The sequence below is a fragment of the Variovorax sp. P2_H12 genome, from assembly GCF_056403395.1.
Genome location: NZ_JBFUFO010000002.1, coordinates 111956 through 168081 on the forward strand (window position 1 = coordinate 111956; position 56126 = coordinate 168081).

General features: G+C 66.8%; 53 protein-coding genes (2 of these 53 running past the window's edge). 21 read left to right on the forward strand and 32 right to left on the reverse strand.

Annotated features, from left to right (window positions below; genetic code table 11):
* Positions 1 to 525 carry the final stretch of a phosphoglucomutase (alpha-D-glucose-1,6-bisphosphate-dependent) gene (gene pgm / locus AC1DYK_RS02125; protein WP_478164747.1) on the forward strand. The gene continues 1149 nt to the left of window position 1, outside the view, so the window shows 525 of its 1674 coding nt (coding positions 1150-1674); its start codon lies beyond the left edge, outside the window; the stop codon is at positions 523 to 525.
* Here pgm and AC1DYK_RS02130 read toward each other — a convergent pair.
* The 9 genes from AC1DYK_RS02130 to AC1DYK_RS02170 form a co-directional block, all read right to left on the reverse strand.
* Entirely contained in the window at positions 522 to 1847 is a 1326-nt protein-coding gene (locus AC1DYK_RS02130; RefSeq protein ID WP_478164748.1) for a DUF5666 domain-containing protein, read from the reverse strand. The genes pgm and AC1DYK_RS02130 overlap by 4 nt on opposite strands.
* Positions 1844 to 2665, reverse strand: a complete 822-nt coding sequence (locus AC1DYK_RS02135) for a DUF6502 family protein (RefSeq protein ID WP_478164749.1) — start codon at positions 2663 to 2665, stop codon at positions 1844 to 1846. Before AC1DYK_RS02135 ends, AC1DYK_RS02130 begins: the two co-directional genes overlap by 4 nt.
* Positions 2666 to 2866: 201 nt before the next feature.
* Complete coding sequence (locus tag AC1DYK_RS02140) at positions 2867 to 6298, reverse strand: pilus assembly protein (protein ID WP_478164750.1); 3432 nt, start codon at positions 6296 to 6298, stop codon at positions 2867 to 2869.
* A 28-nt stretch (positions 6299 to 6326) separates the two neighbouring features.
* Positions 6327 to 6962, reverse strand: coding sequence for a pilus assembly PilX family protein (locus tag AC1DYK_RS02145; protein ID WP_478164751.1), 636 nt, complete (start codon positions 6960 to 6962; stop codon positions 6327 to 6329).
* On the reverse strand, positions 6959 to 8050 hold the full coding sequence (locus AC1DYK_RS02150) for a PilW family protein (protein WP_478164752.1): 1092 nt from the start codon (positions 8048 to 8050) through the stop codon (positions 6959 to 6961). Before AC1DYK_RS02150 ends, AC1DYK_RS02145 begins: the two co-directional genes overlap by 4 nt.
* Before the next feature lie 8 nt (positions 8051 to 8058).
* Positions 8059 to 8697, reverse strand: coding sequence for a prepilin-type N-terminal cleavage/methylation domain-containing protein (locus tag AC1DYK_RS02155; RefSeq protein WP_478164753.1), 639 nt, complete (start codon positions 8695 to 8697; stop codon positions 8059 to 8061).
* Positions 8679 to 9212, reverse strand: a complete 534-nt coding sequence (locus AC1DYK_RS02160; protein WP_478164754.1) for a GspH/FimT family pseudopilin — start codon at positions 9210 to 9212, stop codon at positions 8679 to 8681. Before AC1DYK_RS02160 ends, AC1DYK_RS02155 begins: the two co-directional genes overlap by 19 nt.
* Before the next feature lie 4 nt (positions 9213 to 9216).
* Positions 9217 to 9684, reverse strand: coding sequence for a type IV pilin protein (locus AC1DYK_RS02165; RefSeq protein ID WP_478164755.1), 468 nt, complete (start codon positions 9682 to 9684; stop codon positions 9217 to 9219).
* Positions 9685 to 9962: 278 nt separating this feature from the next.
* Positions 9963 to 10493: a Rieske (2Fe-2S) protein gene (locus AC1DYK_RS02170; RefSeq protein WP_478164756.1), complete on the reverse strand. Its 531-nt coding sequence runs from the start codon at positions 10491 to 10493 to the stop codon at positions 9963 to 9965.
* Between the two features lie 188 nt (positions 10494 to 10681).
* Here AC1DYK_RS02170 and groES point away from each other — a divergent pair, with 188 nt between their 5' ends.
* Both groES and groL read left to right on the forward strand, forming a co-directional pair.
* A complete protein-coding gene (gene groES / locus AC1DYK_RS02175) occupies positions 10682 to 10972 on the forward strand; it encodes a co-chaperone GroES (RefSeq protein WP_478164757.1) in 291 nt (96 codons plus the stop codon).
* Between the two features lie 46 nt (positions 10973 to 11018).
* Positions 11019 to 12671, forward strand: coding sequence for a chaperonin GroEL (gene groL, locus AC1DYK_RS02180; RefSeq protein ID WP_478164758.1), 1653 nt, complete (start codon positions 11019 to 11021; stop codon positions 12669 to 12671).
* A 63-nt stretch (positions 12672 to 12734) separates the two neighbouring features.
* Here the strand turns inward: groL and AC1DYK_RS02185 are convergent, their stop codons facing one another.
* Both AC1DYK_RS02185 and AC1DYK_RS02190 read right to left on the reverse strand, forming a co-directional pair.
* Positions 12735 to 14201 carry a sensor histidine kinase gene (locus AC1DYK_RS02185; RefSeq protein WP_478164759.1) on the reverse strand — a complete coding sequence of 489 codons (1467 nt, stop codon included), beginning with the start codon at positions 14199 to 14201 and terminating at the stop codon, positions 12735 to 12737.
* Positions 14198 to 14914, reverse strand: a complete 717-nt coding sequence (locus AC1DYK_RS02190; RefSeq protein WP_478164760.1) for a response regulator transcription factor — start codon at positions 14912 to 14914, stop codon at positions 14198 to 14200. Before AC1DYK_RS02190 ends, AC1DYK_RS02185 begins: the two co-directional genes overlap by 4 nt.
* Positions 14915 to 15012: 98 nt before the next feature.
* On the opposite strand from AC1DYK_RS02190, the gene AC1DYK_RS02195 reads away from it, so the two are divergent.
* The 4 genes from AC1DYK_RS02195 (at position 15013) to msrA (ending at position 17680) form a co-directional block, all read left to right on the forward strand.
* Complete coding sequence (locus tag AC1DYK_RS02195) at positions 15013 to 15639, forward strand: cytochrome b/b6 domain-containing protein (protein ID WP_478164761.1); 627 nt, start codon at positions 15013 to 15015, stop codon at positions 15637 to 15639.
* The gene (locus AC1DYK_RS02200; protein WP_478164762.1) at positions 15636 to 16436 is read left to right on the forward strand and encodes a molybdopterin-binding protein; all 801 of its coding nucleotides are present in this window, start codon (positions 15636 to 15638) and stop codon (positions 16434 to 16436) included. The genes AC1DYK_RS02195 and AC1DYK_RS02200 overlap by 4 nt, the downstream gene beginning before the upstream one ends.
* Before the next feature lie 89 nt (positions 16437 to 16525).
* Positions 16526 to 16807 (forward strand): pentapeptide MXKDX repeat protein, encoded by a 282-nt coding sequence (locus AC1DYK_RS02205; RefSeq protein WP_478164763.1) that lies wholly within the window; start codon positions 16526 to 16528, stop codon positions 16805 to 16807.
* Positions 16808 to 16924: 117 nt separating this feature from the next.
* Positions 16925 to 17680, forward strand: coding sequence for a peptide-methionine (S)-S-oxide reductase MsrA (msrA, locus tag AC1DYK_RS02210; RefSeq protein ID WP_478164764.1), 756 nt, complete (start codon positions 16925 to 16927; stop codon positions 17678 to 17680).
* A 4-nt stretch (positions 17681 to 17684) separates the two neighbouring features.
* On the opposite strand, the gene AC1DYK_RS02215 is transcribed toward msrA, so the two are convergent.
* The 3 genes from AC1DYK_RS02215 to tal all read right to left on the reverse strand — a co-directional run bounded on the left by AC1DYK_RS02215 (position 17685) and on the right by tal (position 20616).
* Entirely contained in the window at positions 17685 to 18035 is a 351-nt protein-coding gene (locus tag AC1DYK_RS02215; RefSeq protein ID WP_478164765.1) for a DUF805 domain-containing protein, read from the reverse strand.
* A 77-nt stretch (positions 18036 to 18112) separates the two neighbouring features.
* A complete protein-coding gene (pgi, locus tag AC1DYK_RS02220) occupies positions 18113 to 19669 on the reverse strand; it encodes a glucose-6-phosphate isomerase (RefSeq protein ID WP_478164766.1) in 1557 nt (518 codons plus the stop codon).
* Positions 19669 to 20616 carry a transaldolase gene (gene tal, locus AC1DYK_RS02225; protein ID WP_478164767.1) on the reverse strand — a complete coding sequence of 316 codons (948 nt, stop codon included), beginning with the start codon at positions 20614 to 20616 and terminating at the stop codon, positions 19669 to 19671. The genes pgi and tal overlap by 1 nt, the downstream gene beginning before the upstream one ends.
* Before the next feature lie 112 nt (positions 20617 to 20728).
* Here tal and AC1DYK_RS02230 point away from each other — a divergent pair, with 112 nt between their 5' ends.
* Complete coding sequence (locus AC1DYK_RS02230) at positions 20729 to 21397, forward strand: lipocalin family protein (RefSeq protein ID WP_478164768.1); 669 nt, start codon at positions 20729 to 20731, stop codon at positions 21395 to 21397.
* Here the strand turns inward: AC1DYK_RS02230 and AC1DYK_RS02235 are convergent.
* The 4 genes from AC1DYK_RS02235 to AC1DYK_RS02250 are packed head-to-tail and all read right to left on the reverse strand — an operon-like array spanning position 21343 to position 26297.
* On the reverse strand, positions 21343 to 22005 hold the full coding sequence (locus tag AC1DYK_RS02235; protein ID WP_478164769.1) for an HAD family hydrolase: 663 nt from the start codon (positions 22003 to 22005) through the stop codon (positions 21343 to 21345). The two genes, AC1DYK_RS02230 and AC1DYK_RS02235, sit on opposite strands and share 55 nt — an antisense overlap.
* Positions 22002 to 23048, reverse strand: a complete 1047-nt coding sequence (locus AC1DYK_RS02240) for an ABC transporter ATP-binding protein (RefSeq protein WP_478164770.1) — start codon at positions 23046 to 23048, stop codon at positions 22002 to 22004. The genes AC1DYK_RS02235 and AC1DYK_RS02240 overlap by 4 nt, the downstream gene beginning before the upstream one ends.
* A 14-nt stretch (positions 23049 to 23062) precedes the next feature.
* Positions 23063 to 25273, reverse strand: a complete 2211-nt coding sequence (locus AC1DYK_RS02245) for an ABC transporter permease (RefSeq protein ID WP_478164771.1) — start codon at positions 25271 to 25273, stop codon at positions 23063 to 23065.
* A 4-nt stretch (positions 25274 to 25277) separates the two neighbouring features.
* Entirely contained in the window at positions 25278 to 26297 is a 1020-nt protein-coding gene (locus AC1DYK_RS02250) for an ABC transporter substrate-binding protein (RefSeq protein WP_478164772.1), read from the reverse strand.
* Between the two features lie 138 nt (positions 26298 to 26435).
* Here AC1DYK_RS02250 and zwf point away from each other — a divergent pair, with 138 nt between their 5' ends.
* Positions 26436 to 27905: a glucose-6-phosphate dehydrogenase gene (gene zwf / locus AC1DYK_RS02255; protein WP_478164773.1), complete on the forward strand. Its 1470-nt coding sequence runs from the start codon at positions 26436 to 26438 to the stop codon at positions 27903 to 27905.
* A gap of 9 nt (positions 27906 to 27914) precedes the next feature.
* Here zwf and AC1DYK_RS02260 read toward each other — a convergent pair whose 3' ends face one another.
* From AC1DYK_RS02260 to AC1DYK_RS02290, 7 genes are all read right to left on the reverse strand, one after another.
* Positions 27915 to 28907, reverse strand: a complete 993-nt coding sequence (locus AC1DYK_RS02260) for an ABC transporter ATP-binding protein (protein WP_478164774.1) — start codon at positions 28905 to 28907, stop codon at positions 27915 to 27917.
* Positions 28904 to 29896 (reverse strand): ABC transporter ATP-binding protein, encoded by a 993-nt coding sequence (locus tag AC1DYK_RS02265; RefSeq protein WP_478164775.1) that lies wholly within the window; start codon positions 29894 to 29896, stop codon positions 28904 to 28906. The genes AC1DYK_RS02260 and AC1DYK_RS02265 overlap by 4 nt, the downstream gene beginning before the upstream one ends.
* 16 nt (positions 29897 to 29912) lie before the next feature.
* Positions 29913 to 30824 (reverse strand): ABC transporter permease, encoded by a 912-nt coding sequence (locus AC1DYK_RS02270; RefSeq protein WP_478164776.1) that lies wholly within the window; start codon positions 30822 to 30824, stop codon positions 29913 to 29915.
* A 59-nt stretch (positions 30825 to 30883) separates the two neighbouring features.
* Positions 30884 to 32467: an ABC transporter substrate-binding protein gene (locus AC1DYK_RS02275; RefSeq protein WP_478164777.1), complete on the reverse strand. Its 1584-nt coding sequence runs from the start codon at positions 32465 to 32467 to the stop codon at positions 30884 to 30886.
* Positions 32468 to 32494: 27 nt separating this feature from the next.
* Entirely contained in the window at positions 32495 to 33751 is a 1257-nt protein-coding gene (locus AC1DYK_RS02280; RefSeq protein ID WP_478164778.1) for a M20 aminoacylase family protein, read from the reverse strand.
* 19 nt (positions 33752 to 33770) lie between these two features.
* The gene (locus AC1DYK_RS02285) at positions 33771 to 34751 is read right to left on the reverse strand and encodes an ABC transporter permease (RefSeq protein WP_478090549.1); all 981 of its coding nucleotides are present in this window, start codon (positions 34749 to 34751) and stop codon (positions 33771 to 33773) included.
* A 162-nt stretch (positions 34752 to 34913) separates the two neighbouring features.
* Complete coding sequence (locus AC1DYK_RS02290; protein WP_478164779.1) at positions 34914 to 36233, reverse strand: porin; 1320 nt, start codon at positions 36231 to 36233, stop codon at positions 34914 to 34916.
* Between the two features lie 281 nt (positions 36234 to 36514).
* Here AC1DYK_RS02290 and coq7 point away from each other — a divergent pair, with 281 nt between their 5' ends.
* On the forward strand, positions 36515 to 37144 hold the full coding sequence (gene coq7, locus AC1DYK_RS02295) for a 2-polyprenyl-3-methyl-6-methoxy-1,4-benzoquinone monooxygenase (protein WP_478164780.1): 630 nt from the start codon (positions 36515 to 36517) through the stop codon (positions 37142 to 37144).
* Between the two features lie 129 nt (positions 37145 to 37273).
* On the opposite strand, the gene AC1DYK_RS02300 is transcribed toward coq7, so the two are convergent.
* Positions 37274 to 37726, reverse strand: a complete 453-nt coding sequence (locus AC1DYK_RS02300) for an OsmC family protein (protein ID WP_478090546.1) — start codon at positions 37724 to 37726, stop codon at positions 37274 to 37276.
* A gap of 252 nt (positions 37727 to 37978) precedes the next feature.
* On the opposite strand from AC1DYK_RS02300, the gene ilvA reads away from it, so the two are divergent.
* On the forward strand, positions 37979 to 39538 hold the full coding sequence (ilvA, locus tag AC1DYK_RS02305) for a threonine ammonia-lyase, biosynthetic (protein WP_478164781.1): 1560 nt from the start codon (positions 37979 to 37981) through the stop codon (positions 39536 to 39538).
* Positions 39539 to 39674: 136 nt separating this feature from the next.
* On the opposite strand, the gene AC1DYK_RS02310 is transcribed toward ilvA, so the two are convergent.
* A complete protein-coding gene (locus AC1DYK_RS02310; protein ID WP_478164782.1) occupies positions 39675 to 40166 on the reverse strand; it encodes a type II secretion system protein N in 492 nt (163 codons plus the stop codon).
* A 63-nt stretch (positions 40167 to 40229) separates the two neighbouring features.
* Between AC1DYK_RS02310 and gspG the strand changes: the two genes are divergently transcribed.
* From gspG to gspE, 10 genes are all read left to right on the forward strand, one after another.
* On the forward strand, positions 40230 to 40670 hold the full coding sequence (gspG, locus tag AC1DYK_RS02315; RefSeq protein WP_478164783.1) for a type II secretion system major pseudopilin GspG: 441 nt from the start codon (positions 40230 to 40232) through the stop codon (positions 40668 to 40670).
* Entirely contained in the window at positions 40645 to 41148 is a 504-nt protein-coding gene (locus AC1DYK_RS02320; RefSeq protein WP_478164784.1) for a prepilin-type N-terminal cleavage/methylation domain-containing protein, read from the forward strand. Before gspG ends, AC1DYK_RS02320 begins: the two co-directional genes overlap by 26 nt.
* Positions 41145 to 41513 (forward strand): type II secretion system minor pseudopilin GspI, encoded by a 369-nt coding sequence (gspI, locus tag AC1DYK_RS02325; protein ID WP_478164785.1) that lies wholly within the window; start codon positions 41145 to 41147, stop codon positions 41511 to 41513. Before AC1DYK_RS02320 ends, gspI begins: the two co-directional genes overlap by 4 nt.
* Positions 41513 to 42160: a PulJ/GspJ family protein gene (locus AC1DYK_RS02330; protein ID WP_478164786.1), complete on the forward strand. Its 648-nt coding sequence runs from the start codon at positions 41513 to 41515 to the stop codon at positions 42158 to 42160. The genes gspI and AC1DYK_RS02330 overlap by 1 nt, the downstream gene beginning before the upstream one ends.
* Positions 42157 to 43296 carry a type II secretion system minor pseudopilin GspK gene (gene gspK / locus AC1DYK_RS02335; protein WP_478164787.1) on the forward strand — a complete coding sequence of 380 codons (1140 nt, stop codon included), beginning with the start codon at positions 42157 to 42159 and terminating at the stop codon, positions 43294 to 43296. Before AC1DYK_RS02330 ends, gspK begins: the two co-directional genes overlap by 4 nt.
* 130 nt (positions 43297 to 43426) lie before the next feature.
* On the forward strand, positions 43427 to 44638 hold the full coding sequence (gspL, locus tag AC1DYK_RS02340) for a type II secretion system protein GspL (protein ID WP_478164788.1): 1212 nt from the start codon (positions 43427 to 43429) through the stop codon (positions 44636 to 44638).
* Entirely contained in the window at positions 44635 to 45192 is a 558-nt protein-coding gene (gene gspM, locus AC1DYK_RS02345) for a type II secretion system protein GspM (RefSeq protein WP_478164789.1), read from the forward strand. Before gspL ends, gspM begins: the two co-directional genes overlap by 4 nt.
* A 16-nt stretch (positions 45193 to 45208) precedes the next feature.
* A complete protein-coding gene (gene gspN / locus AC1DYK_RS02350) occupies positions 45209 to 46000 on the forward strand; it encodes a type II secretion system protein N (protein ID WP_478164790.1) in 792 nt (263 codons plus the stop codon).
* 2 nt (positions 46001 to 46002) lie between these two features.
* Positions 46003 to 48258: a type II secretion system secretin GspD gene (gene gspD, locus AC1DYK_RS02355; protein ID WP_478164791.1), complete on the forward strand. Its 2256-nt coding sequence runs from the start codon at positions 46003 to 46005 to the stop codon at positions 48256 to 48258.
* Between the two features lie 10 nt (positions 48259 to 48268).
* Positions 48269 to 49684, forward strand: coding sequence for a type II secretion system ATPase GspE (gspE, locus tag AC1DYK_RS02360; protein ID WP_478164792.1), 1416 nt, complete (start codon positions 48269 to 48271; stop codon positions 49682 to 49684).
* A gap of 21 nt (positions 49685 to 49705) precedes the next feature.
* Here gspE and AC1DYK_RS02365 read toward each other — a convergent pair whose 3' ends face one another.
* The 5 genes in view from AC1DYK_RS02365 to AC1DYK_RS02385 are tightly spaced (at most 10 nt apart) and all read right to left on the reverse strand, a layout consistent with a single transcriptional unit that may run on beyond the window.
* Positions 49706 to 50293, reverse strand: coding sequence for a glycerol-3-phosphate responsive antiterminator (locus AC1DYK_RS02365; protein WP_478164793.1), 588 nt, complete (start codon positions 50291 to 50293; stop codon positions 49706 to 49708).
* 10 nt (positions 50294 to 50303) lie between these two features.
* Complete coding sequence (locus tag AC1DYK_RS02370; protein WP_478164794.1) at positions 50304 to 51854, reverse strand: FAD-binding oxidoreductase; 1551 nt, start codon at positions 51852 to 51854, stop codon at positions 50304 to 50306.
* On the reverse strand, positions 51855 to 53531 hold the full coding sequence (locus AC1DYK_RS02375; protein ID WP_478164795.1) for a glycerol-3-phosphate dehydrogenase/oxidase: 1677 nt from the start codon (positions 53529 to 53531) through the stop codon (positions 51855 to 51857).
* Positions 53528 to 55072, reverse strand: coding sequence for an FGGY family carbohydrate kinase (locus tag AC1DYK_RS02380; protein ID WP_478164796.1), 1545 nt, complete (start codon positions 55070 to 55072; stop codon positions 53528 to 53530). Before AC1DYK_RS02380 ends, AC1DYK_RS02375 begins: the two co-directional genes overlap by 4 nt.
* Positions 55072 to 56126, reverse strand: the 3' portion of a protein-coding gene (locus AC1DYK_RS02385) for an MFS transporter (protein ID WP_478093402.1). 406 nt of this gene lie beyond the right edge of the window; only the last 1055 of its 1461 coding nucleotides appear in the window; the start codon falls outside the window, past its right edge; it ends in the stop codon at positions 55072 to 55074. Before AC1DYK_RS02385 ends, AC1DYK_RS02380 begins: the two co-directional genes overlap by 1 nt.

The following is a 56126-nucleotide window of genomic DNA, read 5'->3' on the forward strand; positions in this document are numbered from 1 at the left end:
CTGCTGGACGCCTCGCTCGGCTTCGTCGGGGAAGAAAGCGCGGGCGCCACCTTCCTGCGCCGCGACGGCACGGTCTGGACCACCGACAAGGACGGCATCACTGCGGCACTGCTCTCGGCCGAGATCACCGCCCGCACCGGCCGCGACCCCGGTGCGCTCTATGTCGAGCTGGCGAACGAATTCGGCCATCCGGTCGCCAGCCGGATCGACGCGCCCGCCAGCCTGCAGCAGAAGAAACAGCTGGCGGCGCTCGCGCCGCAGCAGCTGCGCGCCACCGAACTGGCCGGCGAGCCGATCGACACCGTCCTGAGCCACGCGCCCGGCAACGGCGGCGCGATCGGCGGCATCAAGGTGATCGCGAAGAATGGCTGGTTCGCGGCCCGCCCCTCGGGCACCGAGGAGATCTACAAGATCTACGGCGAGAGCTTCCGCGGTGCCGAGCACCTGGAGCGGATCCTCGCCGAGGCGCAGACCATCGTCGACGCGGCGATCTCCCCTGCGGGCCAGGGCCTGAACAGGCCCTAGTCGAAACTGACCTGGCTGGCGATCAGCGCGCCGTTCACCACCTGCGCGCCCAGCACGGTGACCTTCGCGCCGTTGGCCAGGCCGACTTGCGCGCCGTTGACGAACACGACGCCGGGGCCGCTGGCGTCCACCCGTTGCCCGCGCACGCGGAAGTTCGCCGGAGAAGCAAAGTTGCCCACCGCGCCGATGAGCGTGTAGGACGGCAGTGCGCCGCCGCCGGGGATGTGCACGATCTTGAGCTTCGCTGCGACCAGCACGCCATCGACGAAGGTCCCGCCGACCACCACCTTGACCCCGTTGGCGATCTTGGCGGCGGCGCCGCCGGTGATCTGGGCCGCCGAGGCGTCGATGGTCGTCCCCAAGAGCTGGAACGAACCCAGCCCCGTGTAGTTTTCGATCACGCCTTCAAGCTGGACCGGCGTGCCGCCCACCTTGGGGATCGCATACCAGCTCTCCACCAGCGTGGCATTGAGCACGCCGGCTGCAGCCTGGGTGTCGGCCCGGACCCGCACGAGGGCGCCGTTTGCCAGCGTGCCGGCATCGATGCCGGCGGCGAAACCTGCCGAACCGTAGGCGATGCTCAGGCTGCCCAATGCGAAGGTGCCTCTGGCCGTGTCCAGCTGCTCCACGGTGCCCGTGACGACGGGGGCATTCACGGTGGCTTGCTCCACGCGTGTCGCGCGCAGCACGCCAGGGCGCGTCGGCAGGCCCCAGACCTGTACCGTCGTGCCGGCGGCCAGGCCGGCCAGTCCTGGCACATCGGCCCAGACGGTGGTCTCGTCGACGCTCACCGTCGTGCCCAGGACCACGAAGCTGCCGTCGGCCGGATCGATGGCGGAGACCGCGCCGCGCAGTTCCACCGCGGAGATCACCTGCCTGGCAACGCCATTCGCAAAGGCGGCGTCGACCGGACCCGTGACCTTGGCGGTCATCCCGATCTGCAGCGCCGCGGCATCCGACAGGCTCACCACGGCCTGGTCGATGTCGTAGCGCAGGCCATTGACGATGATGCTGCCCATGCCATCGACTGAGCCGACGCTGGTGGCGGCATCGGCGGTGCCGATGCCGGTGCCGCCCGACCCGACGCCGGAGTTGTCCCCACCCGAGGCCGTGCTCGTCGATCCCCCGGTGGACGCTGATCCGCCTGTGGCGCCGGTGCTGTCGCCCCCCGTATCGCCGCTCGATGGCACGGCAGCGGACGCGCCGGCCGCTCCCTGGGCCGAGGAGGCGCCGCCCACCGGACTGCCGCCCCCGCCGCCGCACGACAGAAGCAGCGCCAGCAACAGCGGCGTCAGGCTGGCGAGCCAGGGTCTGGTCTTCATGATTTGCTCTCGGTTGCGCCCGGTGGGTCCGTGGCGTCTTCGTAATAGGTGTAGATGCCGACGCGGATCCGGCCCGATGCGGCCGGGCCCGCCGCCTCGACAGCGCGCGTCATCTGCGCGGTCAGCTCATGATGCAGCCCGCTCCAGCGCTGCCGGACGATCTCGTGAATGGCTTCGCAATCCTGCATCGTCACGCCGCCTGCATACACCGCACGCTCGAGCAGCGGCGGCCGATTCCCCTGGATGTTGGAGACCGCCGCGAGCAGGTGATCGCGGGAGTTGTCGCCGAGGAATGCGAGCATCGACTGCAGGTCCGCCGAAGGCACGAAGCCCTCGGCCTTGAGTTCGACGTATCCGTCGTGCTCGGTCACCATGTTGAGCCGAACCAGCTCGTCCAGGATCGCTCGATGGTGCACGTTGCCGCGGCTGCCCTGCCAGGCCAGTTTTTCAAACGACTGGATGTCGCCGTTGCCGACGATCGGCACCCGCCGATCTTCGGGCCTGTCGGAAACAAGCTGCAGCCACGTCGTGAATGTCTTGGCGGCCGCCGACACGTCGGTGCTCGCGAGATGATCGCTTGGCTCCCGGACCTTGGCCGTGACCGCCTTGCGGTTCAGGCCCGTGGCGACCGAGAGCTGGCTGATGTTGGGCTCTTTCACGCCCTCGGCCCGCCACAGGCGGCGCGCCTCGTCCAGCAGGAGGTCGCGCAGCAGCTCTTCGAGGTGAGGGTGCTTGAGCCCCATCGCCAGCGCGAGCCTGACCACCGGACGCAGGATGCGTGCGCAGGCGGCTTGGACCCAGGCGAGTTGGTTTTCCATGGCGGGTGATCGGGACGTGCTGTTCGGTCGAGCCCTGTCGAGCGGGCGCTAATGTAACAAAGGCGCGATCATGCCTCCAAATCCGGCCGGGCCGGGCCGAACGGTCCCGTCAACGTCAAGCGACTCGACCTGCTGGCGGTCGATTCGGGTTGACGGCATCGGCCACCGTCCAGGCACCGGTGGTGATCGGCGTCGAGTCGGTCAGCTGTCGATCTTCTGGCTGCGATAGACCGGCTTGCGATCAGGTTTGACCTTGGGAACGATCTTGTTCGGAGACAAGACGGTGGGACCTGTGCATCCGATGCAGAACGGCACGGTCTTTCCATCGATGGACACCAGTCCGCCCACGGGCGAGGGTGGAATGCCCTCGGAGCTGAACGTGTCCGGCACGTATTGCCCATCCGCGTTCGGCGAGATCACGCCCGTCTGGAAATCCACCTTGTAGGCCCGCCCGGTACCCATCGAGCACTTGCCGGTGCTCGACTTGGCCTGGAACGTGCTGAAGTAGGTCTGGCCGCCGATGGTCAGTGGCGTGGTCACGACTTGCTCGAACGGCGTGCTCGTGGTGGACAGATTCCTGTACCAACCATTCGGCGCCAAGCTCGTCGGTTCGACAGGCGTGGTAACGCTGGTCACGTTCGTCAATTTGTTGGCGGTGGCCAGCTCGGCATCAGTCCCGGCGCCGTTCACGACCGCGGGGGTGTTGGCCACCGCCGAGCCACTCGCGTCGAGCGCGCCAACCTTGGTGATGTCGTCCCGAATGCCGTAGAAGCGGTTGTTGACCGATGCGGCGCTGCCCGAGGGCAGGGGCTTTTCCCGGTCGCCCGTGCCGACCAGAACGCTGGCCTGCGTGCCGAGCATGACGACACTCGGTGCGTACATGAACTTGCGCCGCTCCGAGGCCGTGCTCCAGTCACTCACCGTCGCGATCTTGTTGATCGGCCAGTCTTCGACGCTGCTGTAGCCCGTGAAACCGCTGTTCGGGTTGGTGGTGTTGATGCGCCAGATATTGCCGCGCGTGTCCACCGCGTAAAGCAGGTCGATGATGCCGTCATTGTTGGCGTCGACTGCCGTCATGTCGGCGACGAATCGGCCTGCCGTCGAACCCGGATCGAAGAATCGATAGTTGGCCGTTTTGCCGTTTGCTGCGTCCATCACAAAAATGCCGCGCCCTTGCGTGACGCCGTCGCAGGCGTTGGCAGCGCCGTCCTCGCAGTTGTCGTAGCCGGCACCGAAGGCGACCAGCGTGGTGGTTGCCGTTCCGATCTTCGCGCGGATGGCGACCGGCGTGGACCAAGTCTGGCCCAGGCTGCTATCGTCGGTGAACTTCCACATCAGCGTCGGTTGATTGACGCCAGTGCCAGGCTTTTTCGTTGCATCGAACGCATAGACCGCGCGCCCGCCGCGGCGCATGGTCGGATAGATCCACAGCTTGCTCAGTGCGCCGCCGGTCACTTCCTGGTAGCCGCCGATGGAGCCGTCGAAGAAGTAGGTCTTCGGCGCGGCGCCGGGGACCGTCACTCCGGGATAGCTGATGACCGGAGTGTTCGAATGCACCCGATCCAGCAGATTCCAGTGTTCCGGCGCAATGAAGGCCCAGAGCTCGTTGCCGGCGCCGGGGCCGGTCTGGTTGCCGCTGACTGCGTGCAACATGCCGTCGCCGGCACCATAAAACACCACGACGTCGTTCGTGCTGCCCGAGCCGTAGTTCACCGCGAGGGGCCGCGAATGAACCACTTCGCCGTGCACCGTCGGCCGAGTGGTGGGCCCCGGAGCTGTCGCGGTCGCGTAAGTCGTGGTGACCAGCGTGCCGGTCGAGTCGACGGTACTGTTGCCGTCGCCGACATTCTCGCCCCGTGCCCATTGGACCAAGGTCGCGCTGGTGGTGCCTTGGCTCAGGCTCGTGCTGGGGATCGTCACGTTCGTCGTGTTGAAGTCGACCACGGAACCGCAGGCGATGGTTGTGCAAGTCCGGATGTTGCGGGCGGCATGCCCGAGTTTGCGCAGCTGCTGAGCGCTGCCTCCCCGTTCGACGATCGGACCGTCGGGCGCATCGGAGTACTTGTTGAAATCGGCGTAAGTCGCGTCGTCTCCGCAACTCGACTCAGTCCCGGTCACGCTCTGCCAATACGTGTCGCTGTCGGTCGTCCAGTAGCTCTTCGCGCAATTCCGGATGAAGCCGCTTCCCGAGTCGACGGCTTGCTTGCCAACGGAGTCGGCGAGGAAGAGCGCGTTGTCCTGGAGCGCGAACTGGTACTGCTTCATGTTGCCGGCCCAGCGCTGATAGGCCTTTTCGTGCGGCCGGAAAACGCCCATGAACACCTGGTTCAGGAAGGTGCCCTGGGCATTCACGCTCACCGGCAGCGAGGCGGACGCAAACACGCTGTTGACCGACGCGATCTGCATCAAAGTTTCCTTCAGCGCGTTGATCAGCGCCATCAGGTCGCCACCCACGGAATAGTAGCCTCCGGCGTCGTTTCCAGGGAGACTGCCTTGGCCGACCGCCGCGATGGTCTGAAGCAGCTTCGCCTGCTTGGCGTCCTGCGATTTGTTGTAGACGTCGATCGTGAAGGTCTGGACCCTCTGCTGGCCGTCGATCGGGCTCACGTCGGTCCTGAAGAGGAATCTGGCCCACTCGTCGGCGAAGCGGACATCGGACTTCTGATTGCTGAGAAATGGCACCGGGTAGATCTGCGGGCCCGGGTCATAGGTGAGCCGCGACATCAGCTTGTTCGTGGGAGGCGAGGCATTCGCATCGGTGCCGTATTCATATGAGGCAGGAAACCCATTGCCGATCAGGATGATGTAGTTCTTGCCACAGCTGTTCTCGCTGTTGATCGGGCTCTTGTAGGTCGTCTTCAATTCGGGTTTGGGGTCGATGAAGGCATTGGGGTCCTCCAGGGGGGTCGCCGTGCTGTAGCGTATGGGACCGAACCCCGTTGCGCCCATCGGCGATCCGGCCGTACCGGAGCCGGAAACGATAAGGTTCGGCCGCGACCAGCCGCCGAAATACTTGAAGGCCTCGTAGAAGCCAGCCCCGTAGTCGGCCGAGCCGTTAGTTTTGAAATCCGGTCCCTGGAAGTTGGAGGCGATGTTGTCCAGCCCGGCGATGATCGACTTCGCCACGTCGGTTTTTTCCGCGCACTGCGCTGCCATCGACTTGACTTCGTGCCGGATATAGCCTGGCCTGGCACTGGGGCTGTCTACCGAGCTGACGCCGTTGTTGAACATCATCAGGCCGGCATTGATGTTCAGCGCTTTGTCGGCTGGCTGGCTGCACACGAGTTGGTTGAGCACGAGTTTCAGCGCGCGAACTTCTACCAGCCCTTGCTCCAGGGGGTCCAGTTTCCCGGCGCAGGCAACTTTCGAGTTGCAGAAGATTTCGTAAACATAACTCTGGCAGGTCGTCTGCGCCGAGCCGCTGTATTTGTCGCATTTCGCGAGGACATCGGAGTACGCCCATGCTTGGGACTGGGCCGCCCAGTTCGAGGTGTTGTCGAGATAGAAGAGAACATTGGGCGCTGACGCGCTCCCGCCGCTCACATACAGGTCGATGTCTTCGGCAGCAGCCCGCGAATGCAGCACGAGGGCGGCGAGGATCGCCAGGACAAGTCGGAAGGCAAGGGTGTTCATCGGTGACCTTTTTTTCTGGCTATCGCGATCAAGAGCAGTCGCCGGCAAGCGACGTGATGTCCGTGCGAACCTCGACGCCCTGCTGGACGACCGGTACGGCGTTCAGCAGCTTCGGATCGTTCGCTTGCGCCTGCATGTCGTACAACACGGTCCCACAAAGCGAATCGTCGGAGGGGGAACCTGCCTTCGACGGATCGACGATCGTCAGGCCGGTGGAGCCGCCGCCGCCGAAGCAGGAGACGTCCGTCGCGGCCACGTAGGAGATACCAGCCGGATCTTTCTTGATAAGTTCCGCATTCTTGAGCACGCGGGCACGTTTGCATTCGAGGTTCTTGACCGTGACCTTTGTCGAAGCGGCTTTGCTGTCGGCGTCGCTGTCGTCTGTCTGGCTCGTGCCGAGATTGACGGTGACGGTCGTGCCTCCTGTGCCTTTGTATGGATCCCAGTTGGTGTAGGGCTGATTCAACACCGTGTCGAGCGCGTAGTTCGCTGCCGCGACCGCCTCGGTTCGCACCTGCTCATTGTTGACAATCTGGGTATGGCGCATGGACAGCCGGATCACGCTGACCGCGACGAGGCTGACCATCAGCAGCATCACCATGCCGATCATCAGTACAGCGCCGGACTGGGCGCGGTGCGCTCGGCGGACAGAGGTCATCTTCATGATTCGCGGCGCGCCTTCGGGGTGACGAACGAGATATAGGTGCTGTAGACGCGCCGCTTCGGGTTGCCGACGGCGTTTGCGGCAACTGGGACGGTGGTGTCCGCGCCGAGCACGAAACTCGCGGCATTCTTGGTGTTCTGGCTCGGATCGCTGGAGCGGGCCAGCAGCCAGATTCGTACACCAATGACTTGCGTCCAGTCCGTATTGGGCGGCGGAGCTGGCAGCCAGTTCGGCGCAGGCGCGAACACGTCGGGCGTTCCGTCTGGAGGGGCGCTTGTGTCGAAAGCGTACTCGATTTGCATCTGCTCGATGTTCTCGACCAACACCACTGGCTTAGGGAGCGCGCCGCTGAGTGGTATGTCTTGATAGCTCAGCTCGTTCGCCGCGCTGACATAGTAGATACGGCGAACGAGTTTGCGCTTCGGTGCCGGCGTGCCGGGGCCGGCACAGGTCTTGGTTTGAAGCGTGAAGTCTGTCGAATCGCCCGGCAAGAGCTTGAACGGCGTCGCGCTGTATTCGCTGCCGCATTCGGACACCTGCAAGTAGGCATCCACCTTCGGATCGGTCAGGCAACCCGGTTCGTCGACGACGCAAGTACTGGCCCGCTGAATGAAAAGCGCATCGGTTCCGGCCTTGCGCGCGATGCAAGTCGGATCGGCGTCGATATTCGCCCCTGCCGCGCTGCCAAGCCCCAGGACGTAGTAGGTCAACGAGTCTTTCCAGGAAAGTTGGTCTGGGTCTGCGTTGGGGAGGTCTAGGTTCGCGACCCCGGTCTGGCACATCGCCTTCGCAGCCAGGGCAGACGTGTTGATCGGCGTGACGGCGGCCGCCGGTGCGGCCAGCGTTCCGTAGAACCCCGTCTGCGACAACTCGCGGCTCAGAACGTCAAGGGCATAGCGCCCGTTCTCATTCACCTCCGCACTCCGTTCGACCTCGCTTCGGGACCGGCTGCTGCCGGCGAACAGGACACTCATGGCTGCGACGATCAGCAGGCCGATGACGAGCGCGATCATCAACTCGATGAGCGTGAGCCCTCGCTGGCGATGGCAGCGGGCTCCTGGGGTCGACGCAAGGGCTCGGCGGTACATGTCGGTCCTCAAGATGACTTGGTCAGGTTCGGCACCAGCACGCGGACCGTTACGCCGCGCCGCAGACCGACGCCGAAATTCACATCGCTGGCGCAGACATTCTTACCAGCCGGAGAATCCTCGGCGGGTTCGGCACTCGGCGATTTACCTTGCCACACGACCGTGACGTAGATGTCGGCCAGTGCGTTGTTCTCCGCCGGGACGACCCGGATCAGGCAGCCGCGGGCGCCGATCATGGCTCCGACCTTCGAGGTGCCTTCCATGGCCGCCGCGCCCTGCAGCGCTTGCCCCCACTGACACATTTCGAATTTCGCCTCCGCCAGCGGAAGGCCCGCTCCCCCGACGCAGACGGAACCGGTGCTGAAGTCTTTGGCATTCTCGCCCGAACCCACGTAAACACTGCCGTTGGTGGAACTGACGGCATCAGCGAGATAGCCGCCGACGATGGCCCGCGAATCGGTCAGACGGCCCTGCATTTCACGGACCAGCGAAAGCGCCTCGCCACGCTGGTAAGACTCGAATTCCATGACGGCCGCCCTGGCCTGCATTCCGATCACGCCCAGAAGGCCCAGCAGCATCACGGCGATCGTCACCAGCACTTCGATCAGCGTGAAGCCGCGCATACCGGTCATTCGGGTTCGGAACATGATGTCGATTGGGTGATGGCCCGGCCACTGGCAGAAATGCAGACCCAACGATTGACGTTGGCAGACGGGACCCGGAGCTTGATCGAGGACGGACCGCCAGAGGTCAGCCGGCCGGAGGAGTTGAAGACGAACAGCAGGTTGCCGCCCGTCGAGGTGGTGGATACCACGGAGGAGGAGCCCATCTGTTGATGGAGCGCGGTACCCGTTCCGTCGCTGCTCTGGGTGATCTTCCAGTCCCCGACAGCGGTGTCGCCCCCCGAGTTCGTGAATTTGAATGCCACCTTGTCATTGCGCTTGAGTGCCTCGCTGCGAGCGACCCATAGCGATTCATTCAGCGCCGAGGCGACCGACTTGATGCGCTGCGTTGCAATCAGCTGCTGGAACGAGGGCGCGGCCAGCGCCGCCAGGATGGCGACGACTGCCAGGGTCATCATCAACTCGATGGCCGTGAAGCCGCCCTGGCGAACGCGCCGCGTGGCGCGCCGAACTTGGGTCAATGCCTCCGGGTTTGCCATCGCGTCACTTGCCCCAGTAACCCGAGGCGTCCGGCGTCTTGACGCCGGTGTCGGTGATCGTGATCTCCAGCTCGTTCGACACCGCCTGGCTCCCTGCCGGAGTGGCCTTTGCCGTGAAGCCGCCCGACTTGCAGTCAACCGGAGAGCAAACGACCTCGATCGTGTAGGCCGTCTGGATTTCGGCAGGCATCGTGAAACCGATATCCGCCTGCGCGTTGGTGTACACACGCCGGTCCAGGAGGTAGGTTTGTTCCTTGCTGACCAGATCCATCAAGGCCGCCTGCGCGGTCGCCCGCTTCCCCTTGCGGATGTACGACGCATAGGACGGGTATGCGATGGCCGCCAGGATCGCGACGATCGCGACGGTGATCATCACCTCGATCAGCGTGAAGCCGCGCGCCCGCCCGCCCCAAGGGACATTCGAGCTTGCCGTCGTCGACGCCATCGGCATCCGTTCCAGAGACTGAACCATCGGGCTGCATCCTCCATCGCGCGGCCCTCGACCCTTGAATCGGATCAAAGGCACGCCGCGGGAAATAATTTCAAAATGTCACAAAGTACAAGTGGATGTGAAATTATCACATTTGGTAGATATCAGGCTCTACCTACGCAGCCGTTTCGTGGGAAAGGTGACGAAAGGCCCATTTCGACCGACAGGCGGTTCACCTTCATCAACATCGGCGGCGAGAGACGTACAGGGCGGAGGCCGGCGCCGTTTGCCGAAAGCCTCGACCGGCGCACCGGCCGGACTCAACGATGGATTCGCAAGGTCTCCGGCGTCCTGAGTTCAAACGCAGGCGCGTCGAGATCGGCCACGCGCATCGACTCGCCCTGGTCCGGGTACTGCCGGATCGCCCGCCCCGCATAGTCCCATTCGGCGAAGTGGCAGGGGTCGTAGAAGCCCCCTTGCCACAGGCGCTCGGGCGCGAAGCGGAAGGCGCCCTTGGGGGCATGCCGGGCCACGCACCCCAGGACCGGACTCACCAGGGAGTAGACAAAGAACGCGGGGCGATCCGCCGGGATCGGGCGCTGGCTCCAGGTGTTCGGGGTTTGCGCCTGAAGGTCGTCGAGCATCTCGCCGGTCGTGCGCACGAGGGCGAAGGGCGCGTCGTTCCACATGAAGAACTTCGGGGCACCGGCAGGGATGCCGCCCACCGGAATGTCCAGGTAGGGCGCGGCCTTGCTCGCCCCCGGCATGGGAAGATCCGTCACCAGGAAGACCACGCCAACACCGACCCCCACCCCGACCAGGGCGGCGAGAAAGGCCCGGCGTCTGTCCATCGGAGCAATCTAGCACCGCGCCGCCTTCGCAGCAGGCAAAAGGGCCAGCCCGCCTTGAAATGCCACAAAACACCCTTATCATTAGCACTCGTTGGAGTTGAGTGCTAACAGCACCCGCTTCACAACGAATGTGGCGCCGGCACCACGCCGTAGCCCAAGCCAAACCCCCGTTCCTATCAGGAGATGCAATGAAACTTCGTCCTTTGCACGATCGCGTGATCGTCAAGCGCATTGAAAGCGAAACCAAGACCGCCTCGGGCATCGTGATCCCCGACAACGCCGCCGAGAAGCCTGATCAAGGCGAAGTTCTGGCCGTCGGTCCTGGCAAGAAGAACGACAAGGGCGAACTCAGCGCAATGAGCGTCAAGGTCGGCGACCGCGTCCTGTTCGGCAAGTACAGCGGCCAGACCGTCAAGGTCGATGGCGACGAACTGCTGGTCATGAAGGAAGACGACCTGTTCGCAGTGGTTGAGAAGTAATTTCTCAAGCCCTCATCCCCCAAACAACTGAATTCGGAGAAATCTCATGGCAGCAAAAGACGTAGTCTTCGGCGGTGAAGCCCGCGCGCGCATGGTCGAAGGTGTCAACATCCTCGCCAACGCAGTCAAAGTGACCCTGGGCCCCAAGGGCCGCAACGTGGTTCTGGAGCGCTCGTTCGGCGCCCCCACCGTGACCAAGGACGGCGTGTCCGTCGCCAAGGAAATCGAACTCAAGGACAAGCTCCAGAACATGGGCGCCCAGCTCGTGAAGGAAGTGGCTTCCAAGACTTCGGACAACGCCGGCGACGGCACCACCACCGCGACCGTGCTGGCCCAGGCCATCGTTCGCGAAGGTTTCAAGCTGGTGGCTGCCGGCATGAACCCGATGGACCTGAAGCGCGGCATCGACAAGGCGGTCACCGCCCTGGTCGCCGAGCTGAAGAAGGCTTCCAAGCCCACGACCACCTCGAAGGAAATCGCGCAAGTCGGCTCGATCTCGGCCAACAGCGACGAAACCATCGGCAAGCTCATCGCTGACGCGATGGACAAGGTCGGCAAGGAAGGCGTGATCACCGTCGAAGACGGCAAGTCGCTGGACAGCGAACTCGACGTCGTCGAAGGCATGCAGTTCGACCGCGGCTACCTGTCGCCCTACTTCATCAACAACCCCGAGAAGCAATCGGCGTTGCTGGACAACCCCTTCGTGCTGCTGTTCGACAAGAAGATCAGCAACATCCGCGATCTGCTGCCGACGCTGGAGCAAGTCGCCAAGGCCGGCCGTCCGCTGCTGATCATTGCCGAAGAAGTCGAAGGCGAAGCCCTGGCGACCCTGGTCGTGAACACGATCCGCGGCATCCTGAAGGTCGTGGCCGTCAAGGCGCCTGGCTTCGGCGACCGCCGCAAGGCCATGCTCGAAGACATCGCCATCCTGACGGGCGGCAAGGTCATCGCTGAAGAAGTGGGCCTGACCCTCGAGAAGGTGACGCTGGCCGACCTCGGCCAAGCCAAGCGCATCGAAGTGGGCAAGGAAAACACCATCATCATCGACGGCGCCGGCGCCGCTGGCGACATCGAAGCCCGCGTCAAGCAAGTGCGCGTGCAGATCGAAGAAGCGACCAGCGACTACGACCGCGAAAAGCTGCAAGAGCGCGTGGCCAAGCTGGCCGGCGGCGTTGCAGTGATCAAGGTCGGCGCTGCCACCGAAGTCGAAATGAAGGAAAAGAAGGCTCGCGTCGAAGACGCCCTGCACGCCACCCGCGCTGCAGTGGAAGAAGGCGTGGTTGCCGGTGGTGGCGTGGCCCTGCTGCGCGCCAAGCAAGCCGTGGGCGACAAGCTCAAGGGCGACAACGCTGACCAGGACGCCGGCATCAAGCTGGTGCTCAAGGCCATCGAAGCGCCGCTGCGCGAGATCGTCAACAACGCCGGCGGCGAAGCCTCGGTGGTCGTGAACGAAGTGTTGGCCGGCAAGGGCAACTACGGCTTCAACGCCGCCAACGACACCTACGGCGACATGCTCGAGCTGGGCATCCTGGACCCGACCAAGGTGACCCGCACCGCACTGCAGAACGCAGCCTCGGTCTCCTCGCTGCTGCTGACGACCGAAGCCATGGTCGCTGACGCACCGAAGGAAGAAGGCGGCGCTGGCGGCGGCATGCCCGACATGGGCGGCATGGGTGGCATGGGCGGCATGGGGATGTAATCCCCCGGCCCCGGCTGCCACAGCCAAGCCAAGAAGCCCCGCAGTGAAAGCTGCGGGGCTTTTTTACGTCAGCAGGAACGAGAACACGGCCCCCTTCTCGGGCCGAGGCAGGAGCCGGATGTCGCTGCCATGAAGCTGCAGGATGCGCTGCACGATGACCAGCCCGAGCCCGCCGCTGCGGCCACCGGCCGACGAGAACACCGGTCGCGTGAACAGTGCCGTGCGCAAATCGTTCGGGATGCCGGGCCCGGTGTCGCTGATCTCGACCCGCACACCCTCCTTGTCCTGCCGCAGCTGCACCGCGATCTCGCCGCCCGCGGGCGTATGGCGGATCGCGTTGTCGAGCAGGTTGGCGAGCACGCGCTCGATCATGCCGAGGTCGGCGGTCACGCCCGGCAGGTCCGGCGCGATGTCGGCCACCAGCCGCTGCTGCCGCGCCTCGGCCGCCAGCTCGAACTTCTGGAACACGTCCTGCACCAGGTCGGCCAACGCGAAGGTCTCCTTCTCGGGCTTGACGACGCCATACTCCAGCCGCGCCAGCTCGAACAGCTCCTGCGACAGCCGCGAGACCTTGCGGCTTTGCGCCAGCGCGATCTCGAGGTAGCGGCGGCGCTCGGCGACGTCGAGCGTATCGGCCTTGACCCACAGCGTCTCGAGATAGCCATGCAATGAAGTGAGCGGCGTGCGCAGGTCGTGCGAGATGTTGGCGAACAGTTCGCGCCGCTGCTGGTCCTGCTGCGTGAGCTCGCGCCATTGCTCGGCGATGCGCTGCGTCATCTGGACGAACGCTTGTGAGAGCGCGGCGATCTCGTCGCCGCCGCGGCGGGTCCGCTCGAACGTCGGCCCGGCGTCCTGCAGCGTCGCCACGCCATCGGCCTCGAACCTGCGTACCGCCCCGGTCAATTCGCGCAGCGGGCGCGTGATCAGATGAAATGCCGCCAACCCGGCCAGCAGGCCCAGCAGCGCGACCAATGCCACCGACCACAACGTCGTTCGCAGGACGTTGCTCGCCGCAGCGTCGGCCAGGAGCGCGTCGCGCTCCTCGCCCGACAGCACCACATAGACATAGCCGACCTCGCGGCCGTCGATGCGCAGCGGCGCGGCGCTGAACACCTTGCGGGTGCCTTCGCGGCGCGGATCGTCGCCGACGATCGGCAAGGGGGCGCCGTCGAGCAGCCGGCGAATCGGCGCCACGTCGACCCTGTCCCGCTTCAGGTGCCCGGGCGGCGCGGCCTGGGCCTGGATCCGGCCGTCGAGCCCGAGCAGGTAGACCTCGACGCTCGGATTGACGGCCATCAGCTTGTCGAACAGATCACGCACCGCCGCCTGGTTGAGCCCGTCGCGCTCCATCAGGGTCGAGTTCTGCGCGATGTGCGCCGCCAGCCCGCCGGAAAGACGCTGCATCACCTCCTGCTCGTAGCGCCCGCTGGCCTGCATCTGCAGCCAGACCGAGGCGCCGCAGCAGGCGAGCAGCAGCACGGCGAACACCGCCGAGAGGCGGCGCGACAGGCTGCTGCGAAAGAGGCTCATGCCCCGCCCTCCGGTCCGGCCAGCTTGTAGCCGCGCCCCCAGACCGTGAGGATGCGGCTGGGCTGGGCGGGGTCGGCCTCGATCTTCATGCGCAGCCGGTTGATGTGGGTGTTGACCGTGTGCTCATAGCCGTCGTGCTGGTAGCCCCAGACCTGGTTCAGCAGGTCGAGGCGCGAGAACACACGGCCCGGATGGCGGGCGAAGAAATGCAGCAGGTCGAATTCGCGCGGCGTGAGTTCGACCGGCTTGCCGTCGACCTGCACCTCACGCGCGACCGGATCGATGCAGAGACGACCGATGTCCAGGCGCCCCGCCTCCATCCGCGCATTGCGTGCCAGCGCGTCGCTGCGGCGCAGCAGGGCCCGGACCCGCGCCACCAGTTCCAGCACCGAGAACGGCTTGGCCAGGTAGTCGTCGGCGCCGAGTTCGAGGCCCAGGATGCGGTGCACCTCGCTGGAGCGGGCGCTGGTGATGATGATCGGCGTGTAGCGCGTCATGGCCCGGGCCCGGCGGCAGATTTCGAGCCCGTCGATGCCCGGCAGCATCAGGTCGAGGATCAATGCGTCCCAGCTGCCGCGCTCGAGTTCGCGCATGCCGGCGTCGCCGTCGGCCGCATGCGTGATGGCGTAGCCCTCGTCCTGCAGGTGCATGCGCATCAGCTCGGCGATGTGGGCATCGTCCTCGACGATCAAGACGCGTTTGGCGGGCTCCATGGAATCGGATTGTGCGGCGATATCGACGGCGCATTTGTCACGATTAATTGAACTCTTCGTGATGAATCGGCCACCGGGTACGGCCAACAATCCGCCCCATGCAACGCGAACTCCCGCCCGCCGGCCACGCACCGATCCATCCGCTGTGGATGCGCATCACGCATTGGCTCAACGCCCTTGCGGTGCTGGTGCTGGTCACCAGCGGCTGGCGCATCTACGACGCCTCGCCGCTGTTCGACTTCGAGATACCGGCCTCGATCACGCTGGGCGGCTGGCTCGGCGGCGCGCTGCAATGGCACTTCGCCGCGATGTGGCTGCTGGCGATCAACGGGCTGGTCTATCTCGCGCTCAACGTGGCGAGCGGGCGGCTGCGCGCCAGGTTCTTCCCGCTGTCGCCGGCCGGCATCTGGCAGGACCTGCTCGCCGCCCTGCGCGGCCGTCTCTCGCATGCCGACCCGCGCTGCTACAACCACGTGCAGCGCCTGGCCTACCTGTTCGTGATGGTCGACATCACGGTGCTCGTCCTCTCGGGCCTGGTGCTCTGGAAATCGGTCCAGTTTCCGGGCCTGCGCGAACTGCTGGGCGGCTACGAGGCGGCCCGCCGCATTCACTTCTTCGCGATGGCCGCGCTCGTGGCGTTCGTCGCCGTGCACCTCGTGATGGTGGCGCTGGTGCCGCGCACGCTGCTCACGATGCTGAGCGGCCACAGCAAGGAGAGAGCATGAAGATCTTCAAGCGCCCCGCCCTCGCCACCCTGCTCGAGGTGGACGGCGACGCCGTGCTGGCCGAGGCGCGCAAGCGGATCGGACGCCGCATCGAGCAACCCGCGCGGCGAGCCTTCCTGCAGCGCTCGCTGACGCTGGGCGGCCTGTCGCTGCTGAGCGGCTGCAGCATCAGCGACAACGCCACGGTCGAGGCGGCGCTGGCCCGGATCTCGCGCTTCAACGATGCGGCGCAAGCCTGGCTGTTCGATCCGAACCGGCTGGCGCCGACCTATCCCGAGTCGATGATCACACGGCCGTTTCCGTTCAACGCCTACTACGGCGAGGACGAGGTTCGCGAAGTCGACGAAGCCGGCTACCGGCTCGAAGTCACCGGCCTGGTCGCCGACAAGCGCCGCTGGACCCTGGCCGATCTGCGCGCGATGCCGCAGCAGGACCAGGTCACGCGCCACATCTGCGTCGAGGGCTGGAGCGCGATCGGCAAATGGGGCGGCGTGCCCTTCGCCGATTTCCTGCGCAAGGTCGGCGCCGACACGAGCGCCAGGTACGTCGGTTTCAAGTGCGCCGACGACTACTTCACCAGCATCGACATGCCCACGGCGCTGCACCCGCAGACCCTGCTCACGCTGACCTACGACGGCCAGCCGCTGCCGCCGAAATACGGCTTCCCGATGAAGCTGCGCATGCCCACCAAGCTGGGCTACAAGAACCCGAAGCACATCCAGGCGATCTTCGTCACCAACACCTACCCCGGCGGCTACTGGGAAGACCAGGGCTACAACTGGTTCGGCGGCAGTTGAGTCGATCCCGACTCGGCGCTGTTGAAAGCGCGCGGCCGTGTTCTCCTGAACCGTGCCCATTCAAAACTTCAACTCAACAGGACACTGAAATGAACAAGCTCACCGCAACGCTCCTCGCCGCTTTCGTGGCCGTCGGCTCCGCCTCGGCATTCGCCGCCGATGACATGAGCAAGGACGCGATGTCGAAGGATGCCATGGGCAAGGACGGCATGAAGAAGGACTCGATGGCGAAGGACGGCATGGCCAAGGACGGCATGGCCAAGGACGGCATGGCCAAGGACAGCATGAAGAAGGACGGCATGAAGAAGGATTCGATGGCCAAGGACAGCATGTCCAAGGATGGGATGGCCAAGGACGAAATGAAGAAGTAGCCGCGCGTTCCAACCCACGCCCGCTCGGATCCACAGGATTTCGCGGGCGAGTACGATCGATCGGCCCCAAGCGGCTGCCGCCGCCGCATCAGGCCTCATGCAAGGAGCAACACCGGTATGACCCCACTCTCATCGACACCCGCGGACCCACGCGGCACGCCGTTCGCAAGGCTGTCCCGACGCCCCGTGCTGGCCGTGCTGGCACTCGCCGCAGGTGCGGCGCTCTGGCGCGTCGCGCCCTCGTTCGCGGCCGAGGCGGCCGTGGTGATCCCCCCACCCGCCGAAGACCCGCCGGCCGCGCCGGGCGCCAGTGTGGAGACCGCAGTGATCGCGGGCGGCTGCTTCTGGGGCGTTCAAGGCGTCTTCCAGCACGTCAAGGGCGTCACCGGCGCGGTATCGGGATATGCCGGCGGCCAGGCCTCGACGGCCAGGTACGACGAGGTCGGATCGGGCCGCACCGGCCATGCCGAGGCGGTCCGCATCACCTACGACCCGAAGCAGATCAGCTACGCGCAACTGCTGCAGATCTACTTCTCGGTGGCCCACGATCCGACCCAGCTGAACCGCCAGGGCCCCGATACCGGCACCCAATACCGCTCGACGATCTTTACGGCCAACCCCGAGCAGGCGCGCATCGCCAAAAGCTACATCGCGCAGCTCGACCGCGCCAAGGTGTTCGGCAAGCCGATCGCGACCACCCTCGAGCCGCTCAAGGCCTTCTACCCGGCGGAGGCGTACCACCAGGATTTCATGACCCGCCACCCCGACCACCCCTACATCGCGATCAACGATCTGCCGAAGGTCGACAACCTGAAGAAGGTGTTTCCGGCCAGCTACCGCCCGAAGGCGGTGCTGGTGGGCGCCGGCGGCTGACGGCTCAGACGCTGGCCGGCACGGGCGCGACGGGCGGCCCGTAGACGTTCGATTCGGGCTGGCCCGGTTGAACCATGAAATAGAGCAGCACCAGGGTGCCGATGACCGGGATCAGCCCGAGCAACAGGAACCAGGCGCTTCTGCCGACGTCATGCAGGCGGCGCGCGCCGGCCGCGAGCAGCGGCAGCAGGAAGACCAGCACCACCAGGTAGTAGGCGACCTCGTGGATGAAGCCGGCGACGAAGGCCACGACCACATAGGCCAGGATGAACCACCAGTACTCGGGCCGGCTCGCCCGGCCGGAAAAGTCGGTGTACTTGCGAAAGCAGGTCTGAACGGCCTGTTGAAAGTTCATGAACAACTCCTCTTGATGAGCCCCACGGGGAAATCCCGTGGTCATCATAGCCAGAGGCTACCGATCCTCGATGACGCTTATGCGCGCTGGCGCAGGCGCGCCAGCAGCCCGGCCGTGGAGGCATCCAGGCCCTCGGCATCGCCCGAGGCCAGGCGCGGCTCGATGTCCTTGGCCAGCACCTTGCCGAGCTCGACGCCCCACTGGTCGAAGCTGTTGATGCCCCACAGGGCGCCGCTGGTGAACACGCGATGCTCGTAGAGCGCAAGGAAGGCGCCCAGCGACTCCGGCGTCAGTTGCTCGAAGACGAAGAAAGTGCTGGGCCGGTTGCCCGGAAAATCCTTGTGGCCGCCGGCGTCGGCCTGGCCGACCATCAGTGCCTGCGCCTGCGCCAGCGCATTGGCAAGCAGCTTGGCATGGTGGCCCGGCAGGTCGTGCGCGGCGTCGCGCACCGCAATGAACTCCAGCGGCGTCACGTCGGTGCCCTGGTGCAGCATCTGGAAGTAGGCGTGCTGGCCATTGGTGCCCGGTTCGCCCCACAGCACCGGGGAAGTGCCGAAGGCCAGCGGCCGACCGTCCATGTCGACCCGCTTGCCGTTGCTTTCCATCTCGAGTTGCTGCAGGTAGGCCGGCAGGCGCTTGAGCGCGCTGTGGTACGGCGCGATGCTGCGGCTCGTGAACAGGTGGAAGTTGCGATACCAGACGTCGAGCAAGCCCAGGCGCACGGGCAGGTTCTGCGCCAGCGGCGCGGTACGGAAATGCTCGTCCATCGCGTGGGCGCCGGCCAGCAGACCGCGAAAGCCCTCGGCCCCGATCGCCAGCGCGATCGGCAGCCCGATCGCCGACCACAGCGAATAGCGCCCACCGACCCAGTCCCAGAAGCCGAAGGTGGTCTCGATGCCGAAGGCCCGCGCCGCTTCGACGTTGGTCGTGAGCGCGGCGAAGTGACGCGCCACGTCGACGCCGCCCGACTGCTCGAACCAGCGCCGGGCCGACTGCGCATTGGTCATCGTCTCCGCGGTCGTGAAGGTCTTCGAGGCGATCAGGAACAGCGTGTGCTCGGGCGCCAATCCGCGCAGGATGCCGGCGAGCTCATGGCCGTCGACATTCGAGACGAAATGGAAGCGCTTGCCCGGCGCCGCGAACTGCGCGAGCGCCAGCACCGCCATCTGCGGCCCGAGGTCGGAACCGCCGATGCCGATGTTGACCACGTCGGTGATCGTGTGGTCGGCGCGAACCTCCTCGGCATAGGCGAGCATCGCGGCCAGCGTGGACTGCACCTCGCCGAAGGGGCCTGCCAGCGCCCCGGTCGCCGGGTCGGAAGGCGGCCGCCGGAGCAGGGTGTGGAGCACCGCACGGTCTTCGGTGGCGTTGATGTGCCGGCCCGCGAACATCGCGTCCCGGTGCGCCTCGAGCCCGCACTCGCGCGCCAGCGCCAGCAGCAGTTCCTCGGTCCGGGCATCGACCAGGTTCTTCGACAGGTCGGCGAAAACGAAGGGCGCAGACTGGCTCAGCGTCTCGAAGCGCTTCGGGTCGGCGGCGAAAGCCTCGCGCAGCGTGAAGCGCCGGCCCGCTTCGTCGTAGTGCGCCTGCAGCGCACCCCAGGCCTTCGTCTGGTCGCAGCGAACGCGTGTCATCACGCCTCCATCAATTTTTCGAGCTTCACGGCATCGGCGGCGAAGGCGCGGATGCCTTCGGCCAGCTTCTCGGTGGCCATCGCGTCCTCGTTCAACGCGTAGCGAAAGGCGGCCTCGTCGAGCACGACCTTCGGGAGCTCCAGGCGTTTCGCCGCTTCGGCGTCGAGCGCGTGCGCGAGCGGCGCCTCGCCGGCGGCCAACTCGGCCAGCAACTCAGGGCTGATGGTCAGCAGGTCGCAGCCGGCCAGTGCGGCGATCTGGCCGACGTTGCGGAAGCTGGCTCCCATCACCTCGGTCGCGATGCCGTTCTTCTTGTAGTAGTCGAAGATCTGGCGCACCGATTTCACGCCCGGATCGTTGACTCCGGCGTTGGCGGCCTCGTCCCATTGGCCGCCCTGCGACTTCTTGTGCCAGTCGTAGATGCGGCCGACGAAAGGCGAGATCAGTTGCACCCCGGCCGCACCGCAGGCCACGGCCTGGGCGAACGAGAACAGCAGCGTCAGGTTGCAATGGATGCCCTTCTGCTCGAGCTGGCGAGCCGCCTCGATGCCTTCCCAGGTGGAGGCGATCTTGATCAGCACGCGCTGGCCGACATCGATGTCCTGCTCCCGATAGAGCGCCACGATGCGCTCGGCGCGGGCGATGGTGGCCTGCGTGTCGAAGCTCAGCCGCGCATCCACCTCGGTCGACACCCGGCCCGGGATGATCGACAGGATCTCGGTGCCGAAGCGCACCAGCAGGCGGTCGATCACCTCGTCGATCGGCGCGCCCCTGTGCTTTTTCACCACCTCGTCCAGCAAGGGACGGTAGTCGGCCTTCTGGACCGCCTTCAGGATCAACGACGGATTGGTGGTCGCGTCCCGTGGCTTGAACTGGGCGAGCTGGCGGAAATCACCGGTGTCTGCAACCACGGTGGTCCATTGGCGGAGGGCGTCGAGTTGGTTCATGCGGCCATTATCCCGCCGCAGCACTACGTGGCGTGTGGTCCCTGGCTGACGCGACGCCGGCGCGCAGGCGTCTAGTCTCGTGTTTCGATTGGTCGCCTCCCGGAGGAATCCCATGTCATTTCGCGCCCACCCTGCACCACCGCCGGCTGTTTTCGACGGTCGCGCCCACAACGCCTCGATCGGCACCCTGGCGGCCGCCTTCTGCGTCGGCGGCGTCCTGACGCTGCTGGCGCTCTCCAACACCCGTACGGCGCGCGTCGAGGCGATCGCCGGCCCGGCGGACGGCGCGCCGCTGATGCGTGCACCGCTCCAGGTGGTGGCCCCGGTCGACCTCAAGCGCTATGCCGGCCTGTGGCACGAGCAGGCACGCCTGCCCAACCGATTCGAGGCAGGGTGCACCGGCCCCGTGACGGCCGAATACACCCCGCTGGCCGACGGCACCGTGGAGGTGCGCAACCGCTGCATCCTGGCGAATGGCCGTGTCGATGAAACCGTGGGGTCTGCGCGCGTGGTGCCGGTCGCCGGCCAGCCCGGCGCCGGCCGGTTCGAGGTGCGCTTCGCGCCCGAGTGGCTCGGCTGGTTGCCGCTGGTGTGGGGCGACTACTGGATCCTGAAGCTCGATCGCGACTACCAGGTGGCGCTGATCGGCACGCCGAACCGCCAGTCCCTGTGGGTGCTCTCGCGCGAGCCTCGGCTCGACGGCGCCGCGCTCCAGGCCGAACTCGACTACGCCCGCACGCTGGGCTTCGACGTCGACAGGGTCGAACTGAGCGGCAGGTAGGCGGCGAGCTGCGCCGGCAAGGCGCTCGGCCGCTCGCAATGGATGGCCGCCCAGCCGAGCTCTCGCGCCGCCAGCACGTTGGCCGGCGAGTCGTCGATGAAGACGGTCTGCGGGGCCGCCAGCCGGTACCGCGTCGCCAGCAGCTGGTAGATTTCACGCTGCGGCTTGATCATGCGCACATCACCCGAGAAGATGCCGCCGTCGAACCACCGGAAGAACGGATGGCGGTACTCCAGCACCCGCGCATAGGGCGAGGGCATGTTCGAAAGGTAGTACAGCCGCAGATCCTCGCCCGCGTCCCGGCGCGCCCGCAGCCCCGCCAGCAGTTCCACCGTGACCGCGATCGGTTCGAGCCGCTCGCCCATCGGCGCCAGCACCTCGCTGAGCCGGTCGGCCGGCAGCGCGAGGCGCAGCGCCATGCGGCCGATGGCGTCATCGAGGCTGTGGGTGCCGCGATCGAAGCCCAGCCAGTCCTCGTGATGGAACATCTGCCGCGCCAGCGCGTGCGCGGCGTCCGCCGTCGGGGCGTGGGGCGCCAGTTGGGTTTGAACCAGGGCCACGGGCTCCCAGCTCAGGAGCACGGCTCCCAGATCGAAAACGACATTCATGCGGTCACGGGTACGACGGAAACGCCATGGCTGGCGAGGGACAGGGTGGTCTGCGCGCCGGCGGCCAGGGGTCGCGCGAGATCGCTCGACACCACGAACACCGGGCCCAGCGCGGTGTCGAAAGCATATTCGTAAAAGCTGCCGAGGTAGGCCGACTTGCGCAGGGTCGCGGGCAGGCCGATGGCGGCGCCGATCACCCAGGCCTCGGGCCGCACCGCGACCTTGACGAAGCCCGGCGGCAGGTCGTGGCGCGGCGTCAGGGTCAAGGGGCCCAGCTCGACCCGGCCGTCGGGCTGCGCGAGCGCCGGGAACACCATCGCCTCGCCCATGAAACCGGCCACGAATTCGCTCGACGGATGGCCGTAGAGCTGCTCGGGCGTGCCCTGCTGCGCAATCACGCCGTGGTCCATCACGATGATCTGGTCGCTGACCGCGAGCGCCTCGCTCTGGTCGTGCGTGACGTAGGCGACGGTCAATCGCAGGCGCTGCTGCAGGCTGCGGATCTCCTCGCGCATCTCGCGGCGCAGGCGGGCGTCGAGGTTGGAGAGCGGCTCGTCGAACAGCAGCACGGCCGGCTCGAGCACCAGCGCGCGCGCCAGCGCCACACGCTGCTGCTGGCCGCCCGACAACTCGCTCGGCAGGCGTTCGTCGAAACCGACCAGCCCGACCCCCCGGAGCGCCTCGCGGGCGCGCGCCGCGGCCTCGGCCTTGCGCACCCCGCTCATCTTCAGGCCGTAGCCCACGTTCTCGATCACGTTCACGTGCGGGAACAGGGCATAGCTCTGGAACATCATGCTGACGTTGCGTTCGGCCGGCCCCAGCGTGGTGACGTCGCGGCCGCCCATCAGGATCGCGCCCGAGGTCGGCGACTCGAGCCCGGCGATCATGCGCAGCGTGGTCGTCTTGCCGCAGCCCGAAGGCCCGAGGATGGTGGTCAGCGTGCCCTCTGGCACCTCGAAGCTGATGCCTTTGACGGCCAGCGGCGCGCGCGCGTCGCTGCCGTAGCGCTTGGTGACGTTGCGCAGTTCGATGCCTTGGCTCATAGGTGTTTCCGTGTTCAGTGTGCGGCGACCGCGATGCTCGGCACGCCGGCCTTGCGTCGCCCGAGCTTGCGCTCGCCCACCAGCATCTGCACCGCCGCGATCGCGACCGACATCAGGATCATCAGCACGGTGCAGTAGGCCAGCGCGACACCGTAGTCGCCGTTGCCGACGCGGCCGATGATGTAGGTGGTGGCGAGTTCGTTCTCGGCCGTGACCAGGAAGATCACCGCGCTCACCGTGGTCATCGCGCGCACGAAACTGTAGACCAGCGCGGCCACCAGCGCCGGCTTCAGGAGCGGCAGCACCACCTTGAACAGCGTCTGCGAGGTCGAGGCGCGCAGCATCAGCGAGGCCTCGTCGAGCGAACGGTCGAGCTGCTTGAAGGCCGCCGTGCCGGCGCGCACGCCGACCGGCAGGTTCCGGAACATGAAGCACAGCACGATGATGAGACCGGTGCCGGTGAGCTCCAGCGGCGGCACATTGAAGGCGAGGATGTAGCTCACGCCCAGCACGGTGCCGGGAATGGCGAAGGCCAGCAGCGCCGCGAACTCGAAGGCGCCCTGCCCCTTGAACTCGTTGCGCGCCAGCAGCCAGGCGATCAGCAGGCCAAGCCCCGCGGTCAGCGGCGCCGAGATGCCGGCCAGCTTGAGCGTGGTGATCAGCGAGTTCCAGGCGGTACCGGCCCACACCAGGCCGAACTGCCCCCATTCGAGTGCGAACGCGGTCTTGAAGTGGTTGAGCGTGAAGCTGTAGTCGCGGCCCCAGGTCTGGACAAAGCCGCCCGCGAAGGCGAACAGGTAGACCACCACGGTGAAGGCGATCCACGGCAGCGCGATGCAGTAGATGGTGCGGCGCACGCCGTCGGGCAACGCCATCGCGATGCCGGCGTCGCCCTTGCCGCTGACCGTCGTGTAGTTCTGCTTGCCGAGCACCGCGCGCTGGAGTGCGAAGACGCCGAGCGCGAAGATCGTCAGCACCCAGGCCAGCGAGGCAGCGCGGCCCTGGTCGTACTGCGCGCCGACGATGGCGAAGAAGATGTCGGTCGACAGCACCGAGAACTGGCCGCCCACCACCACCGGGTTGCCGAAGTCCGCGATGCTCTCGATGAAGCCGACCAGGAAGGCGTTCGCGAGCCCCGGCTTGATCAGCGGCAGCGTGACCGTGAAAAAAGCGCGGCGCCGGTCGGCGCGCAGCATCTGCGCGGCTTCCTCGAGGCTCGGCGAGACGCCCTGCACCACGCCGCGCATGATCATGAAGGCGATCGGCGTGAAGGCGAAGAGCTGCGCCACCAGCACACCGGGCATGCCGTAGAACCAGCGCGTCGGCTCGATGCCGAAGGCGCTCTCGAGCAGCTGGTTGACGACGCCGGCGCGCCCGAACAGCAGGATCAGGCCGAGCCCGACCACGAACGGCGGCGTGATGATCGGCAGCAGCGCCAGCACCCGCAGCGGTCCCTGCCAGCGACGGCTGCCGCGCTCGGCCATCAGCGCCATCAGGGTGCCGAGGAAGGTGGTGCCGGTGGCCGTGAGCAGGGCCAGCACCAGCGTGTTCCAGGCCACGCCGCAGCGCACGCCGCCCGCCAGGCAGCCCAGGCCCCAGACGCGCTCGGTACCGATGCGCGCCAGGAAGGCCGCCATCGACGCGCGGCCATCTTCGTCGAGGAAGGCGCCGCCCAGCGCCTTGCTCACGGGGTAGGCAATGAACAGCGCCATCAACACGCCGCAGCCGATCACCGCGCCGGACACGAACAGGTCGCCCTTGAAGAATCCCAGCCGCGCCAGCCCGAAGGCGGCCAGCAGGATCAGCGCCGAGAGCGCGATGAAACCACCCGCGCCGATGCCGAACTGGTTGACCGGCAGTTCGCCGAGTTGCGCGTTGAGGAAGGGAAAGCTCCAGCCCCGGGCGCCGATCAGGAAGCCGCTGAGCGACAGCCCGACGGCCCCCACGGCGCCGCCCACGAGCAGCAGCCGGCCCTGGGCGCGTCCGGCCTGCAACAGGCCGCCGAGGCCACAGATGCCGAGGCCGAGGAGGCCGATCCAGAGCCAGCCGCGGCCCTGCAGCAGCGCCTGCATCAGGCCATTGGCGCCCTCGCCGGAGCCGAAGACCTGCGGGATCGCCTCCCACCAGCCGGTGTCCTGGATCGCGTACCAGGGCAGCGCGAGGTAGCCCAGCAGCGCCGCCGCGATGCAGGCCCAGACCGGGGCATTGGGGCGCCGTGACCGCATGCTGTCAGCGCGGCAGCGAGTTGACGTCCTTCTCCCAGCGCGCGATCAGCCGCTTGCGTTCGGTGCTGGCGCCGTACTTGGCGTAGTCGTAGTCGATCATCTTGATCTTCTTGAAGTCCGGCACGTTGGCATCGACCGGCGTCGCCTTGTTGGACGGCAGCTGGAACTGCTTGGCCGCGGCGCCGAAGGTCTGGGCCTGCGGCGTCAGCGCCCACTCGTAGAACTTCTTGGCCTCGGCCAGGTTGCGCGCGCCTTTCACGATGCTCATCGAACCGATCTCGGCCCCGGTGCCTTCGGACGGCGTCACGGTCTCGACCGGAAAGCCCTGCATCTTCTCCTGTGGCGCGTCATGGACGAAGCTGATCGACACCGCGGTCTCGCCGCGCGCCACCGCCTTGATCGGGCCGGTGCCCGAGCGCGTGTACTGGCCGACATTGCGGTGCAGCCCCTTGAGGTAGTCGAAGGCCTTGTCTTCGCCCATCAATTGCACCAGCGTCGCGATCATGGTGTAGGCGGTACCGCTGGAGGCCGGGTTGGCCACCTGGATGTCGCCCTTGTACTCGGGCTTCAACAGGTCGGCCCAGCTGCGCGGCACGGCCAGCTTCTTTTTCTTCAGCAGCTCGGTGTTGTAGCCGAAGCCCAGCGGACCGGAGTAGATGCCGACCGTCTTGTAGCCCGACTGCTGGGCCTGCTGCTGGGCCCACGGGTAGAGCTGCGGCAGGCTGGGCGACTTGTACTCGAGCGTCAGGCCCGATTCGGCGGCCTGCAGGTGCGGGTCGCCGGTGCCGCCGAACCAGACGTCGGTCTTGGGGTTGTCCCGCTCGGCGATCAGTTGCGCCAGCGCCTCGCCCGAGCCCTTGAGCGCCATGTTGAGCTTGACGCCGGTGGTGCGCGCATACACCGTGGCGATCATGTTGCACCACTCGGCCTGCACCGAGCAGATCACGTTGACGGTCTGGGCCGACGCGGCGCCCGAAGCGCCCAGCAGCGCAGCCATGGTCGTCATGGCGAAAAATTTCTTCATCAGCACCTCGTTCTGGAACAAAAAAGGCCCCTCGGGCCGCTTTTCAGCTTAGCGCGTACGCGTCGCTGCCGGATCGGTACAAGTACCATTCGCTGGCAAGCTTCATGCTCGGCTCTCACCAACTACACGGATCTATCCATGAGTTTCGACCTCGTCCTCTTTGGCGGCACTGGCGACCTCGCGTGGCGCAAGCTGATGCCGGCCCTGTTCCAGGCCTTCCGCCACGGCAGCCTGCCCGAGGGCGGACGCATCATCGGGGTGGCGCGCGACGAGCTGACCGACGACGGCTACCGCGAGCTGATCCGGTCACGCTTCGCCGCGGTCGAGGGCGCCAAGCGGCCGACGCCCGAGGAGTTCAAGAAGTTCGCCTCGATGCTGTACTTCCTGAGCATGGACCTGTCGAAGCCCGAGGACTACGCCCGGCTCGCCGAGCTGCTCAAGGCGCGCAACGCGGGCACGGTCGTGATGTACCTGGCCACCGCGCCGGGGCTCTTCACGCAGGTGGTCGAGCAGATCGCCGCCGCCGGGCTCAACGGCCCGCAGACCCGACTGGTGCTCGAGAAGCCGCTGGGCCACGACCTGGCGTCGAACCGCGCGATCAACAAGGCGGTGCGCGAGGTGCTGTCCGAGCAGCAGGTGTTCCGCATCGACCACTACCTCGGCAAGCCCTCGGTGCAGAACCTGTTCGCGATGCGTTTCGGCAATGCGCTGTTCGAGCCGATCTGGCGCCGCGAGTACATCGCCAACGTCCAGATCACGATCGCCGAAGACCTCGGGGTCGAAAAGCGCGGTGCCTTCTACGACCAGACCGGTGCCCTGCGCGACATGGTGCAGAACCATGCGCTGCAGCTGGTCTGCGCGATCGGCATGGAGCCGCCGATCAACGCCCACGCCGATGCGATCCGCGACGAGAAGCTCAAGGTGCTGCGGGCGCTGAAACCGTGGACCGCCGAATCCATCGGCCTGCACGCGATCCGCGGCCAGTACGTCGCCGGCACGGCCTACGGTGAGCGGGTGCCCGGCTACCGCGACGAGCCCGGCGTCGACCCCGAGAGCCGCACCGAGACCTTCGTCGCGCTGCGCACCGAGATCGCCAACTGGCGCTGGGCCGGCGTGCCGCTCTACATCCGCACCGGCAAGCGGCTGGCCTCGCGCGATGCGCGCATCGAGGTCAACTTCCGCGAGACCCCGCACGCGATCTACCGCGCCCCCACGAACGCGGTCAACAAGCTGGTGATCAACCTGCAGCCCAAGGACGGGCTCGAACTGCACATGCTGGCCCAGGCCCAGGACAACCGCCAGCGCAACGGCAACCGGCAGGCCGGCCCGCAACTCGCGCCGGTGCAGCTCGACCTCGACTTCGACAAGCGCTTCGGCACCGAGCGCGTGGGCGCCTACGAACGGCTGCTGCTCGACGTCATCGACGGCCGGCTGAACCTGTTCGTGCGCAGCGATGAACAGGAAGAGGCCTGGCGCTGGGTCGAGCCGCTGATCGACAGCTGGGCTTCGGACGGCGCGCCGCGTCCGTATGCGGCTGGCACCTGGGGACCCAGCGCCTCCAGCGCAATGATCGCCAGGGACGGCTACGCCTGGGGCGAAGAGCAATAGCCCGGCGGGCTAGTCGCGACCCTCTTCCACGGCGTGGCAGGCCACCTGCACGCCGCGCAGCATCTGAAGCGGCGGCCGCTCCACCTTGCAGCGCTCGTTGGCCAGCGGACAGCGCGGATGGAAGGTGCAGCCGGTGGGCGGGTTCAACGGGTTCGGCACTTCCCCCTGCACCGGCGTGCGGCGGCGGCCGGTGTGCTTCATCTGCGGGATCGCATCGAGCAGCATGCGGGTGTAGGGATGCTGCGGCGACGCGAAGAGCTGCTGCTTGTCCGCCACCTCGACCAGCCGCCCCAGGTACATCACGCCGACCTGGTCGGCCACATGCCGCACCACTGCGAGGTTGTGCGAGATGAAGAGGTAGGTCAGCCCCTGCTCGCGCTGCAGGTCCTTCATGATGTTGAGCACCTGCGCCTGCACGCTGACGTCGAGTGCCGAGGTCGGCTCGTCGCAGACCAGGAACTCGGGCTGGGTGGCGAGCGCCCGCGCGATCGAGATCCGCTGCCGCTGGCCGCCCGAGAACTGGTGCGGGTACTTCACCATGTCGAGCGGGCTAAGGCCGACCGACTGCAGCAGTTCGCCCACGCGCGCCTTGAGTGCCGGCCCCTCCTTCAGGAGACCATGCTCGAGCAGCGGCTCGCCGACGATCGCCTCGACGATCCAGCGCGGGTTGAGGCTCGCATAGGGATCCTGGAAGATCATCTGGATGCGCCGGCGCAGCACGCGCCCTGCGGCGGTCTTGAACGCGGCGTGCGCATCCTGGCCATCGAACTGCATGCCGCCCCGTGTCGGCTCGTACAGGCCGACCAGCAGCCGCGCCACCGTGCTCTTGCCGCAGCCGGACTCGCCGACCAGCGCCAGCGTCTTGCCGCGTTCGATCGAGAAGCTCACGCCGTCGACCGCCTTCAGCAGCACCCGGGGCTTGCGCTCGAGCACCCGGTTGAGCCAGGGCGGCGAGACGTCGAAGTTCTTGGCCAGATCGTGGGCCTGCACCAATGCCGTCATGCGCCACCTCCGTAAGCCGGCGAGGCGCTGTGCACCTTGTGCAGCCAGCAAGCCGCGCGGGTCGCGCCGGCATCGAACAGGTCGGGCCGCTCCACCAGGCAATGGTCGAACACGCGCGGGCAGCGCGGGTTGTAGGCGCAGCCGCGCGGAATCGCATTGAGGCGCGGCATCGCGCCGTCGATCTGGTTCAGCCGTTCGCGGTCCATCGACATGTCGGGAATGGCGGCCATCAGGCCCGAGGTATAGGGATGAGCGGGCTGATGGATCACTTCGTGTACCGGTCCGATCTCGGCCACCCGGCCCGCATACATCACGGCCACGCGGTCGCAGGTTTCGGCGATCACGCCCATGTCGTGCGTGATCAGCATCACGGCGGCGCCGCGCTCCTTGCAGATGCCCTTGAGCAGTTGAATGATCTGGGCCTGGATCGAGACGTCGAGCGCCGTGGTCGGCTCGTCGGCGACGATCAGCTTCGGCTCGGCCGCCAGCGCCAGGGCGATCACCACGCGCTGGCGCATGCCGCCCGAGAACTGGTGCGGGTAGTGGTCGACGCGCTGGGCCGCCGCCGGAATGCCGGTGTCCTGCAAGAGGCCGATGGCGCGCCGGCGCGCCTCGTCCTCGCTCACCGGCAGGTGCGTGCGGATGGTTTCGATCAGTTGCCGGCCGATCGTGTACAGCGGGTTCAGGGAAGTCAGCGGGTCCTGGAAGATCGCGCCGATCTTGCGTCCGCGGATGTGGCGCATCGCCTCGTGGCCGAGGTTGTCGATGCGCTGGCCTTCGAGCAGGATCTCGCCCGACGCCACGCGGCCCGGCGGTTCGAGCAGGCCGATGATGGCCGCGCCGGTCAGCGACTTTCCCGCGCCCGACTCGCCCACCACGCCGAGGATCTCGCCCGGGGCGATCTCGAAGGAGATGTCGTCGAGCGCACGCAGGGTGCCGCGGCGGTGCGGGAATTCGACGACCAGGTTCTTGACTTGCAGGAGACTCATGTGCGGTGCTCCACCTTCAGCGCAGACGCGGGTTCAAAGCATCGCGCAGCCAGTCGCCGAGCAGGTTCACGCTGAGCGCGATCAGCACCAGCATCGCGCCCGGGAACACCGTGATCCACCATTCACCCGAGAACAGGTAGTCGTTGCCGACGCGGATGAGCGTGCCCAGCGACGGCGAGGTCGGCGGCACGCCGACGCCCAGAAAGGACAGCGTGGCTTCGGTGATGATCGCGGTCGCGACCTGGATCGTCGCCAGCACCATCACCGGACCCATCACGTTCGGCAGCACGTGGCGCACCATGATGCGCCAGGGCGAGACACCGGTCACGCGCGCCGCCTGCACGTATTCCTTGCTGCGCTCGACCAGCGTCGAGCCGCGCACGGTGCGCGCGTACTGCACCCAGCCGGTCATCGAGATCGCGACGATCAGCACGCCGAACGCCACCGAGGTGGGTGCGTCGGGAAACAGCGCCCGACCGACGCCGGCCATCAGCAAGGCGATGAGGATCGGCGGGAACGACAGCATGACATCGCAGACGCGCATCAGGAAGGCATCGAGCCAGCCGCCCCAGAAGCCGGCGAGCAGTCCGAGCAGCACGCCGACCACGACCGAGAGCACCACCGACACCAGGCCGACGATGAGCGAGATGCGTGCGCCGTAGATCACGGCCGAAAGAATGTCGCGACCCTGGTCGTCGGTGCCCAGCAGGTATTTGGAAGAGCCCTCCGCGCTCCAGGCCGGCGGCAGGCGCGCATCGCCGAGCTCGAGCATTGCGAGGTCGAAGGGATTGTGCGGCGTCACCCAACCGGCGAACACCGCAGCGAACAGACAGGCGAAAGCGATCGCAGCGGCCAACATCGCGACCGGCGAACTGCGGAAGCTGTGTCCGACATCGCTGTCGAGCCAGCGGGCTAGAGTTTTTTTCATCGAGGAGCGGAAAGAAGGGGCCCGCTGACGCGGGCCCCCTGGTCAGGCAGAGGCCAGGCTCAAGGCTTGATGCTCATCCACTTGAAGTACATGAAGTTGTCGGCCAACTGCGTCAGCTCGACCTTCTTGCTCACGCCCCAGGCCAGCGACTGCTGGTGCAGCGGCAGATGGCCGACGTCGTCCGCATGGATCGCGAACGCTTCCTTGATCAGCTCGTTGCGCTTGCCCTTGTCGCTCTCGGACTGGATCTTCTTGGTCAGCTCGTCGAGCTTGGGATTGCAGTAGGCGCCCAGATTGAACTGCCCGGTGCCCTTGTCGTCCGGGCACGCGGTCAACGACGACAGCGCGTTGTGCGCGTCGTAGGTGGTCGGGGTCCAGCCGAGCATGTAGAAGCTGGTGTCGCGGCGCAGGATCTTCGGGAAGTAGGTGCCCTTGGTCTCGGTGGCGAGATTGATCTTGACGCCGATCTTCGCCAGGTTCGACGCGATGCTCTGGCAGATCTGGCCGTCGTTCACGTAGCGGTCGTTCGGACAGTTCATCGTGACCTCGAAGCCGTTCGGGTAGCCGGCTTCGGTCAGCAGCTTCTTGGCGGCGTCGACATCGTAGGGCGGGCGCTTGTCCTGCTCGGCGGTCCAGCCGTTGACGCCGGGGCCCACCAGCAGGGCCGTCGGGCGCGAGGCGCCGCGCATCACGGTCTTCTGGATGCCGACGATATCGATCGCCTGGTAGAAGGCCTGGCGCACGCGCTTGTCCTTGAACGGGTTCTTGCCCTTGACGCTGGAGTACTGCAGTTCGTCGCGCTTCTGGTCCATGCCCAGGAAGATCGTGCGCAGCTCGGGGCCGGTGATCACGCGTGCATTCGGGCTCGCCGTGATGCGCGCGATGTCCTGCACCGGCACCGGTTCCATCACGTCGACCTGGCCGGACACCAGGGCGGCGACGCGGGTCGCGGGATTGGCGATCGGCGTGAAGATGACTTCCTGCGCGTTGCCTTCGATCTTGCCCCAGTAGGTGGCGTTGCGGGTGAACACGGTGCGAACGTCGGGCTGGCGCTCGCGCACCCGGAAGGGCCCGGTGCCGTTGGCCTTGAACGAGGCCGTGTTCTCGATGCCCTTGCGCTTGTCGACCGGCTTGGCGGCGCCGTTCTCCTCGCACCACTTCTTGCTCATGATCATGGTCAGCGAGATCACGTCGGGCAGGATCGGGAACGCGCCGGCGGTCTCGATCTCGACTGCATGGCTGTCGACCTTGCGCACTTCCTTGATGTCGCTCAGCGTGGCCTTCATGTCGGAGCCGTCGCCCTTGGCGCGTGCGAAGCTGAAGACCACGTCGTCCGCCGTGAACGGCGTGCCGTCGTGGAATTGAACCCCCTTGCGCAGTTCGAAGCGCCACACGTTCGGCGAGGTCTGCTTCCAGCTCGTCGCCAGCAGCGGCGCCAGGCTCAGGTCCTTGTTGCGCCCGGTCAGCGTCTCGTAGACGTTGGCGGCCACGCTGAGCTGCAGCGATTCGTTGAGCGAGTGCGGATCGAGCGACAGTGCATCGCCCTGGTTCGCGATCCGAATGGTTTGGGCGCCAGCCATCAGGCTCGCGGTCGCCAGCACGGACAGGATCGCGGCCGCGACCACACTTTTCTTCAGACTCATGAGAAGCACTCCTCGGGTTGAAATGACTCAGGATGCCGTCGACGAGACGGTCCTGGTTCCTGTTTTGCCGGCCTTGGCGGCCAGCGGCATGCCCTGCTCGACCAGGCCCGCGTGCAAGGCGGCGCCCAACGGCAGGATCTCGTCGTTGAAATCGTATTTGCTGTTGTGCAGGAAGGCGCCGCCCCGGGCGTCCTGGCCGATGCGCAGGTACGCACCGGACTTCTTCTGCAACATGAAGGAGAAGTCCTCGGCGCCCATGCTCGGCTCCATGTTGCGCTCGACGTTGTGCGCACCCACCAGGGACTGCGCGACGTCGCCCGCGAACACGGCCTCGGGCGCGGAGTTGATGGTGGCCGGATAGATGCGCTCGAACTTCACCCGGGCGGTGGCGCCGAAGCCCCCGGCCACCGCGCTGCACAGTTCCGACAGCCGCCGCTCGACCTGCTCCTGCACGCGGGAGCTGAAGGTGCGCACCGTGCCGACCAGCGTCGCCTTGCCCGGCACCACGCTCATCGCGCCGAGGTCGCCCGCCTGCACGGCGCAGATGCTGACGACCGCAGCGTCGATCGGCCGCACGTTGCGCGACACGATGCTCTGCACCGCCGTGATGATGTGAGCCGAGACCACCACCGGGTCGACCGTCAGGTAGGCATGCGCGCCGTGGCCGCCCTTGCCCTCGACGTCGATCGTGATGCGGTCGGCGGCCGCCATCATCGCGCCGCGATTGATGCCGACCGTGCCGGCCGGCATGCCGGGCCAGTTGTGCATCGCGTAGACCGAGTCGACCGGGAAGCGGTCGAACAGGCCGTCCTCGATCATCACGCGGGCGCCAGCAAAGCCCTCCTCGCCGGGCTGGAAGATGAGCACCGCGGTGCCGTCGAAGTTGCGGGTCTCGGCCAGGTAGCGCGCGGCGCCGACCAGCATCGCGGTGTGGCCGTCATGCCCGCAGCCGTGCATCAGGCCGTGCTTTGCCGAGCGCCATTCGAAGTCGTTGTCCTCGCACATCGGCAGGGCATCCATGTCCGCCCGCAGGCCGATCATGCGGCCGCTGGCCGTCGAGCGGCCACGGATCACGCCGACCACGCCGGTCTTGCCGATGCCCGTGTGAATCTCGTCCACGCCGCAAGCCTTCAGGGCCTCCCGGACACGGCCCGCGGTATAGATCTCCTCGAATCCGAGTTCGGGATGCGCATGCAGATCGCGCCGGAAAGCGGTCAGCTCCGGATAGAAACGCGCGATGTGCGCGAAGGGCCTGCCGGCCGCCTGGAATCGGGATTCAGTCATTTCGATTTTCTTCGCACATCTAGTGACCTCCGGCGTTGCCGATCCGCAACCGCGGGTCGACCACGAAATAGAGCAGGTCGACCACGAGATTGATCGTCACGAAGATCAATGCGATCAGGCACAGGTAGGCCGCCATCACCGGGATGTCGGCGAAGGTCACGGCCTGGATGAACAAGAGCCCCATGCCGGGCCATTGGAAGACCGACTCGGTGATGATCGAGAAGGCGATCAACCCGCCCAATTGCAGTCCGGTAATGGTCATCACCGGCACCAGCGTGTTCTTGAGCGCGTGGCCGAAGTGAATCGCGCGGTCCGACAGGCCGCGCGCGCGCGCGAACTTGATGTAGTCGGCACGCAGCACCTCGAGCATTTCGGCGCGCACCAGCCGCATGATCAGTGTGAGCTGGAAGATCGCCAGCGTGATCGCCGGCAGCACGATGTGCATCCAGCCGTCGGACGTCAGCAGGCCGCTGCTCCACCAGCCCAGTTGCACCGTCTCGCCGCGGCCGAAGCTCGGAAACCAGGCCAGGTGCACCGCGAACACCAGGATCAGCAGGATGCCGATCAGGAAGGTCGGCAGAGAGACGCCGAGCAATGACAGCGTCATGAACACCTGGCTCATGAAGCTGCCGCGCTTGAGCGCGGTGTAGACACCCATCGGAATGCCGATCGCGAGGGCCAGGACGGCCGCGACCAGCGACAGCTCCAGCGTGGCCGGGAAGCGTTCGCCGATCAGGCGCGAGACCTTGGCGCCCTGACGCAGGCTGAGGCCGAACTCGCCTTGCGCGGCATTGACGAGGAAGTGCCAGAACTGCACGAAGAAGGGCTTGTCGAGCCCCAAGGCGGAGCGAAGCTCGCGGACCTGCTCGGGCTTGGCATCCTGGCCCAGCAGGAAGACGACCGGATCACCCACGTACTGGAAGAGCAGGAAGGCGAAGAAGGCAACCGCGACCATGACGATCACGGCCTGGATCAGGCGGCGCAGTACGAAAGCAATCATTCAGCAAACGAAGTGTTCAACGATGCTAGCAGAGCAATCTGCGTGCCCATGCGGGGGTTCCCCGGGGGTGCGCAGTGCACTGCTGAAATGAAAAAAGCCACTCGACTTTCGTCGAGTGGCTTTTCAGACTTTCGATCGATGCTGGCTTACGCCAGCCTCAGATCAGAAAGCGTGACGGATACCGAAGTCGTAGCCCGTCGAGCTCTTCGGGATTCCGGTAACGACCGTGTTGCTCGACGAGAAGAAAGCCGGGCCGCCCAGCGTCAGGTCAGCACCGTCCTTGTTGCTGATGTACGCCACCGTTGCGTACAGGGCCGTACGCTTCGAGAGGTTGTGCACATAGCCCAGGGCCCACTTGTCAGACTTGGCGTCGTTATTGAAACCGAGGAACGGATTGGCCGGGTTGATCAGGGTGCCGGTGTTCTGGTAGGCGACAGCCGAGTACGACATGCGGATCAGGCCAGGACCGACAGGAACGGTCGCGCCGAGCAGCCAGCCGTCAGCGCCAGGGTTACGCCAGCCGAACGGGTTGGTCACACCAGCGATGAAGCCGGTCGAGGCCTCTTGCTTGAGTTCGGCTTGCGAGTATTCACCGAACAGCTTGACCACGCCGAAGTCGTACGAAGCACCGAGGTTCAAGGTGTTCAGGTTGTTCGTGGTGCCTGCGTAGAAGTTCGACGCGATGGTGCTTTGGCCGTAGGCGATAGCAACGTCCAGGGGACCGTTGGCGTAGCCGACGCGACCACCACCGTAGCGGCCAGCACGCTCATTGCCAGGAACGAGCAGCAGCGCGGGGTTGTTCACGATCGTCGCCGAGCCGGGAGGGGTCAGGCCGGCCGGATCGTAGCTGGTCTTCTCGTTGAACGAGTACATCACCTGGCCATAGAAACCACCCAGGTTCGGCGGCAGGAAGTAGCCGATCGAGTTACTGGCGCGAACGTAGTTGTTGTTCGCCGTGAAGCCACCCGTACGGGCGCCGGTGGTGCTGTAACCGTTGGCGGTCGAGATCAGGTTGGTGCCCACGCCGTTGGTGCCGAACGGATCGAACACGGTGTCGTTCCAGAACGTCGGGGTGTAGTCACGACCGAGGCGGACTTCACCGAAGGCGCCGGACAGGCTCACGGTGGAACGACGGTTGAACTGCAGACCACCGCCGGTGGCGTTGCCGTCACCGGTGTCATTGAACACGGAGCCTTCGAGCCAGAAGCTGGCAGCCAGGCCACCACCGAGGTCTTCCGTACCACGGAAGCCCAGACGGCTGGAGTTGTAGCCCGAGTTGGTCAGCTGCGTCTTGCTGGTCGTGACGCTCTGGGTGCCGAAGACGGGCACGCCATTGACGTTGCCCAAGAACACCGGCTGGTCCGTCTTGTTCGAGATGCTGTTGATCGTGGCGTCGACCACACCGAACAGGGTGACGGACGACTGAGCCGAGGCAACACCGGCAACAGCCAGAGCAGCCAGGGCAACTAGAGATTTTTTCATTGCAAGTTTCTCCAAGGTTAAACATAGGGCTCCGGTGCGAAGGGCTCACTGTGACTGGCACTTAGTGCTCCCACCGGACCCCGGGCCAACCTCCTTTTGGGAAGTTGTCGCTATTGCACCAGAGCCGCTTCATCAGGGCAAAACAATTCGCCCGAAAACGCGGCCGGGCGCAGCGTTTCGTTGCAGCGGTGCAACAAAGCTCTCGCACCCCTCCTTGTCTCACGATGCAAAATTTTCGGCCGGGAACATGTGACACTTCGTACATCGGTTCCAATCGCGTCATGAACCGATCGCTTGACTCCGTCCTGGCAGTGGCAGACGCGGCGCTGCGCACCATGTTCGCCAAGCCGCACCCCACGCGGACGGCACCCCCGCCCGCCACGCCACCGGGCCCGCTGAGCGAGGCCGAGCGACACGAGGCCGGCGCCCTGATGCGGGTCAACCATGTGGGGGAGGTTTGCGCGCAGGCCTTGTATACCGCGCAGGCTGCGGTCACACGGGATCCCGCCCTGCGGCGGCATTTCAACGAGGCCGCCCGCGAAGAAACCGACCACCTGGCCTGGACCCAGCAGCGGCTCGACGACCTGGGCAGCCATGCGTCGGTGCTGAATCCGGTCTGGTACCTGGGCGCCTTCGGGCTGGGCCTGCTGGCTGGCCGGCTCGGCGACGCGACCAGCCTCGGCTTCGTCGCGGAGACCGAACGCCAGGTCGAGGCCCATCTGGATGGTCACCTCGACCGCCTGCCGGCCGGCGACACCGCCTCCCGGGCGGTGATCCAGCAGATGAAGCTCGACGAAGCCCGCCATGCCGCACAAGCCTGGAGCGCCGGTGCCAGAGAGCTCCCGGCACCCGCCAAGGCCCTCATGCGGATGGCGTCCCGCGTCATGACCACCGTGGCCCATAGGGTCTAGCTCGCCCCCAGGTTGGCTCACTTCGTGTAGCCGCCCACCCCCTGCCGGGGGCAACACCAGCGGCCCGGCGAAGCCGGTTCCGCGGTGTTTCACGAACGGGCGGCCTGGCTGCGCCGGCCGCGCGCGGCCTCAGCCTAGCTCCACGAGGTCGAAGCTGGTGGTGATCTGCGCCGTTTTGCCCAACATGATGGTGGCCGAGCAATAGGTGTCGTGGCTCAGCGCGATCGCGCGCTCCACCGCGGCGGCCGGGATGCCCTTGCCGGCCACGGTGAAGTGCATGTGGATCTTGGTGAATACTTTCGGATCCTTTTCGGCCCGCTCACTGGTCAGCTTGACGCTGCAGCGCTCGACCTGGTGCCGCCCGCGCTTCAGGATCAGCACCACGTCGTAGGCGGTGCAGCCACCGGTGCCGGCCAGCACGGTCTCCATCGGCCGGGCCGCTAGGTTCTGGCCGCCGTTCTCGGGCTTGGCGGCATCCTGCGCGCCGTCCATCATCAGGACATGGCCGCTTCCGGTCTCGGCGACGAAGCCCATCGCCGACCGCGTGCCGGCATTGCCGGTCCAACTCACTGTGCATTCCATGATTCCAGGCCTCCAGAAGCCGCGACAGAGGTCAAAACCCCTCCGCAGCGTGATTTAGTGTTCGAAAAGCGCAACTCGCGTGTTGCATTGCAGCAATCAACCGATATACTTTATTTCATCGCACATCGACACATGTGCACCGGTTGTCTCCTCCACCCTCCCAATTGGTGGATTTAGCCCCGAGCCGCAAGGCCCGGGGCTTTTTTCTTGGGCCCCGTGCGGTTCGCGGGCGAGGCCTATGATCGCGGCCCTATGTCCACGCCTCCATCTTCTGCGCCCCTCACCCCTGCCGACTACCTCAAGAAGATCCTGACCGCGCGCGTCTACGACGTGGCCGTGGAATCGGCCCTCGAACCCGCTCGCGCCCTGAGCGCCAGGCTGGGCAACACGGTGCTGCTCAAGCGCGAGGACCAGCAGCCGGTCTTCAGCTTCAAGCTGCGCGGCGCCTACAACAAGATGGCGCACCTGAGCGCCGAGCAGCTCGCGAGCGGCGTGATCTGCGCGTCGGCGGGCAACCATGCACAGGGCGTCGCCCTGGGCGCCCACAAGCTCGGGGCGCGGGCCGTGGTGGTGATGCCGGTGACCACGCCGCAGCTCAAGATCGACGCCGTGCGGGCGCTCGGCGGCGAGGTGCACCTGCACGGCGACAGCTATTCGGACGCCTACGGCTACGCGCTCGAACAGCAGAAGCTGCATGGGCTCACCTTCGTCCACCCGTTCGACGACCCGGACGTGATCGCCGGCCAGGGCACGATCGCGATGGAGATGCTGCGCCAGCACCAAGGCCGGCTCGACGCGGTGTTCGTCGCCATCGGCGGCGGCGGCCTGATCTCGGGCGTGGCCAACTACATCAAGGCGGTGCGACCCGAGATCAAGGTGATCGGCGTGCAGATGAACGACTCGGACGCGATGATTCAATCGGTCGCCGCCCACCAGCGCGTGACGCTGCCCGATGTCGGCCTGTTCTCCGACGGCACCGCGGTCAAGCTGGTCGGCGAGGAGACCTTCCGCATCTCGAGCGAACTGGTGGACGAGTTCATCACGGTCGACACCGACGCAGTCTGCGCCGGCATCAAGGACGTCTTCATCGACACGCGCAGCATCGTCGAGCCGGCCGGCGCGCTCGCGGTGGCGGCGATCAAGCAGTATGTCGAAGCCCGCGGCACCCGCGGCGAGACCTATGCCGCGATCCTCTGCGGTGCCAACATGAATTTCGACCGGCTGCGCTTCGTGGCCGAACGGGCCGAGGTCGGCGAGGAGCGCGAGGCGCTGTTCGCCGTGACCATTCCCGAGGAGCGCGGCAGCTTCCGCCGCTTCTGCGAGGTGATCGGACAGCTGCCGGGCGCCTCGCGCAACGTGACCGAGTTCAACTACCGCATCAGCGATTCGAAGGAGGCCCACGTGTTCGTCGGCCTGACCACGACCACGCGCGGCGAATCGAAGACCATCGCCGATACTTTCGAGGCGCACGGCTTCGGCGCCATCGACCTCACGCACGACGAACTCGCGAAGGAGCACATCCGCCACATGGTCGGCGGCCGCTCCGGGCTCGCGCATGAAGAGCGGCTGCTGCGCTTCGTCTTCCCCGAGCGGCCCGGGGCGCTGTTGAAGTTCCTGAGCCTGCTGCGGCCGAACTGGAACATCAGCCTGTTCCACTACCGCAACCAGGGCGCCGACTACGGGCGCATCCTGGTCGGGCTGCAGGTGCCTTCGGCCGACCACGAGGCCTTCGACGCTTTCCTGCAGACGCTGGGCTACCCCTTCGTGGAAGAAACCGCCAACCCGGTGTACAGGCTCTTCCTGCAGGTTTAGCTCGCCCCCAGGTTGGGCTCACTTCGTGTAGCCCACCCACCCCCTACCGGGGGCAACACCGGCGGCCCGGCGAAGCCGGTTCCGCGGTGTTTCACCAACAGGCCTGGCTGCGCCGGCCGAAGCCCGGTGCGTGGGCTTAGTTTTGCGGAGGCAGCGGTGCGGGCGGCGTCATGACGGCCAGCGGTCGCGTGGGCAGTTGAAGCGTGAAAGCCGGCGCCGAATTCGCGCTGGCGCCGAAGGTGGCGGCACGGGGGCCGAGCGACTGCAGCACATAGCCCTCGGCGACCGGAGCGCCGACCCGGAACGGCCGCGGCGGCTTGCCGTCGACCGCGATCAGCGCGGCACCCTGCTGCCCGGCATCGGCCACCACGCCCAGCAGTACGAAGCGGCTGGCCGCATCGGGCATCGCGACCGCCGCCGCCTGGGTCGACACGGCGCCCAGCACCTGGGCCACCGCGGCCGGATCGAGCGCCGCCGGCGGCGTGCCGGCCACCATGGGGGGGGCGAGCGCGTCGGACGGCGCCGCCAGCCTCAGGCCCCAGAACACGAGGCTTGCGGCCGCCAGCGCCCAGACGGCGGTCGTGGCAGCAGCCGAAGGCCATCTGGCGGGTGCATAGGGGGCTGTCATGGGGCAGGATTATCATTCAGCGACGCGGCCCAGGCCGACTCCCTCCGCTCCCAGACCCCTTTCATGCCCATTTCCACCCGCTCCCCCGTCCGCGCCCTGCAACGCGGCTTCACCCTGATCGAGCTGATGGTGGTGCTGGTCATCATCGGCGTGCTGGCGGCGCTGATCGTGCCGAACGTGATCGAGCGAGCCGACGACGCCCGCGTCACCGCGGCCAAGACCGACGTCAACAACCTGATGCAGGCGCTCAAGCTCTATCGGCTCGACAACCAGCGCTACCCGACTTCCGAGCAGGGCCTGCAGGCGCTGGTCACGCGGCCAACCAGCGGCCCCGCGGCGCCCAACTGGAAGCCCTATGTCGAGAAGCTGCCGAACGACCCCTGGGGCCGGCCCTACCAATTCATGAACCCGGGCATCAAGGGCGAGATCGACGTGCTTTCGCTCGGCGCCGATGGCGAGCCCGGCGGCGAAGGCAAGAATGCCGACATCGGCAGCTGGCAGTAAGGCACGCTGCCGCCGGCCCGTTCGCTCCCGTTCCTTCGCGAGCGGCTTCACGTTGCTCGAACTGCTGGTGGTGATCGCGATCATCGCGCTGGCCACCGCCGGCGTCGGGCTCTCGCTCCGGGACTCGGGCCAGGCCACGCTCGACCGCGAAGCCGAGCGGCTCGCCGCCCTGCTCGAATCGGCCCGTGCGCAGTCGCGCGCCAGCGGCGTCGCGGTGCGCTGGCGCGTCACGCCCGACGGGCCCGGCAACTTCAGCTTCGACGGCCTGCCGCCCGGAGCGCTGCCGACGGCGTGGCTGGCCGAGGGCATCAGCGCGCAGCCGATCGGCGTCGACGGCAGGGCCGCAGGTGCGCTGCAACTGGGACCCGATCCGATCATCGCCGCGCAGCAGGTCGTGCTGAGCGCGGACGGCCCGCCGGCGCGCAGCCTGCGCATCGGCACCGACGGTTTGCGCCCCTTCGCAGTCGTGTCGCCATGAAGCAGCGCCAGGCCATGCTCGGCTTCACCTTGATCGAGGTGCTGGTCGCCCTGGGCATCGTCGCCATCGCACTGATGGCCGGCATCCAGGCGACCATGGCGCTGACGCGCAACGCCCAGCGCCAGTCGGACCTGATGCTGGCCCAGATGTGCGCCGAGAACGAACTGATCAAGGCGCGGCTGGCGCGGCAGCTGCCGGCGGTGGGCGACGCCGGCGGCGTCTGCACGCAGGCCAACCAGAACTTCGGCGTGACGGTGTCGACCACGCCGACCCTGAACCCGAACTTCCGCCGCGTCGACGTCCAGGTGCGCGATGCCTACGAGGCGCCGGTGCTGCGTCTCTCGACCGTCGTGGGGCGCTTCTGATGCGCAAGGGCCGCGGCTTCACGCTGATCGAACTGATGGTCGCCATCGCGGCCATGGCGCTGCTCGCCCTGATGAGCTGGCGCGGCCTCGATGCGATGTCGCGCGCGCAGGCGCTGAACCGGGAGCGCGGCGACGCCGTGCTGACGCTGCAGACCACGCTGGCGCAGTGGGGTGCCGATCTGGATGCGATGGTGGCGCTGTCGCAGACGTCCGCAATCGACTGGGACGGGCGGGCGCTGCGCCTGACGCGGCGCAGCACCGACAGCGCGACGCCGGTGGTCTTCGTGGTCGCCTGGACCCTGCGCTCCGACGCCGCCTCTGGAACGCACTGGAGACGCTGGCAATCGCCGGGCTTCACGACGCGGGCGGAATGGCAGCAGGCCTGGGCACAAGCCGCCGCCTGGGCCGCGAACAGCGGCAATGGCTCCAGCGGGGCGGACGTCGACCTGATCGCGCTCGATAGCTGGCAGCTCTCGTATTTCCGCAACAACGCCTGGGCGCCGGCCGTGRGCGCCGAGGCGCTCGGCACGGCCACGCCGCTGCCCGACGGCGTGCGGCTGGTCCTGAGCCTGCCCCAGGGGCCCGCGCTCGCGGGCCTCGTCACCCGCGACTGGGTGCGGCCCACCGTGACGGTGCCGAAATCATGACGCAGTGGCTGCATCGCCTGCGCCCCCCCCGGGGGGCGGCGACACGACGTGCCGAGCGTGGTCGCCAGTCCGGTGCCGCGCTGCTGACGGCCATGCTGACCGTCACGCTGGTCGCCACCTTCGCGGCCGCCGCGCTCTGGCAGCAGTGGCGCGCGGCCGAGATCGAGTCGGCCGAACGGGCCCGGGTGCAGGCCGGGTGGGTGCTGATCGGCGCGCTCGACTGGTCGCGGCTGATCCTGCGCGAGGATGCCCGCGCCGCCACTGGCGGCGCAGGCGCCGACCATCTGGCGGAGCCCTGGGCCGTGCCGCTGGAAGAAGCCAAGCTGACCACCTTCCTGGCGGCCGACAAGAACATCGCGAGCGATGCGCTCGAAGGACTGCCCGACGCCTTCCTTTCGGGCCGCATCATCGACGCGCAGTCGAAGCTCAATGTGACGAATCTGGTGGAGGGCGGCAAGCCCGTCGCCACCGCGGTGGCCGCGTTCGGCAAGCTGTTCCAGCTGCTCGGGCTCCCGGCCGAGGAACTGGCGCTGCTGACGACCAACCTGCAACGTGCCCTGCCGGCCACCGCGAGCGTGCCGGGCGCCGCGGGAGCGGCAGGGGCGGCGGGAGCGGCAGGGGCGGCAGGAGCAGCAGGAGCGACAGGGACGGAGGGAGCGCCGAGTCCCGCCCCTGCGCCAACCGACGGCGCAAATTCCGCGGCCGTCCTGCTCCCCCAGCGCAGCACCCAACTCGTGTGGCTCGGCCTGTCGCCCTCCACGGTGGAGGCGTTACAACCCTACGTCACGATACTGCCGACCCGCACGCCGCTCAACCTCAATACCGCCAGCGCCGAAGCCATCTTCGCCAGCGCGCCCAAGCTCGACCTCGCGGGCGCCAAGCGCCTGGTCGAGGCACGCGCGCGAGGCTATTTCAAGACCCTGGCCGACGCCGGGGCGCTGGTGCAGCAAAGCTCGACCCAGTTCGTTCCGCAGCAGCATGGGGTGTCGACCGGCTATTTCGAGGTGCAGGCACGCCTGCGCATCGACCGGACCTGGGTCGAGGAACAGACGCTGCTCAAGCGGGACGGCATGGACGTCCGCATCGTGTGGCGGGAACGTGGCGCCGGCGCTACGCCGCCACCACCCAAATCCTGATGCAGCAACCTCTTGCAACCGATTGGGTCAAAAATAGGCGCAGCGCCCGTTGCATCTATGTGAAGTGCTATCAATTTTGTAGCATCTCGAACCTGCCCTCTCCTACAATAGCGACCCTTCACTCCTCTTCATGGCTTTGCTGCTTGTAACCATTCCTCTCACCTCCGGTCCGGCCACCGCCGCCGAGTATGGCTGGACGGTCTGGTCGAGCGATGGCCGCAAGCTGCGCTCGCAAGGCAGTGCTGCGCCGGCACTGTTGCCGAGCAGCGACGAAGTCATCCTGGGCGTGCCCGCCGCGGCACTGTCGTGGCACCAGGTCACCTTGCCGCAAGGGAGCATGAGCAGCGCCGCGCGGCTGCGCTCGGTACTCAACGGCCTGCTTGAAGACCGTCTGCTCGACGATCCCGACACGCTGCACTTCGCTCTGGAACCCGGTGCCCGCGTCGCCGCACCCGCCTGGGTGGCGGCCTGCAATCGCCTCTGGCTGCGCAACGCCGTGCAAGCCCTCGAGACCGCAGGTCACCGGGTGACGCGCATCATTCCGGAGTTCGCGCCCCAACCGGCCGGCGCGCCGCCGATGGTGTTCGCGATCGGCGAGCCGGACGCGGCGCTGTGCGTCATCTGCGGCGCCGAAGGCGTGGCCCTGCTGCCCCTCGACGCCACCGGCCTCGCATTGGCCGGCCCGCTGCCCGCCGACACCACGGTGCTGGCCGAGCCTGCCGTCGCCGAACTGGCCGAGAGCGTGCTCGGCCAAGGGGTGCCGATCGTCAAGCCGGCCGAGCGCTGGCTGCAGGCGAGCGGCTCGTCCTGGGACCTCGCCCAGTTCGATCTGGCATCGACCGGCCGGGCCCGCGCGAGCAAGAAGGCGGCGGCCGTCGCACGCGCGCTGTGGCACGGGCCTCGGTGGCGGGCCGCCCGCTGGGGCGCGCTGGCGCTGGTGCTGGCGCAGCTGGTCGGCCTCAACGCCTGGGCCTGGAAAGAGCGCAGTGCGCTCGACGCCAAGCGCGGCGCCGTGCGCTCGCTGCTGACCCAGACCTTTCCGTCGGTGCAACTGGTGGTCGACGCCCCGGTGCAGATGGCTCGCGAGGTCGCGGCCTTGCAGCAGGCCACGGGCGGCGTCGCACCGGCCGATCTCGAACCGATGCTCGGCGCGCTGGCCGCCAGCCTTCCGGCGGGCCGGGTTCCCACCGCGATCGACTTCAGCGCCGGCCAGCTGCGGCTGCGAGGACTCGGTCTGAAAGACGCGGAGCTGTCGAACGTGAAATCCGCGCTGTCGTCGCGCGGCTACAGCGCGCGCAGCGAAGGCGACCTGTTCCTCGTGCAGGCGGAGGCCACGCGATGAAATGGGTCAAACCGCTCGGCGCGCGCTGGCAGGCCTGGTGGCCGGAGCTCGCAGTGCGCGAGCAACGGATGATCATCGCTGCTGCGGTGCTGGTGGCGCTGGCTTTCGCCTGGTGGGTCGCGCTGGCGCCGGCGCTGCGTACCTTGTCGGCCGCACCGGCAGAGCATGCGCGGCTCGATGCCCAGTTGCAGCAGATGACAAGCCTGCAGACCCGGGCCAGGGCGCTGCAGTCGCAGCCGCGCGCCAGCCGCGACGACGCGATGCGCGCCCTCGAGACCTCGGTGCGCCAGAACCTCGGCCCGAATGCCCAGCTTCAAGGCGCCGGCGTCGGTGAGAACGTCACGATCTCCGTGCGCGCCGTGCCCGCCGACGCGCTCGCCGAATTGCTCGCCCAGGCCCGCAGCAACGCCCGCGCCGTGCCGCGCGAAGTGCACCTCACCCGCAGCACACAGAACAGCGCCCCCGCCCCCMCCCCTGCCCCGCCCGCGGCGGGTTCCGGACCGCCCCGCGTGCGCTGGGACGGCACGCTGGTCATGGGCCTGCCGGCCCGCTGAGCACGCAGTGGCCCGCGTGACGACCTCCCCCGATGCAGCGTCCGGCTCCGGCTGGCGCTGGGCCGTGCTCGGCGCGCTGATCGGGATCGTGGTCGCGCTGGCCGCCTTCGCGCCGGCGCGCTGGCTCGCGGCCGGCCTGGCGCAATGGAGCAACGGCCATCTGCAGCTGATCAATGCACGCGGCACGGTCTGGAACGGCACGGCCGGGATCGTGTTCTCGAGCGGCGCGAGCGGCGCCGAATCGATCTCGCTGCCGGGCATGCTGGGCTGGACGCTGCGACCGCGCTGGGACGGCGTCACGGCCGCGCTCGACATTCCCTGCTGCGCCGCAAGCCCACTGGAGCTCAAGGGGCGCCCCCGCCCGGACGGCTTCGAGCTGACATGGCGCGACGGCCAGTCGCGCTGGCCCGCGACCATGCTGGCCGGGTTCGGCGCCCCCTGGAACACGCTCAAGCTCGAGGGCGTGCTCGATCTGTCGATGCAGGCCCTGGTGCTGCGCTGGAGCGGCTCCAAGCTGACGCTGGCCGGCCGCGCGACACTCGACGCCACCGATATCTCCTCCAGCCTGTCGACTCTGAAGCCGATGGGCAGCTACCGCATCGCACTCGAGGGCGGCCCGGTGCCTTCGCTGCTGGTGACCACCCGCGAAGGCAGCCTGCAACTGAGCGGCAGCGGCCGCTGGAACGGCACCGCGATGCGCTTCGATGGCGAGGCCAGCGCCGCGCCGGGACGCGAAGACGCGCTCTCGAACTTGTTGAACATCATCGGGCGACGCGAAGGCGCGCGCTCCCTCATCACACTGGGTTGACCATGAAGAAGCCAACGTCTTCCTGCGGCATTCGCATCGGCACCATCGCGCTCGCGGCGCAGATGCTGGTCGCGGCCTGCATTCCTTTTCCCGCCTTCGCGCAGGACGCGCCGCGGCGCGGCGAACCGATCACCTTGAACTTCAGCAACGCCGAAATCGAATCGGTGGCGCGGACGATGGCGGTGGTGACCGGCCGCGACGTGGTGGTCGATCCGCGGGTGAAGGGCACGATCACGCTGCAGACCGACCGCGCGATCGCACCGGCCGCGGCCTTCAACCAGTTCGCCGCCGCGCTGCGGCTGCAGGGCTTCGCGATCGTGCAGTCCGAAGGACTCTACAAGGTGGTGCCGGAGGCCGATGCCAAGCTGCAGAGCAGCACCGTGACCACCTCGACGCCAACCACCGGCAGCGTCGGCAGCAACCAGATCGTCACGCAGATCTTCAAGCTCAACTACGAATCGGCCAACAACCTGCTGCCGGTGCTGCGGCCGCTGATCGCGCCCAACAACACGATCAACGTGAACCCCGGCAACAACTCGCTGGTGATCACCGACTACGCCGAAAACATGCGCCGGCTGGCGCGCATCGTGGCCGCGCTCGACGTCCCGAACGCCTCCGACATCGAGGTGATCCCGCTCAAGTACTCGGTGGCCACCGACATGGTGCCGCTGTTGATGCGGTTGCTCGAAGGCGGCAGCACAGGGGCCGGTGCGGCGGTGCCGGGCCAGGTCGACGCCTCGTTCCGGACCACGCTGCTGGCCGAACCGCGCGGCAACGCGATCATCCTGCGGGCGGCCAACCCTGCCCGCGCCCAGCTGGTGCGCACGCTGGTCGAGAAGCTTGACCGGGCGCCGCTCGACAGCGGCAACGGCGCGGCCGGCAACGTCTATGTGGTGTACCTGAAGAACGCCGACGCCGTGAAGCTCGCGACCACGCTGCGGGCGGCCATGTCGGCGGAGGCGCGCGGCGGCAGCGGCGGCACCGGCACGACGGCCCAGGGCACGCAGCCGAACCAGCAGGCAGCGCTGCAGGGCGGCCAGCAGCAGAGCAGCGCCGCGGCGACCTCACCGCTCAACAACGCCAACATACCCTCTACCGGCGGCCAGATCCAGGCCGACCCGTCGACCAACTCGCTGATCATCACGGCACCCGAGCCGCAGTACCGGCAGATGCGCGCCGTGATCGACCGGCTCGACGGCAAGCGCGCGCAGGTGATGGTCGAGAGCCTGATCGTCGAGGTCAACGCCGACAAGGCCGCCGAATTCGGCATCCAGTGGCAGACCGGCCTCGGCAGCAACGGCGATCGCAACGTCGGCGCGATCGGCACCAATTCCAACCTGGCAGGCGCCAACATCATCGACCTGGCGGTGGGCATCGCGACCGGCAACACCGCGACCCGCCCCTCGACCGGGCTGAACTTCGGCATCGGCACCAAGTACGGCAGCGGGTACATCCTGAGCTTCCTGGCCCGTTTTCTCGAGAACAACGCCGAGGGCAACGTGCTTTCGACGCCCAACCTGCTGACGCTGGACAACGAAGAGGCCAAGATCGTGATCGGCCAGAACGTGCCGTTCCTGACCGGCCAGTTCACCAACACGGGGGCGGCCGCCGGCTCGGTCAATCCGTTCCAGACCATCGAGCGCAAGGACGTCGGCCTGACGCTGCGCGTGCGGCCGCAGATCAACGAGAACAACACCGTCAAGCTGCAGGTCTTCCAGGAGGTCTCGACCATCCAGGCCAGCACCGTCAACAACGTCAACGGCCCGACCACCAACAAGCGCAGCATCGAATCGAACGTGCAGGTGGACGACGGCGCCATCATCGTGCTGGGCGGCCTGCTGCAGGACGAGTACTCCAACGCGCTCGAGAAGATTCCGCTGGCCGGCGACATCCCGATCATCGGCAATTTCTTCAAGAGCGAGACCCGCTCGCGAAAGAAGACCAACCTGATGGTGTTCCTGCGGCCGGTGGTGGTGCGCGACACCGTCACCAGCGACCAGCTGGCCTACGACCGCTACGACGCCATCCGCGGCCTGCAGCAGAGTTCGCAGCCCGACAAGACCATCTTCCTGCGCGGCGTGGAGGACTCCGCGGTGCTGCCGCCGCTGCCGCCGCTGACGGCCCCCGCCAACACGGGCGGCACGCGGCTGGTGCCGCCGCCGTTGACGCCGACCGACACGCGGGCGCTGCGCCCGCCGCCGATCAAGGGTGCGCTGCCGCCGACCGCCGACCCGTCGACGGCGCGCGAACTGCCCTAGAGGCCAGGCCGTGCGCTATCCCCTTCCCTATGCCTTCTCCCGCGGCCAGCAACTGCTGCTGGAAGAGGCGGACGACGGCACCCTGACGCTCTGGATGCCGAAGGTGCCGCCGCGCAGCGCGCTCGGCGAAGTGCTGCGCAAGTACCCGGTCAAGGCCTTCGAGCCCCTGCCGCCCGAGCAGCTCGCGCAGCGCATCAGCGCCGCCTATGCAAAGGGCGAATCGAACGCCGCCGCGGTGGTCAGCGAGGTGCAGGGCGATGCCGACCTCTCGCGCATGATGCAGGAGCTGCCGGCGGTCGAGGACTTGCTCGAATCGGCCGGCGACGCGCCGATCATCCGGATGCTGAACGCCTTGCTGACGCAGGCCGCACGCGACGGCGCCAGCGACATCCACATCGAGCCCTACGAACGGACCTCGTCCGTGCGCTTTCGCATCGACGGCACGCTGCGCGAGGTGGTGCAGCCGAACCGCGCGCTGCACGCCGCGCTGATCTCGCGGCTGAAGATCATGGCCGACCTCGACATCGCCGAGAAGCGGCTGCCGCAGGACGGCCGCATCAGCCTGCGGATCGGCACCCGCGCGGTCGACGTACGGGTCTCGACCCTGCCCTCGGCCCATGGCGAACGCGCCGTGCTGCGGCTGCTCGACAAATCGGAAAGCAAGCTCACGCTCGAATCGGTGGGCATGCAGGGCGACACGCTGGCGCGCTTCGAGCAGCTGATCGGCCAGCCGCACGGGATCATCCTGGTGACCGGCCCGACCGGCTCGGGCAAGACCACCACGCTGTATGCCGCGCTGAGCCGGCTCGATGCCAGCAGCAGCAACATCATGACGGTCGAGGACCCGATCGAGTACGAGTTGCACGGCGTCGGCCAGACCCAGGTCAATGCCAAGATCGACCTGACCTTCGCCAAGGCGCTGCGCGCGATCCTGCGGCAGGACCCGGACGTGATCATGATCGGCGAGATCCGCGACTTCGAGACCGCGCAGATCGCGATCCAGGCCTCGCTCACCGGCCACCTGGTGCTGGCCACGCTGCACACCAACGACTCCGTCAGCGCCGTGACGCGCCTGACCGACATGGGGGTCGAGCCCTTCCTGCTGAGCTCCTCGCTGCTGGGCGTGCTGGCCCAGCGGCTGGTGCGCAAACTGTGCCCGGTGTGTTCGCCGGCCGCCGGCCACGAGGCCCAGCCGGTCGGCTGCGATGCCTGCGGCCAGACCGGCTACCAGGGCCGCACCGGCATCTTCGAACTGCTGGTGGCCGACGAGACGGTGCAGTCGCTGATCCACAACCGCGCGCCCGAGAGCCAGCTTTTCGTCGCCGCCGAACGCGGCGGCCTGCGCTCGATGCGCGAGGACGGCGAGCGCCTGGTCCAGGCCGGCATCAGCTCGCGCGCCGAGCTGCTTCGCGTGACGAGGGATTAGCGCCCGCAGGCACAAACGGAATCAACCGGCGATGACGGCCTTGGTGTCGAGGTGCCATATCGCGGCGTCGCTCGTCGAAACAGCCACTGCCCCGGCTGCCAGCGCGCTGCGAACATCATTCAGGCTGCCGACGAAACCCGATGCGACGATGGGCGGCAGCGCATTGCGCTCCTTGGCGGAAATGTGCGACAGCATCGGTGCCGGCATGAGCTGAACGAGATTCGGATCGCTCTGCGCGAGCGCCTTGACGCTTCGTGGCCAAGTCGATCGGTCGGTGACAAATACCTTTTGCATCGTGAGAAGACCCGCCCGGTTGGCCCGCTGTATGGTCGCGATGCGGGTGGAAACCAGGCTGGTCGCGCCAATTTCGGCCAAGTACTCCACGCCGCCCTTGTCCTGCGAAATGCCATCGCAACTGTCGATGTTCACGATACAGATTTTGTCGGCACGAGTGATAGCCGCCACCACGCCGTGCAGCTTGCGCAGTTCCACGTTCGCAACGATGGCGATTTCGGTGGCACTGTCGATGAAGGCGTCGATCTGCTCCGCCCCATAGAGCGTCGCGATGATCGGATGCCGCGCAAGGCGCGCGCCAAGGGAGCGGTCCATTCGATGAAACTCAGTCTTCGGTATCGGGCAGCTTGTCGCTCAGACCGAGCTTGCCGGGGTTCAGGATGTTCTTCGGATCGAGTGTGCGTTTGAGGGCCTGGAGAACATGGAATGCGCTGCCCAGCGATTCAGCCATATATGGAGCCCGCAGCAAACCGATGCCATGGTGATGGCTCAATGCGGCATTGTGGCGCACCAGCACCGCAATCGCGGCGTCCCAAGCCTGACGATACCAGCGCGCGCGGTTCTCGACTTCCACCTCGCCGCGTAGCGAAAAGTAGAGGCAGGCGCCGTCCACGTAGGCGTGCGACTGGTGCGCGGAGCCCGCGAGCGTGCCGGGCACCGCGTTGATCGCCGCAACGACCTCGTCATAGATGGCAGGCAGGTCGCTCCAGCGGCCACTCATCTCCAGGGTGTCGGCCACGAAGCCGGGGCTGCGCTTGAAACCCTCGGCGCTCTTGCCTGTGAGGTAGCGCGTGTCGAGCCAGCGCTCGAAGATAACCGGGCCGTCGAGCGCGCGGCCCAACTCCTTGCAGACGCGTTCGCTGATGGCCATGACCGCATCCACCATCTCGGGTGCGCCCTCGTCGGCAATCAGCAGCACATGCGTGTCGTCGAGATTGAACTGCACCCGGCTTTCGAGTGCGTCATAGAGCCGCAGCGCTGCCGGGTTGGCCCCGCGCTGCATGATCTCCCGACAGGCTTCGAGGCCAATGGCGAAGCTGTCGAAGCCGTAGGCGATGGCTCGGCCGAAATCCGGCAGGCGATGCAGCTTCAGCCGCACGCGGACGATCACGCCGAGGGTGCCTTCTGATCCGATGAAGAGCTGCTGCAGGTCAGAGCCCACAGCCGCTCGCGAGTAGCCACCCACCGTGACGAGGCTGCCGTCGGCGAGCACCACGTCCATGCCAAACACCATGTCCTCTATCTTTCCATAACGGGTGGACAACTGACCCGCGCCACGGCAGGCGACCCAGCCACCGACGGTGCTGATGCCGAAGGATGAGGGCCAGTGGCCCATCGTCATGCCATGCTCGCGTTGGATGAGTTCCTCGAAGACATCGCCGAACATGCCGGCCTCCACCTCCACGATCTGACTCCCGGCGTCGAAGCCGATGAACCTGTTCAGCTCGCACACGTCCAGCACGATACCGCCGCGTACCGGCAGCGCCGCGCCTGTCACGTTGCTGCGACCGGCCGAGACGGTGACGGGAATCGAGGCTGCATTGGCAATGCGCATGACCGCCTGGATCTGGTCGACGGTTGAGACTCGCACGATCACGGCCTGCGGCGTCGCGGGCTTGCCTCCGGTTTCCGAGACCATCGAGCCGGCCCACCAGTCCCGCGTCCACACAACCACACTGCCAGTGTCGGTAAGCACTTCGTCGGCGACGTTGCAGAGCGCATCGATGTACGTCGAGGCCACTGCGACGGGCGCCCGTTGCAAGCCGGGCGGGCCGTCCGTGTCCGTGATGGTCTTGGCATAGGCCGGCGGCGTGTGGGCGCCGACAACGTAGTTGCGGCGGTTGTAGCCGCGTTGAATTGCGTCTTTGCTGATCATCTACTTCTCTCCCATAAGAATGGATTTTTCGTGCTCGATCGCGGCGCGGTAACTCGCTACTTGTTGCGCCGCGTCCGCGGGGGACAAGCCGAGTTCGGCCTGAATGATTTCGCCGACCCGCTCCGCTGCGCGGCCCGAGGCGTCGCGCGCCATCAGCCGCCCACGGATGCGCCGCGACAACACGTCATCGACGGTGCAAGCGAGTTCGTGCCGCACCGCATAAACGACTTCCGCCTCGCAATACGGCAGGCCTTCGACAATGGGACGGAGCAGGCTCGTGTCCTCATGAAGAAGATCAGTGACGAAGCGTGCTTCGGTGCCGTAGCGCTCACCCAGGTGCGCCGAAAGGCCGCCCGAAGCCATGATCGCCTGGGCGTCGTAGCCGGCCGCCCCGAGAAGGTAGGCCGACTTGGTCGTGCAGGCGTTGCGCTTGCCGATCACTTTCTGGGCTGCATCAATGGTCTGCTCGGCCATGTGCCGCGAAGTGGTGAGCTTGCCACCGACGATGGTCACGAGGCCGTCAGCCGCCACGCGAATCTCGTGGTTGCGCTTTATCTCCAGCGTCTTCCCGCCCGGCGGCGCGACCAACGGCCTGCACCCGGCGATGCTGCCGACCACATCTTCCGCTCGAAGGTCGGTCTTCAGTGCGGACCGGGCACCGTCAAGCAGGAAGTCGAGTTCCTCGCGCGTGCAGTGCACGTCGTCGAGATTGCCCTGATAGTCTTCATCGGTAGTGCCGAGGTAGGAGACGTTGCCCCAGCGCGTGATGGTTGCGCGCCGGTTGCGGCCTGGTACCGGTATGGTCACGGTGCAGTCATTCCGGATCTTCATCCAGGGAATGGCCACGTGCACGCCCTTCGCGGGTCGGATGTTCATCGTTGGCGCGTCGTTCTTCTTGCGGCCGTCCCAGTCGCGCAGCCAGACCCCGGTGGCCATGATGACGACGCCTGCGCGTGCGCGGATCTCGCGGCGATCAGCTTGGACGATCACGCCGTCGACCTTGCCTTGGGCATCACGGCTGATTTCAACGGCTTTCGAATGATTGAGGACAACGGCGCCATGGAAAGCGGCCGTTCGCGCGATGTTCAATGTCAGCCGCGCGTCGTCCACCCGTGCGTCGAAGTACATGAAGCCGCCCGTCAGGTGCTCTTCCTTGAAGGTGGGGCAATGAGACAGGACCTCTGCCTTGGTCAGCTTCTGGTGAAGGATGCCTTCGCGCCAGCCGCCCGCGATGTCGTAGGTCCACAGCAAGCTCTCGAATGCCTTGGCCAGGCGCTTGTCGAAGACGCCTTCGCGCTCCATGACAGGAAAGAGAAACGGCAGGCGCTGCACCAGGTGCCTGGCGTTGCGGCGCAGGCGCTGGCGCTCCAGCAACGAGTGGCGCACCAGGCCCAGATTGCCCTGTTCGATGTAGCGCAGGCCTCCGTGGACCATCTTCGAGGACTTCGACGAGGTGCCGAAGGCGAAGTCATCCTTCTCGACCATTGCCACGCGATAGCCCCGCAAGCTGGCATCCAGTGCCGCATAGGCGCCGGTCACGCCGCCGCCGACGATCACGATGTCGAAGTGCTCGTCGGCGAGCCGTGTGAGCTGATCCTGCCGATTCAGCCGCAGTGGTTCGGTGGTTGTCATCGCGGCCCGGTCCTTGCCGGACCACAGGGATGGCAGAACCATCATCTTGGTAACTCTCCAGCTGTAGCGTTCTTGAAATTTCGGACGTGCGCGAGTTCCGAGGCCACTCGGGCGTGCCACAGGCTGCGCCGAGCGCTGCGTTCTTCAGGCTCGATCGCGGGCTCGAACACGGCCTCGGTGGTCAGCGTGGCGCGGGCCTCCTGCAGCGAATCCCACAGAAGACCGGACGAACCGGCAAGAAATGCAATGCCGCGCAGGCTGGCCCGCTCGGTTTCCTTGATGCGCCGCACCGGCATGCCGGTCAGGTCGGCCTGTATCTGCAGCAGGGCGGAACTGCCCGCGAGGCCGCCGCCCACGACCAACTCGGACACCTTGACCCCGGAAACTGCCTGGTTCGATTGGATGCACGACGCCACCGAATGCGCGATGCCTTCGAGGATGGCCCGGGCGACTTCGGCACGTGTGGTCGCCATCGAGATGCCAGTCAGCGACGCACGCGCGCCGGGCTCCATGGCAGGGACGCGCAGGCCGGTCAGCGTTGGAACAAAGGTGACATCGCGAGACGAACTGACGGTCGCGGCCATGGCGCTGATCTGCTCGGCGTTGTCGAACCATTGCAGTTTCTCGCAGACCCAGTTCAACGCGGAGCCGGTCGTTGCCACATAGGTCTCCACCGCGAAATGCGAAACGCCGTGCGCACGCCGCGCTGTCATGGTGAGGGTGCCGTCATGCTGGCCTGCATGGACAGGCAGCACGGGTCCGGTGATCACGTCGACGAAGCTGCCTGTGCCGTGGACGCACATGGCCTGCTCGCGGTCGAGGCAGCCCAGGCCGATGGCGCCCGCATGCTGATCGCCGGCACAAGCGAGGATGGGCACGTCGATGCCGAGCAGCTCGGTGCGAGTGCGGCCGAAGTCATCCGCGTCTTCACGCAGTTCGGGAAGCAGCTCTCGAGGAAAGCCGAGCGCATCGATCCAGTCCGACTGGTAGCGGTGTTCGGCCATGACGTAGGCGTTGCCGGAGGTCACGTTGGTCGGCGTCGTCACACAGGCGCGCTGCGTCGAGAGGTGCCACAGCAACCAGCTGTCGACGGTTCCGAAGGCGAGGCGGCGCTCCTTGAGGGCGCGGGCAACCGGCTCGGTCTCGCGCATGTGGTGCGTGGCCCAGAGGTAGGGCGAACGCACCCCGACCGGCCGGCCGATCTGCTCCTTCAGGAGCTTGTCCCAGGCGGGTGCAAGCTGCTCCAGTTCACTGACGTAGCGGGTGTCCTGCCACACCATGACCGGCACCAGTGCGCGGCCGGTGCGAGTGTCCCAGAGCACGGCCGAACAACGCTGCGTCGCAATGGCCAGCGCGACAATGCGTTGCCGTTCCGATCGGGCACGCGCGATAGTGGCGCGGCAGACCTCGATGGTCTTGTCGAGGATCGCGTTGGCGTCCTGCTCAACCACGCCGGAGCGCGGCGTGTCGACCCGCAGCGGCGCGTACTCGAGGCATGAGACGTGACCGTCGCGTCCGACGATGGCCGCTCGCGTCCCCGAGGTGCCCTCGTCGATGCAGAGGATCACATCCTGAATGGTCGTCATCAGTTCACTCTCCCCGCGGCCAGTTGCGGCGATTCGGCATTCGATTGCTTGTCCTCGTCGAACTGGGGTGCATCGGGTTCGTTGTCCGGGTTGATGGTGGTGCGCGTCGGGTCCCAGCGGATCGCAAAGCAGATGACGCTTGCGACCAGCGGCACGACCGCGAGAATGAGGAAGGTATGTTCGAGGCCGTACTTCTCCCGGAACAGCGGAAAGACCAGCAAGCCGAGCGCCGCGCCGATTGAGCCCAGCGCGCCGATGATGCCGTTGGCTCCCGCGCGCAATTCGCTGCGGAACGAGAGTGACGACAGGCTCTTGCCGTTCGCGCCAGGACCGCCCGAATGAAAGAGGATGAAGAGCGAAGGAACGATCACGGCCAGCCACAGCGGCATGCGACCGTGGAACAGGCCGAGCGTCAGCAGCATAAGGAACACCATGGCGAATCCAAAGGCCGAAGCGCGGCGCAAGCCCAGTTTGCGGCCGATCCATGGCGACAGGAAGCCGCCGAAGATGCCGAAGACATTGAAGGCGAGCGCGCCGATGGTGGCTTGAGCGAAGTCCTTGCCGAACAGCGTTGCGCTGATCAATGGCAGGTACCAGCCCACTGCGAAATACTGGATCGACTGACCGATCTGCACCGTCGCCGCGAGGATCGTGCGAGGCAGGTAGGCGCCGCGAAAGATCAGCAGGACGTTGGCTGCACCGCGACGGGCCTGGTTGATGACCGGAATGCGCTCATGCTTCGGCGCGGCTACGAAAAGCTCGCCGTAGATGCGGCTCATGGCGCGCGCGGCTTCGTCGAGTCGCTCCTTTCGCGCGAGCCAGATGGGGCTCTCGACCAGCAGCGCGAGTTGCAGCGCGAGGATCGTGACGCCAAAAACTGCAGTGGCAGCCACGGAATAGCGCCAGATCGAATCGCCTACATCCCAGGAGTAGAACAGCAGCGCCAAAAGGAGATTGGTGCAGACCGCCGCGTACCACATGCCCTGCCAGGTGTTGAGCCGGCTCTTCAGCTTTGCGGGTGTGAATTCCGCTAGCACGGCCATGGCAATCGCGA

Coding starts and splice junctions, on each gene's coding strand:
- AC1DYK_RS02130 (WP_478164748.1), bottom strand. CDS start 1,847: ATGAAGACCAGACCCTGGCTCGCCAGCCTGACGCCGCTGTTGCTGGCG.
- AC1DYK_RS02135 (WP_478164749.1), bottom strand. CDS start 2,665: ATGGAAAACCAACTCGCCTGGGTCCAAGCCGCCTGCGCACGCATCCTG.
- AC1DYK_RS02140 (WP_478164750.1), bottom strand. CDS start 6,298: ATGAACACCCTTGCCTTCCGACTTGTCCTGGCGATCCTCGCCGCCCTC.
- AC1DYK_RS02145 (WP_478164751.1), bottom strand. CDS start 6,962: ATGAAGATGACCTCTGTCCGCCGAGCGCACCGCGCCCAGTCCGGCGCT.
- AC1DYK_RS02150 (WP_478164752.1), bottom strand. CDS start 8,050: ATGTACCGCCGAGCCCTTGCGTCGACCCCAGGAGCCCGCTGCCATCGC.
- AC1DYK_RS02155 (WP_478164753.1), bottom strand. CDS start 8,697: ATGTTCCGAACCCGAATGACCGGTATGCGCGGCTTCACGCTGATCGAA.
- AC1DYK_RS02160 (WP_478164754.1), bottom strand. CDS start 9,212: ATGGCAAACCCGGAGGCATTGACCCAAGTTCGGCGCGCCACGCGGCGC.
- AC1DYK_RS02165 (WP_478164755.1), bottom strand. CDS start 9,684: ATGGTTCAGTCTCTGGAACGGATGCCGATGGCGTCGACGACGGCAAGC.
- AC1DYK_RS02170 (WP_478164756.1), bottom strand. CDS start 10,493: ATGGACAGACGCCGGGCCTTTCTCGCCGCCCTGGTCGGGGTGGGGGTC.
- groES (WP_478164757.1), top strand. CDS start 10,682: ATGAAACTTCGTCCTTTGCACGATCGCGTGATCGTCAAGCGCATTGAA.
- groL (WP_478164758.1), top strand. CDS start 11,019: ATGGCAGCAAAAGACGTAGTCTTCGGCGGTGAAGCCCGCGCGCGCATG.
- AC1DYK_RS02185 (WP_478164759.1), bottom strand. CDS start 14,201: ATGAGCCTCTTTCGCAGCAGCCTGTCGCGCCGCCTCTCGGCGGTGTTC.
- AC1DYK_RS02190 (WP_478164760.1), bottom strand. CDS start 14,914: ATGGAGCCCGCCAAACGCGTCTTGATCGTCGAGGACGATGCCCACATC.
- AC1DYK_RS02195 (WP_478164761.1), top strand. CDS start 15,013: ATGCAACGCGAACTCCCGCCCGCCGGCCACGCACCGATCCATCCGCTG.
- AC1DYK_RS02200 (WP_478164762.1), top strand. CDS start 15,636: ATGAAGATCTTCAAGCGCCCCGCCCTCGCCACCCTGCTCGAGGTGGAC.
- AC1DYK_RS02205 (WP_478164763.1), top strand. CDS start 16,526: ATGAACAAGCTCACCGCAACGCTCCTCGCCGCTTTCGTGGCCGTCGGC.
- msrA (WP_478164764.1), top strand. CDS start 16,925: ATGACCCCACTCTCATCGACACCCGCGGACCCACGCGGCACGCCGTTC.
- AC1DYK_RS02215 (WP_478164765.1), bottom strand. CDS start 18,035: ATGAACTTTCAACAGGCCGTTCAGACCTGCTTTCGCAAGTACACCGAC.
- pgi (WP_478164766.1), bottom strand. CDS start 19,669: ATGACACGCGTTCGCTGCGACCAGACGAAGGCCTGGGGTGCGCTGCAG.
- tal (WP_478164767.1), bottom strand. CDS start 20,616: ATGAACCAACTCGACGCCCTCCGCCAATGGACCACCGTGGTTGCAGAC.
- AC1DYK_RS02230 (WP_478164768.1), top strand. CDS start 20,729: ATGTCATTTCGCGCCCACCCTGCACCACCGCCGGCTGTTTTCGACGGT.
- AC1DYK_RS02235 (WP_478164769.1), bottom strand. CDS start 22,005: ATGAATGTCGTTTTCGATCTGGGAGCCGTGCTCCTGAGCTGGGAGCCC.
- AC1DYK_RS02240 (WP_478164770.1), bottom strand. CDS start 23,048: ATGAGCCAAGGCATCGAACTGCGCAACGTCACCAAGCGCTACGGCAGC.
- AC1DYK_RS02245 (WP_478164771.1), bottom strand. CDS start 25,273: ATGCGGTCACGGCGCCCCAATGCCCCGGTCTGGGCCTGCATCGCGGCG.
- AC1DYK_RS02250 (WP_478164772.1), bottom strand. CDS start 26,297: ATGAAGAAATTTTTCGCCATGACGACCATGGCTGCGCTGCTGGGCGCT.
- zwf (WP_478164773.1), top strand. CDS start 26,436: ATGAGTTTCGACCTCGTCCTCTTTGGCGGCACTGGCGACCTCGCGTGG.
- AC1DYK_RS02260 (WP_478164774.1), bottom strand. CDS start 28,907: ATGACGGCATTGGTGCAGGCCCACGATCTGGCCAAGAACTTCGACGTC.
- AC1DYK_RS02265 (WP_478164775.1), bottom strand. CDS start 29,896: ATGAGTCTCCTGCAAGTCAAGAACCTGGTCGTCGAATTCCCGCACCGC.
- AC1DYK_RS02270 (WP_478164776.1), bottom strand. CDS start 30,824: ATGAAAAAAACTCTAGCCCGCTGGCTCGACAGCGATGTCGGACACAGC.
- AC1DYK_RS02275 (WP_478164777.1), bottom strand. CDS start 32,467: ATGAGTCTGAAGAAAAGTGTGGTCGCGGCCGCGATCCTGTCCGTGCTG.
- AC1DYK_RS02280 (WP_478164778.1), bottom strand. CDS start 33,751: ATGACTGAATCCCGATTCCAGGCGGCCGGCAGGCCCTTCGCGCACATC.
- AC1DYK_RS02285 (WP_478090549.1), bottom strand. CDS start 34,751: ATGATTGCTTTCGTACTGCGCCGCCTGATCCAGGCCGTGATCGTCATG.
- AC1DYK_RS02290 (WP_478164779.1), bottom strand. CDS start 36,233: ATGAAAAAATCTCTAGTTGCCCTGGCTGCTCTGGCTGTTGCCGGTGTT.
- coq7 (WP_478164780.1), top strand. CDS start 36,515: ATGAACCGATCGCTTGACTCCGTCCTGGCAGTGGCAGACGCGGCGCTG.
- AC1DYK_RS02300 (WP_478090546.1), bottom strand. CDS start 37,726: ATGGAATGCACAGTGAGTTGGACCGGCAATGCCGGCACGCGGTCGGCG.
- ilvA (WP_478164781.1), top strand. CDS start 37,979: ATGTCCACGCCTCCATCTTCTGCGCCCCTCACCCCTGCCGACTACCTC.
- AC1DYK_RS02310 (WP_478164782.1), bottom strand. CDS start 40,166: ATGACAGCCCCCTATGCACCCGCCAGATGGCCTTCGGCTGCTGCCACG.
- gspG (WP_478164783.1), top strand. CDS start 40,230: ATGCCCATTTCCACCCGCTCCCCCGTCCGCGCCCTGCAACGCGGCTTC.
- AC1DYK_RS02320 (WP_478164784.1), top strand. CDS start 40,645: ATGCCGACATCGGCAGCTGGCAGTAAGGCACGCTGCCGCCGGCCCGTT.
- gspI (WP_478164785.1), top strand. CDS start 41,145: ATGAAGCAGCGCCAGGCCATGCTCGGCTTCACCTTGATCGAGGTGCTG.
- gspK (WP_478164787.1), top strand. CDS start 42,157: ATGACGCAGTGGCTGCATCGCCTGCGCCCCCCCCGGGGGGCGGCGACA.
- gspL (WP_478164788.1), top strand. CDS start 43,427: ATGGCTTTGCTGCTTGTAACCATTCCTCTCACCTCCGGTCCGGCCACC.
- gspD (WP_478164791.1), top strand. CDS start 46,003: ATGAAGAAGCCAACGTCTTCCTGCGGCATTCGCATCGGCACCATCGCG.
- AC1DYK_RS02365 (WP_478164793.1), bottom strand. CDS start 50,293: ATGGACCGCTCCCTTGGCGCGCGCCTTGCGCGGCATCCGATCATCGCG.
- AC1DYK_RS02370 (WP_478164794.1), bottom strand. CDS start 51,854: ATGATCAGCAAAGACGCAATTCAACGCGGCTACAACCGCCGCAACTAC.
- AC1DYK_RS02375 (WP_478164795.1), bottom strand. CDS start 53,531: ATGATGGTTCTGCCATCCCTGTGGTCCGGCAAGGACCGGGCCGCGATG.
- AC1DYK_RS02380 (WP_478164796.1), bottom strand. CDS start 55,072: ATGACGACCATTCAGGATGTGATCCTCTGCATCGACGAGGGCACCTCG.